Source organism: Shewanella sp. LC6, assembly GCF_006385735.2.
GTDB classification, from domain to species: domain Bacteria; phylum Pseudomonadota; class Gammaproteobacteria; order Enterobacterales; family Shewanellaceae; genus Shewanella; species Shewanella xiamenensis.
The window spans coordinates 4049428-4107098 of the sequence record NZ_CP043902.1 but is presented as its reverse complement, the minus strand read 5'-3'; the positions used below and the strand labels follow the sequence as shown (position 1 = coordinate 4107098).

General features: G+C 46.4%; 43 protein-coding genes (2 of these 43 only partly in view). 22 read left to right on the top strand and 21 right to left on the bottom strand.

All coding sequences use genetic code 11. The features are described from left to right. The 5 genes from FJD32_RS18420 to srmB form a co-directional block, all read right to left on the bottom strand. Nucleotides 1-884, bottom strand: partial view of a PAS domain-containing protein gene (locus FJD32_RS18420; protein WP_088586075.1) — the 5' portion only. It extends 1354 nt beyond the left edge of the window; 884 of the gene's 2238 nt are visible here — the first part of the coding sequence; it begins with the start codon at nucleotides 882-884; its stop codon lies off the left edge, out of view. 134 nt (nucleotides 885-1018) lie between these two features. Further along, a complete protein-coding gene (locus FJD32_RS18415; RefSeq protein WP_088586074.1) occupies nucleotides 1019-1723 on the bottom strand; it encodes a TatD family nuclease-associated radical SAM protein in 705 nt (234 codons plus the stop codon). A 168-nt stretch (nucleotides 1724-1891) separates the two neighbouring features. Then, nucleotides 1892-5098: an efflux RND transporter permease subunit gene (locus FJD32_RS18410; protein WP_088586073.1), complete on the bottom strand. Its 3207-nt coding sequence runs from the start codon at nucleotides 5096-5098 to the stop codon at nucleotides 1892-1894. After that, complete coding sequence (locus FJD32_RS18405; protein ID WP_088586072.1) at nucleotides 5098-6309, bottom strand: efflux RND transporter periplasmic adaptor subunit; 1212 nt, start codon at nucleotides 6307-6309, stop codon at nucleotides 5098-5100. The genes FJD32_RS18410 and FJD32_RS18405 overlap by 1 nt, the downstream gene beginning before the upstream one ends. A gap of 297 nt (nucleotides 6310-6606) precedes the next feature. After that, nucleotides 6607-7869: an ATP-dependent RNA helicase SrmB gene (gene srmB / locus FJD32_RS18400; RefSeq protein WP_037414703.1), complete on the bottom strand. Its 1263-nt coding sequence runs from the start codon at nucleotides 7867-7869 to the stop codon at nucleotides 6607-6609. Nucleotides 7870-8486: 617 nt separating this feature from the next. Between srmB and FJD32_RS18395 the strand changes: the two genes are divergently transcribed. Beyond that, entirely contained in the window at nucleotides 8487-11597 is a 3111-nt protein-coding gene (locus tag FJD32_RS18395) for an MHYT domain-containing protein (protein WP_275892364.1), read from the top strand. A 2-nt stretch (nucleotides 11598-11599) separates the two neighbouring features. Then, nucleotides 11600-12595, top strand: coding sequence for a two-component system response regulator (locus FJD32_RS18390; RefSeq protein WP_088586070.1), 996 nt, complete (start codon nucleotides 11600-11602; stop codon nucleotides 12593-12595). 32 nt (nucleotides 12596-12627) lie between these two features. Here the strand turns inward: FJD32_RS18390 and FJD32_RS18385 are convergent, their stop codons facing one another. After that, nucleotides 12628-13338 carry a methyltransferase gene (locus FJD32_RS18385; protein ID WP_109277519.1) on the bottom strand — a complete coding sequence of 237 codons (711 nt, stop codon included), beginning with the start codon at nucleotides 13336-13338 and terminating at the stop codon, nucleotides 12628-12630. Nucleotides 13339-13907: 569 nt separating this feature from the next. Between FJD32_RS18385 and brnQ the strand changes: the two genes are divergently transcribed. From brnQ to FJD32_RS18355, 6 genes are all read left to right on the top strand, one after another. After that, on the top strand, nucleotides 13908-15323 hold the full coding sequence (gene brnQ / locus FJD32_RS18380) for a branched-chain amino acid transport system II carrier protein (RefSeq protein WP_069453432.1): 1416 nt from the start codon (nucleotides 13908-13910) through the stop codon (nucleotides 15321-15323). 81 nt (nucleotides 15324-15404) lie between these two features. Then, nucleotides 15405-16307, top strand: a complete 903-nt coding sequence (gene xerD, locus FJD32_RS18375; protein ID WP_037430831.1) for a site-specific tyrosine recombinase XerD — start codon at nucleotides 15405-15407, stop codon at nucleotides 16305-16307. A 151-nt stretch (nucleotides 16308-16458) separates the two neighbouring features. Beyond that, complete coding sequence (gene dsbC / locus FJD32_RS18370) at nucleotides 16459-17184, top strand: bifunctional protein-disulfide isomerase/oxidoreductase DsbC (RefSeq protein WP_037414691.1); 726 nt, start codon at nucleotides 16459-16461, stop codon at nucleotides 17182-17184. Nucleotides 17185-17276: 92 nt separating this feature from the next. Beyond that, on the top strand, nucleotides 17277-19001 hold the full coding sequence (gene recJ, locus FJD32_RS18365) for a single-stranded-DNA-specific exonuclease RecJ (protein ID WP_088586067.1): 1725 nt from the start codon (nucleotides 17277-17279) through the stop codon (nucleotides 18999-19001). 44 nt (nucleotides 19002-19045) lie between these two features. After that, a complete protein-coding gene (locus FJD32_RS18360; RefSeq protein WP_088586066.1) occupies nucleotides 19046-19375 on the top strand; it encodes a hypothetical protein in 330 nt (109 codons plus the stop codon). Nucleotides 19376-19410: 35 nt separating this feature from the next. Continuing rightward, entirely contained in the window at nucleotides 19411-19830 is a 420-nt protein-coding gene (locus FJD32_RS18355; RefSeq protein WP_088586065.1) for a GNAT family N-acetyltransferase, read from the top strand. A gap of 310 nt (nucleotides 19831-20140) precedes the next feature. Here FJD32_RS18355 and ahpF read toward each other — a convergent pair whose 3' ends face one another. The 4 genes from ahpF to FJD32_RS18335 form a co-directional block, all read right to left on the bottom strand. Beyond that, complete coding sequence (gene ahpF / locus FJD32_RS18350; RefSeq protein ID WP_088586063.1) at nucleotides 20141-21724, bottom strand: alkyl hydroperoxide reductase subunit F; 1584 nt, start codon at nucleotides 21722-21724, stop codon at nucleotides 20141-20143. 109 nt (nucleotides 21725-21833) lie between these two features. Further along, nucleotides 21834-22403 (bottom strand): alkyl hydroperoxide reductase subunit C, encoded by a 570-nt coding sequence (gene ahpC / locus FJD32_RS18345; RefSeq protein ID WP_011621596.1) that lies wholly within the window; start codon nucleotides 22401-22403, stop codon nucleotides 21834-21836. Between the two features lie 313 nt (nucleotides 22404-22716). Continuing rightward, the gene (locus FJD32_RS18340) at nucleotides 22717-24252 is read right to left on the bottom strand and encodes a leucyl aminopeptidase (protein WP_088586062.1); all 1536 of its coding nucleotides are present in this window, start codon (nucleotides 24250-24252) and stop codon (nucleotides 22717-22719) included. 89 nt (nucleotides 24253-24341) lie between these two features. Continuing rightward, on the bottom strand, nucleotides 24342-25085 hold the full coding sequence (locus FJD32_RS18335; RefSeq protein WP_050991411.1) for a fused MFS/spermidine synthase: 744 nt from the start codon (nucleotides 25083-25085) through the stop codon (nucleotides 24342-24344). A 90-nt stretch (nucleotides 25086-25175) separates the two neighbouring features. Between FJD32_RS18335 and FJD32_RS18330 the strand changes: the two genes are divergently transcribed. Continuing rightward, on the top strand, nucleotides 25176-25721 hold the full coding sequence (locus FJD32_RS18330) for a mechanosensitive ion channel family protein (RefSeq protein WP_037414676.1): 546 nt from the start codon (nucleotides 25176-25178) through the stop codon (nucleotides 25719-25721). A 247-nt stretch (nucleotides 25722-25968) separates the two neighbouring features. Beyond that, nucleotides 25969-26514 (top strand): DUF3332 domain-containing protein, encoded by a 546-nt coding sequence (locus FJD32_RS18325; RefSeq protein WP_037414674.1) that lies wholly within the window; start codon nucleotides 25969-25971, stop codon nucleotides 26512-26514. A 59-nt stretch (nucleotides 26515-26573) separates the two neighbouring features. Here the strand turns inward: FJD32_RS18325 and FJD32_RS18320 are convergent, their stop codons facing one another. The 3 genes from FJD32_RS18320 to fccA form a co-directional block, all read right to left on the bottom strand. Further along, the gene (locus tag FJD32_RS18320) at nucleotides 26574-27311 is read right to left on the bottom strand and encodes a dienelactone hydrolase family protein (protein ID WP_069453423.1); all 738 of its coding nucleotides are present in this window, start codon (nucleotides 27309-27311) and stop codon (nucleotides 26574-26576) included. Nucleotides 27312-27380: 69 nt separating this feature from the next. After that, nucleotides 27381-28370 (bottom strand): lactate dehydrogenase LdhA, encoded by a 990-nt coding sequence (gene ldhA / locus FJD32_RS18315; RefSeq protein ID WP_055647423.1) that lies wholly within the window; start codon nucleotides 28368-28370, stop codon nucleotides 27381-27383. 244 nt (nucleotides 28371-28614) lie between these two features. Then, nucleotides 28615-30405: a fumarate reductase flavoprotein subunit FccA gene (fccA, locus tag FJD32_RS18310; RefSeq protein ID WP_037414671.1), complete on the bottom strand. Its 1791-nt coding sequence runs from the start codon at nucleotides 30403-30405 to the stop codon at nucleotides 28615-28617. Nucleotides 30406-30905: 500 nt separating this feature from the next. Here fccA and FJD32_RS18305 point away from each other — a divergent pair, with 500 nt between their 5' ends. Genes FJD32_RS18305 through FJD32_RS18295 form a run of 3 tightly spaced genes read left to right on the top strand, consistent with a single transcriptional unit; the run spans nucleotide 30906 to nucleotide 32192 of the window. Next, nucleotides 30906-31316, top strand: a complete 411-nt coding sequence (locus FJD32_RS18305; RefSeq protein ID WP_037428760.1) for a hypothetical protein — start codon at nucleotides 30906-30908, stop codon at nucleotides 31314-31316. Beyond that, nucleotides 31313-31846, top strand: coding sequence for a methyltransferase domain-containing protein (locus FJD32_RS18300; protein WP_088586061.1), 534 nt, complete (start codon nucleotides 31313-31315; stop codon nucleotides 31844-31846). Before FJD32_RS18305 ends, FJD32_RS18300 begins: the two co-directional genes overlap by 4 nt. Before the next feature lie 55 nt (nucleotides 31847-31901). Further along, a complete protein-coding gene (locus tag FJD32_RS18295) occupies nucleotides 31902-32192 on the top strand; it encodes a hypothetical protein (RefSeq protein ID WP_037414668.1) in 291 nt (96 codons plus the stop codon). Nucleotides 32193-32311: 119 nt separating this feature from the next. Here the strand turns inward: FJD32_RS18295 and FJD32_RS18290 are convergent, their stop codons facing one another. From FJD32_RS18290 to FJD32_RS18280, 3 genes are all read right to left on the bottom strand, one after another. Further along, nucleotides 32312-32497 carry a hypothetical protein gene (locus FJD32_RS18290; protein ID WP_011621607.1) on the bottom strand — a complete coding sequence of 62 codons (186 nt, stop codon included), beginning with the start codon at nucleotides 32495-32497 and terminating at the stop codon, nucleotides 32312-32314. Between the two features lie 98 nt (nucleotides 32498-32595). Then, entirely contained in the window at nucleotides 32596-34020 is a 1425-nt protein-coding gene (locus FJD32_RS18285) for a cytochrome C biosynthesis protein (protein ID WP_088586060.1), read from the bottom strand. Between the two features lie 215 nt (nucleotides 34021-34235). Further along, nucleotides 34236-34661 carry an organic hydroperoxide resistance protein gene (locus FJD32_RS18280; protein WP_047538267.1) on the bottom strand — a complete coding sequence of 142 codons (426 nt, stop codon included), beginning with the start codon at nucleotides 34659-34661 and terminating at the stop codon, nucleotides 34236-34238. A 129-nt stretch (nucleotides 34662-34790) separates the two neighbouring features. On the opposite strand from FJD32_RS18280, the gene ohrR reads away from it, so the two are divergent. The 5 genes from ohrR (at nucleotide 34791) to FJD32_RS18255 (ending at nucleotide 40984) form a co-directional block, all read left to right on the top strand. Next, entirely contained in the window at nucleotides 34791-35285 is a 495-nt protein-coding gene (ohrR, locus tag FJD32_RS18275) for a hydroperoxide resistance transcriptional regulator OhrR (protein ID WP_088586059.1), read from the top strand. A gap of 64 nt (nucleotides 35286-35349) precedes the next feature. After that, nucleotides 35350-36525, top strand: coding sequence for an FAD-dependent oxidoreductase (locus FJD32_RS18270; protein WP_088586058.1), 1176 nt, complete (start codon nucleotides 35350-35352; stop codon nucleotides 36523-36525). Nucleotides 36526-36704: 179 nt separating this feature from the next. Continuing rightward, complete coding sequence (gene rlmC / locus FJD32_RS18265) at nucleotides 36705-37859, top strand: 23S rRNA (uracil(747)-C(5))-methyltransferase RlmC (RefSeq protein WP_088586057.1); 1155 nt, start codon at nucleotides 36705-36707, stop codon at nucleotides 37857-37859. 179 nt (nucleotides 37860-38038) lie between these two features. After that, entirely contained in the window at nucleotides 38039-39190 is a 1152-nt protein-coding gene (chrA, locus tag FJD32_RS18260; RefSeq protein WP_109277515.1) for a chromate efflux transporter, read from the top strand. A 129-nt stretch (nucleotides 39191-39319) separates the two neighbouring features. Further along, nucleotides 39320-40984, top strand: coding sequence for a methyl-accepting chemotaxis protein (locus tag FJD32_RS18255; protein WP_055647429.1), 1665 nt, complete (start codon nucleotides 39320-39322; stop codon nucleotides 40982-40984). A gap of 92 nt (nucleotides 40985-41076) precedes the next feature. Here the strand turns inward: FJD32_RS18255 and fdhF are convergent, their stop codons facing one another. Further along, nucleotides 41077-45360 carry a formate dehydrogenase subunit alpha gene (fdhF, locus tag FJD32_RS18250; protein ID WP_088586055.1) on the bottom strand — a complete coding sequence of 1428 codons (4284 nt, stop codon included), beginning with the start codon at nucleotides 45358-45360 and terminating at the stop codon, nucleotides 41077-41079. Nucleotides 45361-45875: 515 nt separating this feature from the next. On the opposite strand from fdhF, the gene prfB reads away from it, so the two are divergent. Together prfB and lysS are read left to right on the top strand one after the other, a co-directional pair. Continuing rightward, nucleotides 45876-46974, top strand: a protein-coding gene (gene prfB / locus FJD32_RS18245) for a peptide chain release factor 2 (protein WP_164925631.1) whose coding sequence is annotated in 2 segments (ribosomal slippage) — nucleotides 45876-45950 and nucleotides 45952-46974 — 1098 coding nt in all. Because the reading frame shifts where the segments join, the coding sequence is not laid out codon by codon here. A gap of 29 nt (nucleotides 46975-47003) precedes the next feature. Further along, on the top strand, nucleotides 47004-48506 hold the full coding sequence (gene lysS / locus FJD32_RS18240; RefSeq protein ID WP_047538282.1) for a lysine--tRNA ligase: 1503 nt from the start codon (nucleotides 47004-47006) through the stop codon (nucleotides 48504-48506). A gap of 109 nt (nucleotides 48507-48615) precedes the next feature. Here the strand turns inward: lysS and FJD32_RS18235 are convergent, their stop codons facing one another. After that, the gene (locus FJD32_RS18235; RefSeq protein WP_037428736.1) at nucleotides 48616-49056 is read right to left on the bottom strand and encodes a DUF2846 domain-containing protein; all 441 of its coding nucleotides are present in this window, start codon (nucleotides 49054-49056) and stop codon (nucleotides 48616-48618) included. Between the two features lie 765 nt (nucleotides 49057-49821). Here FJD32_RS18235 and pbpG point away from each other — a divergent pair. Then, nucleotides 49822-50787: a D-alanyl-D-alanine endopeptidase gene (pbpG, locus tag FJD32_RS18230; protein ID WP_037414829.1), complete on the top strand. Its 966-nt coding sequence runs from the start codon at nucleotides 49822-49824 to the stop codon at nucleotides 50785-50787. Nucleotides 50788-50998: 211 nt separating this feature from the next. Beyond that, nucleotides 50999-52570: a rhomboid family intramembrane serine protease gene (locus tag FJD32_RS18225; protein WP_088586054.1), complete on the top strand. Its 1572-nt coding sequence runs from the start codon at nucleotides 50999-51001 to the stop codon at nucleotides 52568-52570. 41 nt (nucleotides 52571-52611) lie between these two features. Here FJD32_RS18225 and FJD32_RS18220 read toward each other — a convergent pair whose 3' ends face one another. From FJD32_RS18220 to FJD32_RS18210, 3 genes are all read right to left on the bottom strand, one after another. Continuing rightward, nucleotides 52612-53709 (bottom strand): calcium:proton antiporter, encoded by a 1098-nt coding sequence (locus tag FJD32_RS18220; protein WP_055648638.1) that lies wholly within the window; start codon nucleotides 53707-53709, stop codon nucleotides 52612-52614. Between the two features lie 212 nt (nucleotides 53710-53921). Beyond that, nucleotides 53922-56234 carry a toxin-antitoxin system YwqK family antitoxin gene (locus FJD32_RS18215; protein WP_088586053.1) on the bottom strand — a complete coding sequence of 771 codons (2313 nt, stop codon included), beginning with the start codon at nucleotides 56232-56234 and terminating at the stop codon, nucleotides 53922-53924. A 127-nt stretch (nucleotides 56235-56361) separates the two neighbouring features. Then, on the bottom strand, nucleotides 56362-57671 hold the 3' portion of the coding sequence (locus tag FJD32_RS18210) for a hypothetical protein (protein ID WP_088586052.1). 424 nt of this gene lie beyond the right edge of the window; only the last 1310 of its 1734 coding nucleotides appear in the window; the start codon falls outside the window, past its right edge — the gene reads right to left on this strand; its stop codon occupies nucleotides 56362-56364.

The window sequence follows — 57671 nt, the reverse complement described above, 5'->3', positions numbered from 1 at the left end:
CGCAGCTCGGGTTGGTTAGTGAGTTCAACTTTAAGGTAAACAAACGTCGCGTCTTCACCGTGAAACTGGCCAAAGTTGCTCATCGACATTTCGCGCCATAGTGCCGGATAACTTTGGCGTAAACTCGCGCCTAAGGTATCTGGAATATGGGTTAACGGTGCAAGATCGCTTACCCCTGCATAGAGTAATCCTTGGGTATCCAGTACTAACATGGGGGATTTATTGCTTGAGAAAGCCGGTTTTATCGCTTCTAACATCTGTACCATTGAATTGTAGGTAACGAGATAACCTAAAGAGCTTTGATCGGGTTTTTCTAACCAGGTCATTTGATACATATAGGGTTCGAGCATGCCATTGAGTGGCACAAACTCTAAAGGTGAGGTGAACACTTCTTTTCCACCTAAATTACGGCTAGAACCAAGAAGGGTCGCTGGAAGTGCATCCTGACTAAAGTTAGCCGGTGTTGCAAATTTATAATTTCCCTGAGGGTCGAAGAGGGCAATCCCTAGTAGTTCGGGAATATGCTCAACGAGTTCTTGCCAACTTGCCTGTAATTTTTGCTCTGCTGCAGGAGTTGGATTTTTAAGATATTGATTGAGTAGTTCATCCTTGGCGAACAACTGAGTGCGAAACTGCTGAAAGGCAACCTTATCTGTGATCAGCGTGCCTATCGTTTGTAATTCGCTATATCTTTGAGTTGCCCATTCTTCCTGTAACCTACGCTCACCTAAGGTAATGATTAAATTAGTTAAAATGATCATACCTATCACAAGCATCGATAACTGACTCGCAACAGCCAACAGGCGTTGGTGAGACCAATGCAGCCCTTGGGTCAATGAAAGTAATGGTGCGAGTGGATGTAGGCTTGATTTGTTCTTCAGCATGGGCCGATTTTGAGTTGATGATCTGTTAATTTGGCTATGTTAACACGAATGAAATGTTACGACAGTGGCAAGTTGCTCGGTGATGGCGTTATCCCGAGCAAGAGATTCAATCTAGTGGAGAGTCAAGGAGCTTGCTAGCCGAGTGTGCCGAGTACTCTGTGTTTAAACTCGCAGCCAGTTGCGAGCACTTGCTCACGGCAAAGGTCGATATCTACTCCATCTAATCCTTCAATCGCTGAGACTTGCACTCGCTCAATATAGTGGGGTGCGAGGGCGATAAAGGCATTTACCGCGGCATAGGAGTCTGCAAGTTTAGGTCGGCAATGTTGGTTATAGGCCGCCTCATTATCGGCATTGAGTGAGATAGATAAGCCATCAACACATTCAGCCAGTTCGGGCAGGATGTTACGTCGATGCACAAGATTACCCAATCCATCGGTATTGACCCTAACTCGACCGCCACGACGTTTAATTTCCTTGGCGACGGCAAGCAGCGTTGGAAGATTCATGGTCGGCTCGCCATAGCCACAAAACACATATTCCTCAAAGTCTTCCACATTGCCTAACAGCGGGATAATTTCCTCCGGTTTGGGCTGGTGGGTTAGTGCCAATTGATATTCATGGATTTGCTTGCTGCCATTGTGTTTCGGACAAAAGATACAACGCAGAGTACAGCGGCCAGTGATGTTGAGATAACGGCTTTTACGAATGTCGTAGACCAGGGTTTCGGTTGCGCAGGTCTCATTGGTACAGACTTCTACGGTAGTATGGCCATTGGCTAAGGTCTCAGTGGCGATGAGCGGTTCAGGTTTGGCTCTAGCAGTGTGTGAGTTTGGCATACAACGACTTTATTTGGGTCTAAGCGATAACTTAAGGTGAGTGTAACCAATGCCCACAGGGATAACTGCCACTTAGATCGCACTACGCGTTTTAGAATGACGCACTGCAAAAGCAAAAGAGAGCCTAAGCTCTCTTTTTATGGGATTCTCATAGATTACAGACGATAACTAATCCCGCTTATAGTCTGACTCATGTATGGCATCCAAGGAGATACTGTGGCTCTCGTTGATATGCAATGGAGTATCCTGTGTTTTTTTCGGACGCCACCACCAATGGTAGAAGCGGCTACCAACGCGCTTTGCATCATCAAGTATGATATACAGTAGCGGCACTAGGATTAAGGTCACCACAGTCGAGAATAGAATACCGAAGGCGAGTGAGGTCGCCATGGGGATCACTATCTGCGCCTGTAAGCTGCGCTCAAGAATAATAGGCACTAGACCGACAAAGGTGGTCAATGAGGTCAAGATAATCGCCCTAAAACGATAACATCCTGAATCGACCGCTGCTTGCCTCACCGATTGACCTTGTTCACGAGCTCGGTTAACAAAGTCAACTAAGATCAGCGAATCGTTCACCACGACCCCTGCAAGTGCAACGATACCACAAAGACTCAACACACTCATGGCAAGCCCTTGGATCAAATGCCCAAACAGGGCGCCGATAATCCCAAAAGGGATCACTGACATAATGATCAGTGGCTGGCTGTAGGATTTAAGCGGCACAGCCATCAAGGCATAAATGGTAAACAGTGCAAAGAAGAAACCTTGTATCAATCCGACCATGGCATTCTGTTCATCCAAACTGCCACCATCGAGAGCCGTTTGAATCTTAGGATATTTTGCCTGAAGTTGCGGCAAGTAATCTTTCTGGATTTCATTAACGACTTTAGAAGGTTCAACCTTGTTTTTATTCGCGTTAGCGTTAATGGTTATTGCTCGCTTACCATCGACACGGGTAATAGACGCATAAGATTCACCCTTTTCGACTTCAGCAACGGTGGAGAAAGGTACCGACTTACCTTGCGGCGTTCGGATCAACATATTCTCCAGATAGCCAACGGTACGGCGCTGTTCTAAGGGATAGCGAACCATGACTTTGATTTCTTCTTTATTACGTAAAATACGTTGTGCTTCATAACCGTAGAAGCCGTAACGGACTTGGCGTGCTAAATCGGATAAGGTTAAACCTAATGCTTCCGCCTCGGGGCGGATTTTTAAACGGATCTCATGGCTGCCCGAGGAAAAGTTATCGGCGATATCATACACTCCCTCGTAGGTCGCTAGCTTTTGCTTAAGATCGCGAGCCGCAGCTGATAATTCTTCTAAATCGCTTGAGGTTAATCTAAAAGAAATATCGCCACCACCGCCGCCACCGTTACCTCTAGCGTTAAAGTCGAGTTTCTTGACTGACAATAACTCGGGCAATTGTTCACGCCACTCGGTAGCAATGGTTTCACCGTCGACATTCCGATCTTCACCCTTAGTCAGTTCGGCAAAAATAAAGGCAGAGGTGCGTGAGCTCATGTTGATAAAGCTGTGTTTCACTACTTCGCTGCCGTTATCTTTCTCCATTTTGGCGTTCATTTTGTACAGGGCTTCTTCAATCTCCTGTACCACTTTAAGGGTGTTTTGTTCTGAGCTTCCCTCATCCATTTCTAATTGAACTTGGATAAAGTCGGAAGGAATATCAGGGAAGAACACCCAGCGCACTTTCCCGCTTGCCACTAAAGCGACAGACAAAATCAGCACACCTATAAAGACTGCTACTACGTTATAGCGATGCTGGATACAGCGCTCGAGGAAGTTGCGGTAACTGTGGTGAATAAAGTGTTGAACACGATTGTTAAATTTTTCTTTAAAGCGCCCAAAGAAACCCGTAGGTTCCCCTGGCTTTTTAAACTTCATATGGGCCAAGTGTGCTGGGAGAATAAATTTAGATTCAACCAGTGAAAATGCCAGGCACATGATGACGATCATGCCGATGGATTTCCAAATAATTCCCATCGGACCTGAGACCATTAGCATAGGGATAAAGGCGGCGATGGTGGTTAATACCCCAAAGGTGGCGGGCATGGCGACCTTTTGCGCACCGCGGATCACATTGTCAATCGAATGTCCGTGGCGTTCGACCTCACTGTAAGCGCTTTCCCCTATAACAATTGCGTCATCGACCACTATCCCCAAGACCAAAATAAAGGCAAACAGTGTCAGCATGTTGATGGTCATGGAGAAAGGTTCAAGCGGCATGATCAGCATTGTACCGAGGAAGCACACGGGGATGCCCATCATCACCCAGAAAGCGAGTTTAAGATCGAGGAACAACGCCAAAATCACAAACACTAACAGTGCGCCATAAAACATGTTCGACATCATCATGTTTAAACGGCCCTTGAGGTAGTGAGTTAAGTCGCCCCAAGTATCCAATTGAGCATTCGCAGGTAGGGTTGCACGACGTTTCTCGACGTAGTCTTTTACCTGCTGAGCAATATTGAAGGCATTTTGATCGTTGACGCTGGTGACTTCGATAATCGCGGCGGGTTTGCCGTTAAAACGGGTGTACTCTAGACGCTCTTCAAAATCGTCCTTAATGGTGGCAACTTGCGGTAACATCACCCGGCTACCGTCGGCACGGGTAGTGACAACGATATTGGCAAAATCATCGCCTGTATAGGCTTGACCTTTAGTGCGCAGCAGAATGTCGCCATCTTCGGCGCGTATCGAGCCGCCTGGTAAGTCGATGGAGGAGTTTTGTACTGCCGTTGCGACTTGTGAGAAAGTTAAGCCGTATTCCCGCAGCTTATCTTCCGAGACTTCGATACCGATTTCATAGTCGCGAACTCCCGTGACTTTAGCACGGGTTACGGCGGGGAGCTGGGTCAAATCATCACGCACCGATTTGGCTAGCTCCTTCATATCGTGCAGTGACATATCTCCGTACACCGACACCCAAATCACGTTGTTTTCGGGCTCGATTTTAAAGATTTGTGGTTTTTCGATGTTAACCGGGAAGGTGGAAATCGCATCCAGTCGTAACTTGGCTTCATCGAGTACGATTTGGACGTCGTAGTCGTCTTCCACTTCTACCGTGATTGAACCAACACCTTCACTGGCAACCGAGGTGACTTTTTTAATGCCGTTGATATCTTGAATGGCTTCTTCAATCTTGATGTTGATGCCTTCTTCGATTTCCTGTGGCGCAGCACCTGGGTAAGCAACGGTAATACTCAATAAATTCAGGTTGAAAGAGGGAAATACCTCTTTATTGATCAGCACTGTGCTAAACATCCCGCCAATCAGCAGTGCCCACATTAACAGGTTCGCTGCCACGCTATTGCGGGCAAACCAAGCTAAGATCCCTTTTTGCGTATCCATTATTTTACTCCAGTGGCCGCAAGACTCGACTCAGGAGCATCTTCCTTAGGCGTCTGCACTGGTTTTGTTTCTTCGCCTATCACTTTGACTAATTGGCCATTGGCCATGTTATTAAAGTGAGTGATAGCAACTCGCTCACCGGTTTTTAAGCTGTCCTTGATAAATACGTTTTCAAGATCGCTACGCACGACATTCACATGGCGCATTTCGACGATATTGTTATTGTTAATCAAGGCGACATGCTCATTGCGTACCACATGGCGAGGCAGTTTGACTATACCATCGACGGTGCGGCCCTTAATCACGGCGTTGACAAAACTGCCGTATTTCAGTGGTAAACTGCCTTGGGTTTTGTGCTCTCGCAGGTAAGGATCTTTTATCTCGGCGACGAGGTAAACCATGCGGTTATCGGCATCAATCACCCCTTCACTGCGGATGATATTGCCTATCCAGGTATTTTCCTTGCCTGCCAATGAGGCGCTTAAGGTGACTTGGGTATCGGGATTATCGACGGATTCCAAATAGGCCAAATCATCGTTAGAGATAGGTAGGCGAATTTCTGCAATGCGGGTGTCATACAGTTCACCAAGATTTGTACCTAGGGTAACGTATTGTCCTAAGTCGACATTTCTTGCCTTGATAATGCCATCAAAGGGCGCACGAATAATGGTACGTTCTAAGTTACGCTGGGCGCGAGCTAAAGCCGCCTGCGCATATTTAACGTTAGCTTGTTCTTTTTTCAATTGAGGGATGCGCAAACCGAGTTCAGGCGGCAATCCTTTGTCGTAACCCTTAAACTCAATTTTGGCAACTTCGCCGCGGGCGATTTCCTCATTGAGTGCTGCGGTTGCTTGAGCCAATGTCGCTTCGGCTTGCATTAAGTCGGCTTCGTAATCTGAAGGTTCGATCTGGGCAAGTTGGTCGCCTTTTTTCACTATGCCACCGGCAACAAATTGAGGTGAAATCGTCAGCATCCGCCCTTGGACTTCAGTCACCAGTAGCGTTTTATATTTGGGCGTGACAACACCGTAGGAGGGTAAGTTAAGCGAAACCGTTTGTTGCTCAACCCGGGTGACATCCACTATCGGGATCGGCATTTCTTCGGGTTTCTGCTCAGGTGTCTCCTTGGTTTTCATCAGCAAACCAGCGCCAACAATAAAGAGCAGTAAGATAAAAAAAGGAGATAATCTCCTTAGTAAGGTTTTGATCATATGATTGTTACATCCGTGCTAAATCGCTTAATGCGCCTAAAGTATCAGAGTCAGGCTGCGCAATAAATTTATTTTTGTAAATAAAATGTGTCTAAAGATGATGCTATCGAGTTTGTGTCCTGTTACCGCGTCGGTTTAGTTTGCTGAGGATACAATTGCGTAGGAGTAGAGTGTTTTTTGTCATATAGGGTTCCACCCCGTACAAAAATATTTGCTAGGTCAATGAGCATAAAAAAAGCCGCAATTTTGCGGCTTTTAGGCGGAAGTAAATATCAGCTTATTCCAAGATTAGAAAACCTAGGACTGTTTTTTGCGGGCAATTTTGCTAGCTTTTTTTGCCGCTTCTTTTTTGCTGGTTTTTTTCGCCGCTTCTTTGGCTTTTACTTTTGCCTTTTTCTTGGATGGAACTCGCGCCTCTTTGTGCTTAGGACGTAATTCCTCAATGATTCGGCGTTTAAGGGGTTGCTCAATATAACGCTCAATCTTACCAACGATGCGCATATCATGGGCTTCAGCCAGAGAAATTGCCGTACCTTTGGCACCCGCGCGGCCAGTACGACCAATACGGTGGATGTAGGTATCGGCTGAACGTGGCATATCGAAGTTAATCACGTGGGTGATATCATCAATATCGATACCGCGGGCAGCCACATCGGTCGCCAGCAATACATTCACTTCGCCCTTAGTAAAACGACTTAAAGCTTGGAAACGTTTCTTCTGTTCCATATCTCCGCGCATAAAAGCACAAGGGATGCCGGCTTGGAGTAACTGACCTTCGAGGCTAGAGACTACATCGCGAGTCTTCACGAATACGATGGCGCGTTTTACTTCTTCCTGTTTTAACAAGTGGCAAAGCAGGGCAAATTTATGGTCTTTATCATCGGCGAGATGGATCCATTGGTGGATCTTGGCTTTCTCTTTGCGCGGTGCATCAACATCGATTTCGATAGGATCATTAAGCACTTCGCGGGCAAAGCGGATAACACCACTGCCTTCAAGGGTGGCTGAAAACAGCATATTCTGCTTGCGGCCTTGGGCTTCGAGTGCGATGGCTTTAACCACGGCAGAGAATCCCATATCGAGCATACGGTCAGCTTCATCGATGATCAGTATGTCGACGGATTCTGCACTGAATTTACCTTTATCTAAATATTCCATCAGGCGACCCGGTGTCGCGACCAGAATATCGATATTGCCCTTTAGCGCTTCTTCTTGAGGTGCATAGGGCACTCCACCCGTGATAATGGCAATATTTAGCCCTTGGTCTGTGGCTAAATGGCAGGCATAGCGGTGAATTTGACTCGCCAATTCACGGGTTGGGGTAAGAATTAATACACGCGCTTGACCCGAGTAACGACGCGGGAAGTCGATTAGATGTTGTAGCGCGGGTAATAAGAAACTGGCGGTTTTACCTGTACCCGTCGGGGCGCGCGCCAAAATATCCCGTTGCTCTAAAGCATGCGGCAACGTTTCTTGTTGGATTGTGGTGGGCGTATTGTGCCCCATGGCTTTAAGTGACTCTAATAAGCTAGGGTCAAGCTGGAAATCTTCAAATTGCATGCGCAGCGTCTCGACGAATAATAGCCCAGCATTATAAAGCTTATGCCTGTTAACTTAAATAACTTAATCCCAATGGCTTCGCTTTTCGGTGACGGAGTTGATAGAAAGGCCTCTTTTACTCTGAACCCCACAGATAAATTCGCAGTGATAATGTGATTTGTCGCATTTTGAGGCAGACAATTGGTAAAACTTGTATAAGATAAAAGTGATTTTTGTAACAAATGTCTGGCGTTTATTCAGAGTGTTGGATGGATTGTATCCGCGTGGTTTGGCGTTTAAGCAATAAATCGATGCCATTTATAGACCATACTCATCATTTTATGGCCCCTAAGCGTTAGCCCTACTTGAATTGGCAAAACATTTCGGCGTGATTCTATTTATCTAATATGGGCTTGAATATTATGATTTTTAATTGGTTATCATCTTTTTTTACTTCATCTCAAGATAGCCTGTTACTCAATGTTTATTACGACCCTTTATTGGTCACTATTTCTATTTTTATTGCTATTTTTTCTGCCTTTATGGCGTTTCAAGTTGCGACACAAGCTGCACGAACCCAATCTAAATCGCGACAGCAAATTATGTTATTCACTGGGAGTCTTGTCCTCGGAGGGGGCGTGTGGTCAATGCATTTTATTGGCATGCTGGCCTTTAATTTATGCACTCCAGTTTCTTATCAGTTTGGTCTTACTGCCTTATCGGTGTTACCCAGTATTGCAGCCTCGTGGGTAGCGCTTAGCCTACTATCTCAACCACGTATTCGGTTTCCCCAAGTATTGATTGGCGGTGTTTTAGTAGGTGTCGGTATTGGGGTAATGCATTATGTGGGGATGGCTGCCATGGATATGGCGCCATTATTGCGTTACGACCCTCTAATATTTGCTCTGTCGATTATCGTTGCGGTGATTTTAGCCATTATTGCACTTTGGGTTCGTACCGGACTGAATCAGTTTATCTCATCCAGCATGAGCACTATTACGAGTAATTTTATTGCCAGTATCGTGATGGGATTGGCGATTGCAGGTATGCATTACACGGGTATGGCGGCGGCGCGTTTTGTTAAACCCGCTGGACTAGAGCTTAGCGAACAAACGTCTGAAATTTCGTTTTATCTTGCGCTCGGGGTATCGATTATTACCGTCATCATTATCTGCTTAGTGCTGATTGTGAATGTGATCTTTAAATATAAAGATCTATCTTTACTCGCTAAATCAAACGAAGATCGAATGCTGGCTATGATGGATACCGCAGTGGATGGCATTATCACCATCGATGGTCAAGGTATTATCGTTAGCGTAAACCAAGCGGTGACGCGTATCTTGGGGTGGCCCTCGACAGAGTTACTTGGTAGCAATGTCAAAAAAATTGTGCCCGCCTCCATTCGCCCCCAGCATGATAGTTATATCGCTCAATATGTTAAAACCCGTGAGGCACAGATTATTGGTACGGGACGAGAGGTACTGGCGCAGCATAAAAATGGCCATTTAGTGCCCGTCCGCCTCGGTATTGGGCATATGATGCAAGGCAAATCCCATTACTTTGTCGGTTTTATTTCCGATCTCAGCCAGCGAAATGAGATGGAGCAAGAGCTGAAAAATAATGAGGCCAAGCTGAGATCGTTGATCAGTAATATCCCCGGGGTGGCCTATCGCTGTATGAATACTCAAGGTTGGCCCATGGTTTACATCAGCGATGCGGTATTAAATATCACGGGATACCCGGCTTCAGATTTTGAGCTTCCTAACGCTAAACGTTTATTCTCTTCGCTTTATTATCCCGATGATGTCGATACTATTTACGCACAAGCACAGCCACCAACCTTTTCGATGGAATACCGTATTATCCGTGCCGATGGTGAGGTGCGTTGGCTGTTTGAGCATGGAAATTATATTTTTGATGAGCAAAATCCAGACGGGTGGATTGATGGTTTTATCATGGATATTACTGAACGTAAGGTAATGGAGCAGGATCTGGTGGCCGCGAAGAATACTGCTGAACAAGCTGCCGCCGCTCGCTCAGCCTTCTTGGCCAATATGAGCCATGAGATCCGTACCCCAATGAATGCCATCATAGGTTTTAGCGATATTTTGTTAGAATCATCCTTGGATTATGAGCAACAAAAGCAATTATCAACCATTAATCGTTCGGCCAAATCATTATTGCATTTACTCAATGATGTTTTAGACAGTGCCAAACTCGACAAAGGCAAGCTGGAACTTGAAACCCGCGTTTTCTCTTTAACGGCTGAAATTGATACTGTTATCTCAACCTTGTGGTTGCAGGCCCAAAAGCAGCATTTATTACTGGAAGTGGATATCGCGCCAACGATGGGAACCCACTTTATGGGGTCGCCTGAGCGGATACGCCAAGTGTTGCTCAACTTAATAGGTAATGCTGTTAAATTCACCGCAGAAGGAAAAGTGACCGTAAGAGTTTTCTCTCCGTTAGACAATCAAGTGACATTTGAAGTTATCGATACTGGGATTGGCATGTCGCCAGAGCAGCTTGAGCGAGTGTTTGATGCCTTTTCCCAGGCGGATGCCTCTATGAGCCGTAAATACGGTGGTACTGGCTTAGGTACTACTATCAGCAAACAATTAGTAGAGTTAATGGGCGGGCATATTGAGGTTGAAAGCCGCTTAGGTTTGGGCAGTACCTTCAGATTTACAATTCCTCTCATTCAAAGTGTTGAAGACTTAACTCTACCGAGTTATGACAAGGTGTCACTGCCTCCATTAACAATACTGGTAGTTGATGATATTCAACAAAATATTGATCTGCTTTCAGTATATTTAACTCGACATGGACATCGAGTGATTACTGCCCGTGATGGTGAGCAGGCTCTATTACGAATGCAAAGGCATGATATTGATATCACCTTAATTGACTTACAGATGCCAGTAATGGATGGCTTAACCGCAGCAAGGCGTAGACGCCAACAGGAGCTTGAATCTGGGTTAACCTACATGCCAATGATTGCGTTAACAGCGAGTGTGCTTGAACAGGATAAACTCGAGACACAACAAGTAGGAATGGATGGTTTTGCTAATAAACCCATTGATTTTTATTTATTAAATGTCGAAATCGCCCGCGTATTAAACCTTGAACTGTCCACACAGTCATTCAATAAAAATGAGCCCGATCTCAATGCCATCATCGATGAGCAAAGAGGGATACAACTCTGGGGAAGTAAAGCAAAGTTTATCCAAGAATTAGAAAAGTTTATCGCTCAATGGCCCGAAAAGTCTCGGCAGCTTGAGCAGGCAATTAACCAATCGGATCGGGATGCGATTGTCCAACAAAGTCATGGATTAAAAGGCATTTCTGGCAATTTAGGCTTATTCCGTTGCATGGCCTTGTTTGCGGCATTAGAGCAAATGGCTGACTCAGAGCCACAGGTTTTAGTGGCTAGACAGCAGTTATTCAATGAACTTGAATCAACCATAGTGCAGATCACTCGTTATGTGCAGCAACTCGCTCACTATAAAGACGTGCAGATATCTACTCCTCAGACTGATCCAAACCAAGCTTTACCGCATATTGATGCTTTAATTGCGGCAGTACAACACCACTCCTTTGAAGAAGCTGATTTAACCGCCATTGAAAATCTATCGGTCCATCAACCCATGGTAAACACCATTGTTGATGCCCTCGATAATTTTGATTTTGATATTGCCCATACTGAATTAGTTAAGTTGCGGCTTGTCATTAGCTCAAATAAGGAATAGCTATGCAGATTGCGACTGACGATAAGAAGACCTTATTACTGGTAGACGATCAGCCAGTTAATTTGCGGGTTTTGAAACAAATATTGCATCAAGACTATCGTTTGATTTTTGCTAAAAGTGGTGAAGAAGCATTGCATCTTGCCAAGGTTGAGCTGCCGGCTTTAATTTTACTCGACATCATGATGCCTGATATGACGGGTTTAGAAGTATGCCAAGCGCTTAAAAGCATGCCTGAAACCCTGCCGATTCCAGTGATCTTTGTGACTGCGCTTAACGACGAGCATGATGAGGCGGCAGGTTTTGACGTAGGTGGCGTTGATTACATAGTCAAACCTGTGTCACCAACCATAGTTAAGGCTCGCGTTAAAACCCATCTCTCCCTTGTGCAGGCAGATGAATTACGTCGAACACGTCTGCAAGTTATTCAACGCTTAGGTCGCGCCGCCGAATATAAGGACAACGAAACCGGCACCCATGTAATGCGCATGAGCCACTATGCTCAAATCTTGGCGTTGGCCTATGGTCTTAGTGAGGCACAGGCGGATGACTTATTACATGCAGCACCTATGCATGATATTGGTAAGATTGGTATTCCCGATAGCATTATGCTTAAGCCTGCTAAACTCACCAAAGACGAGTTTGCTATTATGAAAACTCACCCCCATATCGGTGCTGAAATTATCGGTGAAGCCGATTCTGAGTTGTTACGGTTAGCAAAATCAGTGGCACTAACCCATCACGAAAAATGGGATGGTACGGGTTATCCAAATGGCCTAAAGGGAAAAGACATCCCGCTTGAGGGGCGCATCGTTGCCCTCGCGGATGTGTTTGATGCGCTCACTAGCAAACGTCCTTACAAAGAAGCTTGGTCGATTGCAGAAACGATGGCGTATCTTCATGAACAGAGTGGCTCCCATTTTGACCCTGAATTAGTGCAGTTATTTACCGAAAATTTAGATAAAGTGATTGAAATTAAAAATAAATGGATAGATAAGTAGCCATTGGTTTATCAGGCGCCTAACTAGCATGCCTATAGTTTAAGATAGAAATCCTTTGTCAGTTCGACCATTTGATTCGTGTAACTTCCCTCTAATCCACGGATGGTGAATACGGTGTGCAGGCACTGGCTCCCCTGTGTTTTAGTCAATAACAGCAAAACGCGATTGGCGGCTTTATTCTCCACACTTTTAACCTGTACCTCTTGCCTGAGATAAAGTGCGAACTGATTTAGGCAGACTTTAAAGCGTATAAGACTTTGAATCGGCAATATAAGACTTGCAGAACCCTCAGGTGATAAGCATTGGGAGATTGCTTTTAGCAATGGCTCAAATCCTAAGGTATCGGTATGGCGCGCCATCGCTCTATGCTGGTCGTTCGCCTTGGGGCCATGTTCGAAATAAGGCGGGTTGCAGATGATATGATCAAAATATCCGTAATACTGAGTTTGCTGGCAAAAGTCTTGAATATCGCTATGGATAATACTGAGCCTGTCCGCCCAAGGACTTTGCACCATATTGAATTGGCATGCGGCGGCGGCTTTTTCCTCAAGCTCCACCGCGGTGATCTGCCCAAGGCTTCGCTGCGCTGCCATTAAACTCAATAATCCACTTCCGGCCCCTATATCTAGAATGTGTTTTGCCTGAGCAAGCGGTGCCCATGCGCCTAATATCACGCCGTCGGTGCTAACGGGCATGCCACAATTAAGATCATCAATGTGGAATTGTTTAAAGGTAAAAGCCATGAAAACTCATTTATCCGATGAATAAGGGAATTCGATTTAAGATCGTGGCTATTTTAAAGGGCGAGTTGTGCTTTCGCTAAGATTTTTATGGTTATGAGTCGGGCGCATTGATGTTTAAAGATTCGTCCTGAAACGCCAACATACCCTAATCGCTCTATTCTTCCAATGAGATCGCGTTTGTGTATTTTTGTGCTGTTTTGAGTCTAAGTTCACTTAATTGGCGGTTTAATTTATTACCTTGGTAACTCATTGTTAGCAGTTAATTAGCATTGGAACGCTTTTTTCGATAAAAACTATCTTACCTGTTGTATTGATTTTTGAATTCTGATATTAGTTTCGCCCCCATTTTTAATCAATTTTATGATTAACGGATAGGTGAACGGGTTTTTAGGTGAATAAATCGGCAATGAAGCCAATTTTTAGTTCATTTTTGTTTATAAACTCAGCAGATATCGCACATATTTACCACGGAATTGTGTAAACATAGATTTGCACTCCGGATGGGCTTTGTTTTAGCTATGGCTAATCGACACATAATCACTTAAGTTTATTAAAAACAATAAGACAAGATGGGGCTTTCCGTGCAAGACAATCAGATGAGTATTGGGGATACATTAGGCTTAGGTTTTATGACCTTCGCGTTTTTTTTGGGGGCGGGTAACTTAATTTTTCCTCCCTTTGCGGGGATGTTAGCTGGGGAGAACATGCTCCTTGCAATGCTAGGGTTTCTCATCACTGCCGTAGGTTTACCTTTGGTCGGGCTCATTGCTGTTGCTAAGGCTCAAGGTAAGGTTATGGCGATGTTGCCTGTGTTTGCGGCAACGGCATTAGCCATTGCGATTTATATCATCATCGGGCCTGCATTTGCAGCGCCGCGTACCGGTCTAGTGGCCTATGAAATCGGTGCTAAGCCCTTTATTGATAACACCACAGCAACCATTATGCTTGGCAGTTTATCGCTTAATCTGTCGCAACTAATTTATACCTTGTGCTTCTTTACTGTGACTATGCTGCTGGCATTGTTCCCCGGGAAATTACTCGACAGCGTCGGTAAAGTATTAACCCCTATCCTATTGTTATTACTAGTAGGTTTAGCCTTGTCTGTGGTGTTTTTACCCGCTTCTGATGTTGGCGCGGCCGTAGGTGATTACAAGAACCATCCACTGACTAAAGGTATCCTTGAAGGCTATAACACCATGGATACTCTGGCATCTTTGATGTTCGGTATGTTGATTATCGATCTGCTGCGTAAAAAGGGCATCGAGCAGCCTAGCGCCCAGACTAAGTACCTTATTCGCGCCGCCTTTATTGCCGCAGCCGGTCTTGCCTTTGTTTATGTGTCATTGTTCTTTTTAGGTGCCACGGCGGGTGATATTGCCGCAGGTGCTAAAAATGGCGGTGAAATTTTAACTAACTATGTGACCCGTGAGTTTGGCAATTTAGGCACTGTGTTGTTATCGGCAGTGGTAACGCTAGCCTGTTTAACTACGGCGGTGGGATTAGTGAGTGCATGCTCTGAGTTTTTCAATGAGCTAATGCCAAAGCTGTCTTATCGTTTTCTGGTGATTATATTAAGCGCTATCTGTGCTGTGATTGCGAACGTTGGGCTGTCACAACTGATTAATATCAGTATTCCGGTATTAATGACGGTTTACCCTGTGGCTATTGCACTGGTCGCGGTAACCTTTTTAACTGAATATTTCCCTCGTCCGCAGTTTGCTCACCGTGCGACCCTGTCTGTGGCACTCCTGTTTGGCATCTTTGACGGTATGAAGGTTGCCGCAAAAAGCCTCACGGGTGAAGACGGTAAAGGCGTGACTGAAGCGGCGCAAAGCTTTATCGATCTGGTCAGTGGTATGTCTCCCACCCTGTCTCTCCTACCGCTGTATGAAGAGGGAATGGCGTGGTTATTGCCAACCTTAGTTGTCATTGTGCTGTGTTTAATGATTCGCGGTGGCGGTGCAAAAGCAGTCACTGCCGCCTAAATAAAGGCGACTGCCAGTCGCGGAGAAATTAAGTTAATATCAACGGCGTATCTACCATACGCCGTTTTTTATGGAGTTTTCGTGGCTAAAACCTATCAGTGTGATCCGCTTATTGATGCATTTCTTGATGATCTTTGGTCTAGTAAGGGCTTAAGTGATAATACCTTGAGTGCCTATCGCACCGATTTACGCCATTTTGATCGCTATCTGCAAAGCCAAGGATTGGGTTTGTGCGATGTGGGTCAAGCTGACGTTCGTGCTTACTTAGCTTATCGGGTCGAGCAACAATTTGCCCGCACTAGTAGTGCACGTTTGCTGAGTAGTTTACGGCGTTTTTACACCTATTTATTGCAGACCAAACAGATTGCAGGCGATCCCATGGCACTGATTGAATCGCCTAAGTTAAGTCGGCATTTACCTGATTCTCTAAGCGAGTCACAGGTTGATAGGTTACTGGCTGAGCCCAATGTGGACGACCCCGTTGAATGCCGTGATAAAGCTATGCTTGAGTTGTTATATGCCACCGGACTGCGGGTGAGCGAGCTGGTGGGATTAACCATGGAGCAGATGAGCCTTCGCCAAGGCTTAGTGCGGATTGTGGGGAAGGGCGGTAAAGAGCGTTTAGTGCCAATGGGTGAGGTAGCAATAACCGCCGTAGAACATTATTTAACTTCGGCGCGGCATGAACTCTTAGGCTATGTTCAATCTGACGTGGTGTTCCCTTCAAAGCGCTCGCAGATGATGACGCGGCAAACCTTTTGGCATCGTATTAAGCTCTACGCGAGCCGAGCTGGAATTGAAACTGAACTTTCACCCCATACATTGCGTCATGCCTTCGCCACCCATTTACTCAACCATGGCGCCGATCTTAGGGTTGTACAATTACTTTTAGGCCACAGTGACTTATCGACAACTCAAATCTATACCCATGTCGCCCGAGCGAGATTACAAGAGTTACATCAGCAGCATCATCCACGGGGATAGGCTTTGTGGATCACAAAACCGTGAATGGTTGAATTTAGTTACAGTATAAATTTGCATTCTATTTGGCTTGTCTGTAACTTTTTGCCCCCATACAGGGTCTATTAACCTGACCCATATGTCGCAGTAGCGATTTACTTAATAGGAAGTCCCCATGAAGTTGACCCGAGCATTATCTTTAGTTTTCGCGCTTGTTGTTGCGCCTCTGGCCAGCGCCGCAACGGCGACCACTCCAGACACTGCTGCGATTAAGCAAAAACTCAGTGAAATGTTAGATGTTGAAGTGATTTCAATGCAGGATTCGCCCATCGAAGGTTTATATCAAGCGATGACTAATCGCGGCGTGCTCTATATCAGCCGTGATGGTTCAAAAATGTTCCACGGTAATTTATACGATCTTGATAAAGGGATGAAAAACCTGACAGAAGCGGCACTTGCAGGCCCACGTTTGGCGATGATGAAACCGCTTGAAGATCATATGTTGGTGTATAAAGCGAAAGATGAAAAACACGTTGTAACTGTGTTTACCGATGTGAGCTGTGGTTATTGCCGCAAGTTACATAGCCAAATGGCCGAGTATAACAAGTTGGGTATTACCGTACGTTACTTAGCCTTCCCACGTGCGGGTGTGCCATCTGCCAATGCCGATGAAATGCAGGCCATTTGGTGTGCTAAGGATCCATTAAAAGCCATGACAGAAGCCAAGGCGGGTAAAAAAGTCTCTGCCGCGACCTGTGATGCTAAAATCGCCGAACAATATGAATTAGGTACCAGCTTTGGTGTTAACGGCACGCCTGCTATCGTGTTAGAAGATGGCAATATGATCCCAGGATATCAACCACCTGCGGATTTATTACGTACTTTAGAAGCGCGCCAATAGTCGCAATTCGGCTAAACTTATCCCATTAAAGGTGAGCCTAAAGCTCACCTTTTTGTTATCTTAGCCCCATGATTGTTTAAGAGTTTGTTCCCTTGATCCATAAAATAATCCGTCGTCCAACTGTTGATGATAGCCATTTACCCGCTCACCTTCCGCCGTTGTTAAGACAGCTCTATGCTCGCCGTGGAGTCATGTCCGCCGAGTGTGAACTGGTACTTAAAGGCTTGTTAAGGCCCGATACGATGAAGGGCTTAGATAACGCCGCCAAGTTGATTGCCGATGCGATGCAGCTTGATAAGTCGATTCTGATCGTTGGCGATTTTGATGCCGATGGCGCCACCTCGACAAGTGTGTGTATCCTCGCGCTACGAATGATGGGCGCGAGTAAAGTCGATTATCTGATCCCCAATCGCTTTGACTACGGTTATGGCCTGAGTCCTGAGATTGTCGCCGTGGCGGCAACCAAACAGGCAGAATTACTTATTACTGTTGATAACGGTATTTCCTCCATTGAAGGCGTTGCTGCCGCCAAGGCCTTTGGCATGCAGGTGGTGATCACCGACCATCACTTACCCGGCCATGAGTTACCTGCGGCCGATGCCATAGTGAATCCCAATCAGCCTGGTTGTCAGTTTGCCAGTAAATCCATTGCTGGCGTTGGGGTCGCCTTTTATCTGATGACGGCGCTTAGGGCAGAGCTGCGCACTCGTGATTGGTATCAAGCTCGCGGTATTGCCGAGCCTAACCTTGGCACTCTGCTGGATATTGTTGCCCTTGGCACTGTGGCCGATGTGGTATCGCTCGATGCCAACAATCGTATTCTGGTCGAGGCGGGATTGCAGCGGGTACGCAGTGGCCGTTGCCGCGTGGGCATTACTGCCTTACTCGAAGTGGCCAAACGTAATCCTGCTCGGATTGTTGCCTCTGATTTTGGTTTTGCCGTGGGGCCAAGGCTCAATGCCGCCGGCAGGCTGGATGAAATGGCGCTCGGGGTCGAAACCCTGCTGTGCGAAGACATCATGTATGCAAGGCGGATGGCGGCAGAGCTTGATAGCCTCAACCAAGAGCGACGCGAGCTTGAGGTGGGGATGCAGCAAGAGGCGCTGAAAAGTCTTGAATATCTAAAGCTTAATGAAGAACAGCTCCCATGGGGTATCGCCCTTTTTCAAGAGGATTGGCACCAAGGGGTTATTGGTATTCTGGCCTCGCGAATTAAAGATAAATACCACAGACCCGTTATCGCCTTTGCCGACGCGGGTAATGGTGAAATTAAAGGTTCGGCGCGCTCCATCAAAGGTTTGCATATGCGTGACTTGCTGGAGCTAGTTAACTCACGCCATCCGGGGCTGATTTGTAAATTTGGCGGCCACGCGATGGCGGCAGGTTTAACCTTAAAGTCCGGTGGCTTTGCAACTTTTGCCAAAGCCTACGATGATGCAGTGCGTGAACTGTTAAAGCCTGAGCAGCTGACGGGCGAGCTTTGGTCTGATGGCGAGTTAACCCCAACCGAGTTAACGCTTGAAATTGCCCAGTTGCTTCGTAATGCGGGGCCTTGGGGCCAGTCCTTCGAGGAGCCATTATTCGATGGTTATTTTAAGATTATCCAGCAGCGGATCGTGGGGGAGCGCCACCTTAAATTAGTGCTTGAAACCCCATGTAGTACCCTGATGTTAGATGCGATTGCCTTTAATGTGGATTTACACACTTGGCCCGATGCGACGATTCAACATGCGCGTATCGTCTATAAGCTCGATGTGAACGAATATCGCGGTAATTTCACCCTGCAGTTGATGGTCGAGCAAATTGAGCCGATGTGATCCGCGCTGATAGCGGGTAAATAGAGGTGAAAAGGAATTTTAGATTGAAGTCATTATCAGACAAAAAGATTCGTCAGTTACTTAAGCGTTTTGCTTGGATATATGCGGTTTGCCTTTGTATTCCCTGGGTTTCGGCGGTTTTGACTACAAAGGCTCAGGGCCAAACCTTGATTATTGGCATTTGGCCCGCGGCCTCATTATTTTATTTTCTTGCTTATCGCCACTTGGCTAAGTCCTTTCGATTTGAGATCAATCGCCATCTTGCTTTTAGCTATCACGGTGGTGGTTCCTTTGCTGGAGCCATGTATTCATTAGCAAAAGTGGTGTTATTAGGCATGGTATTGATGATATTTATGAGTGCAAAACATACCTAGATTAAACGGTATTTAACGCTATATTGGAGCGACAAATGGAATATCGAGTCAGCAGTGAGCTATCGGAAATGGATTTTGATGTTATCCATGGTTTTATTGCCAACAGTTATTGGGCGCAGGGCATGCCTGCTGCGCTGCTGCAAAAGGCGCTTAGCAACAGTTTATGTTTTGGAGTATTTGATAAGGATAATCAACAGCTTGCTTTTGCGCGACTGATTACCGATAAAGCCACCTTTGCCTACCTTGCCGATGTGTTTGTCCTCGAATCCCACCGCGGCTTAGGTTTAAGTAAGATGATGATGGCAGCAATTATGGAACATCCTGATCTGCAAGGATTAAGGCGCATAATGCTCGCCACCCGAGATGCCCATGGACTCTATGCGCAATTTGGTTTTGGCGCAGTGGATCATCCTGAAACGCTAATGCAAATTCGGCTTGAGAAGCCTTACCTTTAGAACAGGATTGTTAGCACTATCCTTGTTGAAATAGTCATGATTAAGATACGGAGATTCATATGACACAATTGCAGTATGCCTATCTTGCCAGCTTTGCTGTTTCATCTGCTTTTTTGAATTGGTTACTTGAGGGACAAGCGCCTTGGGTGAGGCTGCTTTGCTTAATCTTGTGGTCTTCTACCATGGGGTTTGCTTGTTTGTACCATAGTTTAAAGCGGTCAATAAAATCAAAAGACTCGAAATAAATGCTATTAAATACAAAAAGCCAGCTTGCGCTGGCTTCTTATCTTATGCGGTTAATGATTAACGATTAAGCCGCTTTGGTGTCTGTGGTTTTGGTTTCGGTACTGTCATCGCTATGGCGAATTAAGTAATCAAATGCACCCAGTGAGGCATTGGCACCGCTACCCATGGCGATAATGATTTGCTTGTAAGGTGAGTTAGTCACGTCACCTGCGGCAAATACGCCTGGGATAGAGGTTTGGCCGCGCTCATCGACGATGATTTCGCCGCGAGGAGTCAAATCCACTGTGCCTTTTAACCATTCGGCATTGGGCACTAAACCGATCTGTACGAAGATCCCTGCCAGCGCGATATGGTGGCTTTCACCTGTTGCACGGTCGGTGTAGTTTAGGCCATTCACCCGAGTACCATCGCCTGTCACTTCTGTGGTCATCGCCTGAGTAATGATTTTGATGTTACCCATAGAGGCCGCTTTACGTTGCAGTACATCGTCAGCGCGCAGTTTGCTGTCGAACTCGAGTACTGTGACATGCTCAACGATGTTGGCTAAGTCGATGGCCGCTTCGATACCTGAGTTACCGCCACCGATAACCGCTACACGTTTGCCTTTAAATAATGGGCCGTCACAGTGTGGGCAGTAGGCTACGCCTTTACCGCGGTATTCTTTCTCGCCGGGGACGTTCATTTCGCGCCAGCGGGCACCGGTTGCCAGTAGTATGGTACGGCTGCGCAGTTTCGCGCCGCTTGCTAACTCGAGCTCGAATAAACCATCGCTCGCCAGTTTAACGGCTTTTTGGTTATCCATGATATCGACTTCGTAGTCACGCACATGGGCTTCAAGGTTTGCCACCAGTTTTGGACCTTCAGTCGCTTTAACCGAAATAAAGTTTTCGATACCAACAGTTTCGGCGACTTGGCCACCGAATTTATCGGCCACCACTCCAGTACGTAGACCTTTACGGGCGGCATAAATCGCTGCCGCAGCGCCAGCAGGGCCGCCGCCAACGACTAAGACTTCGTATGGGGCTTTTTGGCTGAGTTCTTCCGCTTTACGGCTGGCTGCGCCAGTATCGAGTTTATTTAAGATCTCACCGATGCTGATACGACCCGCGGCAAACACTTCGCCGTTTAAGTACACAGACGGTACGGCCATGATGTTGCGGCTGGCGACTTCATCCTGGAACAGGGCGCCGTCGATCATCACGTTGGTAATGTTCGGGTTGATCGCGGCCATCATATTCAGCGCCTGAATCACATCAGGGCAGTTTTGGCAGGTGAGTGACACATAGGTTTCAAACTCATATTTGCCGGGCAGATTACGGATCTGCTCGATGATGTCATCGCTGAGTTTGATTGGGTGTCCACCCGTGTGCAGCAGGGCTAGCACGAGTGAGGTAAATTCGTGACCCATAGGCAGACCAGCAAAGCTAATCTGAGTATTGAGTTCTGGGTTAACCACTGTCATCGCAGGCGTACGAGAGCCTTGAGCTTCTTTGAGGCTCACTAAAGAGGAAAGGCTAACGATGTCATTGGCTAAGCTTTTTAATTCTTGAGACTTCTTGCTTTCATCTGCTGACACGACAAGTTCAACTGGTCTCTTGAGGTTTTGCAGATAGGTTTGCAGTTGATTTTTTAAATTCGCATCTAACATGATGACTCCAAATCAGCGTAAAAATTGAAAAATATTGAAAAACGCGAGGGGTGCCAATCTGACTCATGCAGGGGGGAGTCAGATTGGCGGGGTTGACCTTTAGGCGAGATTAGATTTTGCCAACGAGGTCTAAAGATGGTGCTAAGGTTTCGTCACCTGGTTGCCATTTAGCTGGGCAAACTTCACCATCGTGAGTCGCAACGTATTGAGCCGCTTGGATCTTACGAACCAGTTCTTGAGCGCTACGGCCGATACCTAAGTCATGGATTTCAGCAACTTTCACTTGGCCTTCTGGGTTGATAACGAAAGTACCACGTAGTGCTAAACCTTCTTCTTCGATCATCACACCGAAGTTACGGCTGATCACACCAGTAGGGTCTGCCAGCATTGGGAAGTTGATCTTCTTAATAGTGTCAGAAGTATCGTGCCATGCTTTGTGAGTGAAGTGAGTGTCAGTAGAAACTGAGTAAACTTCAACGCCCATAGATTGTAACTTAGCGTAGTGATCCGCCATGTCGCCTAATTCAGTTGGGCAAACGAAAGTGAAGTCTGCTGGATAGAAGAATACAACTGACCATTTACCTAACAGATCTTGTTCTGTTACAGGCACGAACTCACCATTGTGGTAAGCAGTGGCTTTGAATGGTTTGATGGTGCTGTTGATAATTGATTGAGTCATTTTATGCTTCCATTTAGTTGATTATGGTGAATTTAGTGACGGGCATTAGCTTGTTCCCCCGTCGATGAGAAGTATATTACTGACCTAACGACGATAAATATAACGGATAAAAACTATCATCCTAATCGATTTTATCGAATTTATTGGGTTTGATATGATGGATTAATCGATTTTTCAGCACTGGCGTGTCTTAGCGGCTAATCGATTGTTTAATTTGGTTATGTAGCGTTAGGGAAGGGTAATAAAAAAGGGATATCGACGATATCCCTTTAAACATAAAAACGGTTGCAACAAGCTACTGAAGTTCTAGGTTCTAGTTTTGCGCCTTAGGCTGGGTTAACCACGTGCTGAGCAGGCGTACGCCATAACCTGTGGCACCAGCGGGCACCACGGCAGTATCGGTGGCAGTTAAGGCATTACCAGCGATATCGAGGTGAGCCCAAGGTTGCTCACCCGCAAAGCGTTTGAGGAACATGGCGGCAGACGATGCTCCCGCGCTGCCTTCTTTACCGGTATTCTTTAAGTCGGCGATGGTGGATTTTAGCTCGTCGTCGTAGGCTTGATCTAACGGCAAGCGCCAGACTTTTTCACCCACCTGTTGACCCGCAAAGGTGAGTTGCTGCACTAGCGGCTCTGAATCGGTAAATAACCCCGCATAAACGGTGCCTAGCGCACTGACTTTTGAGCCTGTAAGGGTGGCAACATCAATGATGACCGATGGGCGGTAGTTTTCACGGGCATACCAGAGACCATCGGCGAGCACTAAACGGCCTTCGGCATCGGTGTTGAGCACTTCAACCGTAAGGCCTTGGGCGGTTTTAATCACATCACCTGGGATCATCGCATGGCCCGACACCATATTTTCAGCCATCGGCATAATGGCGACAAGGTTAACTGGCGCCTTTTGAATCGCCATCGCCTTGACTGTACCGAGTACAGTTGCCGCGCCCGCCATATCGGACTTCATCCGCGCGATGGAGGTGCCTGTTGCTTTAATGTTGTAACCGCCAGAGTCGAAAGTAATACCTTTACCGACGAGGGCGATAGGTGCTTCTTTACTGCCTGGCCAGTGGGCGACAACCAGCTTAGGTGGGCGCTCACTGCCTTTACCTACGGCCGCTAAGGCGCCGAGGTTTAAGCGTTCAATATCTTTGGCTTCGAGTACTGTGACTTTTACGCCGAGGGCTTTGAGTTTACGCGCCTCGTTAGCAAAGCTTTCGGGATACATGTTTCCCGCTGGGGCATTGGTAAGATCGCGCGCTAAAAACACACCCGCTTCGATAGCTTGCAGATTCTTATGATGTTTTTGGTTTTTGCTTAAGTCATCAACGCCGATTTGATAGTTCTTCTCGGCGCGATTGCTGGTTTTAAATTGAGTGTAGCGGTAGCTACGCAGCTCAATGCCGTGGGCGAGCTCTGAACCAAAGAGAGGTGCGTTACTGAGGCCTTGGCTCAGCACGCGTACCGTGGCTTGTGGCACGGTTTCAAGTTTGGCGGCAATGTTGCCACCTAAGGTATTGATTTCACCAGGTGTTAGGGTTTTAGCATCGCCAATCCCAACCAGTAATACTCGTTTTGCGTCGATTTCGCTCGGGACTAAAATCTCTAAAATTTCTCCGCGTTTACCCGAAAAACTATTATCAGCTACCGCAAGATTGAGTTGATCCTGAGTCGACTGGGGCAAAAAATCGAGACTATAGGTTGTTGAATCAGTACTTTGGAACAGTACTAAGGTATCTGAATTAAGTGAATTACGAGTGTCAAAACTAAAGGTTTCGGCGTTAGCATTGAGAGAGTTAAGGCACGCCAGAGCCATAACGCTTAACAAAAATTTATTCTTATTTTTCATGGTGACAACTCATATCTGTGGAGAGTGAGAAGCATAGCAAAGCTGAGTCTTAGGGTTAACTAATTTACGCCATTTGACTGAGATTAATCTTAAATCCAAGGGCCAAAACGTGTTAGTGAACGCTCAAGGGCAAAATCCAATTGCTGTGACAGGCTTTGGGCTTGGCTCTTAAGTGCGCTGGCGCCAAGTGATTGCGGTATTTGGCTAGCAAAAATCACCCAGTTTCCGCCACTGGTGAGGCAGGCATGTACGTGGGCAAAATGGTGCTGCAAATCGGCGAGTAACTCCCGATTTTGGCTATGTTCCTTCCAGCAGTTCAGCACTAAATAGCCATCGGGTTTAATCCGTTGAGTACATTGCTCAAGGAAGGTCGCCGAGAGTTGCCCGGTGTTAACGCCTTTGGCGCTGTAGATATCAGCAAAAATCACATCGACTTTTTTATGCTCGGCCGATGCCATAAAGACGAGGGCATCATCATTGATAACATTCAGCTTTTTACCTATTGGGAGTTGGAAGTAACGCTTGGCCAGTTCGATAACCGTGGGACGAAGCTCTACTGCGGTTAGCTTGATGGCTGCGTCAAATCGGCGCAGCACATGGATAAGTGCACCGCCACCCAGACCCAGTACTATCGCACTTTTGGGTTTACAAAATAACAGAACCAGCATCATGCCCTGTACATAGGTATGCTGTGGAATATGGGGAGCGGTTTTTAGGATTTTGCTTTGTTCATCGTTGTCACCGAAGGAGAGCACGCGCGAATCACCATAGTCGAGCACGCGGATAGGCCCGAATGTATCGTGAGTTTCGTGTAACAAAATTGCGTCGGCCATGGTCATTATTACTCTATTTGCGTTGAGCTGATTTGCGTGCAGGTATAAAAAAGTTAGAATTCAGCTGGTTTCGTTTTTTAAGTGGCTATTATGACAAATCAAATCCTGCTTGCCTGTATTTATCTTGTGGTGTTTATCTTTTTGCAGCGAGCATTAACTCAATGGGTGAAAAAACTCTCATTAATGAAGCAGGTGAGTGCGGCCCGTACTAGCCTTGTGACGCGGTTTATTTCCTATGTGATGTTTTTTATCACTTTGTCGTTAATGGCGGTTTCACTTGGATTAGGTTATCAAGATGTGTCGCTGTTTGTTTCCTCCGCGTTTGCGGTGATGGGTGTCGCCTTAGTCGCTCAATGGTCTATCTTGAGCAACTTAACGGCTGGTGTGCTGATTTTTTTCGTGTTCCCGTATCGGATCGGTGAACGTATTCGGGTGGTGGATAAGGATGAAGATATCAGTGGAGTGATTATTGAAATCGCGCTGTTTCATGTACTTATTCTAAGGGATAATGGCGATACCATCACCTATCCCAACAACTTGATGCTGCAGAAGGCGGTGTTAAAGCTGGCCGATCAGTCACCGCTTGCCGAGCGTCAAGCGTTGCAGGATGGCAAAAAGAAACTCGACCTCGAGTAACCATTCTCCTGTATGTGCGCCATCGCGGTACATTTATTAGCAAACTGTTGTCGGCGCACTCGCAAGCACTTAGTTTTATTATCTTGACGTTAGCTTTCGTTGCTTAATCTGTTTTATATAACAAAATCAGTGTTATTGATTACATTTCCCTCCATTTGTTTACCTTAGATTGTGCCCTGTTGCACGGTTTAGTGCCCACGAATCCGTAGAATCCGCGCTTTTGTTTTTACCTAATGGATCTAATTTAATGAAATCTAAACTTTTAGCTGTGACGATTGGCACGCTACTCGCGACCCAGTTAACCGGTTGTATGGGACAAATGGGTTTAAGCCAAATGGTGACTAAGGGAAATTTAAGTGCGGTGGATAACCGTTATGGTCGTGCAGGCTTGTTTATGCTGTTAAGCCCTGTGTATGGCATCGCGGCGACAGGCGATCTGTTCATCTTTAATACCATTGAGTTTTGGACTGGCAAGAATCCGATTACCGATAAATCACCCGCTGTGGTTGATATGCCAGTTGAGGCGATTTTTAAGATTAATCCACACGTGAGTGATGAGCTTAGATCTGCGCCAGTGAAGCTGACTCAGGCGCAAATTGCCTACCCCGATGAGCATACGGTCACTATGACGTTAGCCTACGAAGACGGTAGCACCCAGTTATTATCGGGCCGTAAAGTTGGCGAAGATGTGGACTTTTTCCTCGATGGTGCTTTTATCACGCGAGTGAGTAACCAAGAACTTGTTGCTTATAGCCAAAGCCGTTTACATGCGCCAGCAACACCTGCTGCTTAAGCTTTTGAATTATCCAACCCATAAAATGGTTTAGATTTATGGGTTGGATAATAACAATATTATCGCAGTACCCTCTGGAAAAACGCCACAGCTTGCTGATACATCTGCAGTGCTAGCGCGGGATCGTAGCGCTCGCCCTCATCACGCATAAAGGCATGCTGAGCATTCACCTCAAGCCAACTGAAGTTGCGGTTTTTAGCCATCAACTGTTGGTGGATCAATACCCGCCCCTCGGGCGATACATGGGGATCTTGCTTACCAAACACTAACACTAATTCCCCTTGAATATCGCCTGTGCGACTCAGCGAGTCATTGCCATAGGCACAGGGTAGGGTATTGGAATGTATGTCGGTGGGATAGAGGCAAAACGCGCCCAAAATCTCGGGATTGAGTGCTGCGCGGTAGGCTAAGTGGCCGCCAATACACACGCCCATACTGCCGACTTTTTCGGTGCAATAACTCTGCTGACGGGCAAAATCGATAAGGGCTTGGGTGTCGCTGTCGTGCTGCTCTAAGGGCTTGGCAAATTTATCGGCATTGCCTTTGTCTTTACCCATATCATCGTAGGCCAGCACTGTGCCTATCGGATTAAGCTCGTGAAATACCTCTGGCACTAACACCACAAAACCATGGCCTGCGAGTATTGTTGCGGTGCGGGCGATGGGCGCGGTTTGCTGAAATATCTCAGAGTAAAAAATGATACAGGGGAATTGCCCGGTGGCATCTGGGCGGTAGAGGTAAGTACGCATTAGCCCTGAAGGCGTGGAGATATCCTGAGTTTCCTGAGTGACTAACATATTGAGATTCTCTCTGTGAGGCTTCAAACGTTGAAGCCTCACTTTAGCAGTCAGGTATTAATCTGTCAGTTAAAACAGTTCATTACCACAGCGCCCGCCCGCGAGCACGGCTTTCACATTGCTCAGCGTTGTGTTGGCGATCGCGCCCAATGCTTCTTCGGTAAGGAAGGCTTGGTGACCGGTAAAAATCACGTTGTGACAGGCGGATAAGCGACGGAAAACATCGTCCTGAATGATTTGGTTCGACTTATCCTCGAAAAACAGTTCTTTTTCGTTTTCATACACATCTAACCCTAAGGAGCCAATTTGGCCGAGCTTTAAGGCTTCCATCGCATCGAAGGCATTGAGCAGACCGCCGCGGCTAGTGTTGATCACCATGACGCCGGGTTTCATCTTGGCAAAACTTTCTTTATTCAGCAGATGGTGGTTATCGGCGGTTAATGGGCAATGCAGGCTGATAATATCGCTGGTGGCGTAAATGGTATCGAGATCTAAATATTCCACATTGAGCGCTTCTACCGCAGGATTTGGGTAGGGGTCAAAGGCAATCACTTTACAGCCAAAACCGAGCAATACCTTAATGGTGGCGACCCCAATCTTACCAGTGCCAATTACACCAACAGTTTTGCCAAACATGTTAAAGCCGACTAACCCCTCGAGTGAAAAGTTAGCATCACGGGTGCGTTGGTAGGCTTTGTGGATTTTGCGGTTTAGGGTCAGCATTAAGGCGACCGTGTGCTCGGCTACGGATTCGGGGGAATAGGCGGGCACGTTGACCACTTGCATACCTAAACGTTTTGCGGCGACTAAATCGACATTGTTAAAGCCTGCACAGCGCATGGCGATGATTTTTGTTCCGCCGTTAGCGAGTTCGACCAACACTTCTTCACAGAGAGAGTCGTTAACAAAGGCGCATACCACCTCAAAACCTTCGGCAAGCTTTACCGTTTGCATGCAGAGACGATAATCGAAATACTCAATTTGCGCACCAAATGCGGCATTAGTACGGTTAAAATGCTGCATGTCATAATGTTTTGCGCTAAAAAATCCAATTCTCATTTCAATCACCTAAGGGTTACATTGTTACTGGCACTGAGTGTATGTGACTCGGCGACATTTGTCCTCTGGTGATGAATTTACCCCGTAAAAAGAGTGAGCTTAGTCATCAATTGCTCAAAAAAGCATAAAAAAAGCGAGCCCCTGACGGCTCGCTTGTGTCGATAAGCTTGAGTGTTCAAGCTTGGCTCTCATGGTCGTGCTATGTGAGCCTAAGGTTAGTCCATTAACCTAGAAAGGATTGATATTAGTGATCTTTCGCGAATTTAGCGGCTGATGCACCTGCGATACGGCCATAGGTCACGATATCAGAGATAGCGTTACCACCTAAGCGGTTAGCACCATGCACACCACCAGTGACTTCGCCCGCAGCGTATAAACCTTCAATAGGTTTACCAGTTTTTTCACTCTTCACTTCGGCTTTAGTATCAATCACGATACCGCCCATTGTGTGGTGAACCGCTGGCGCGATTTCTAAGGCATAGAAAGGTGCGACAACTAACTCACGTGGTAAATCAGGACGTTCGAATTGAGTGTCTTTACCTGATTTCACGAAACCATTATAAGCAGTCACTGTTTTTGCCAGTTCAGCTGCTGGTATATCGAGTTGTTTCGCTAACTCTTCGATGGTTTTACCTTCTTTAACGATGTTCAAGTGAACATAACCTTCGATGGCTTTCAAGCTCTTACGGATAGAGTCATCGAATACGAGGTAAGCACTTTCACCTTTTTGTTTCAGGATCGCAGCAGATGCTTTGTCACGGGTAGTGATTTCGTTCATGAAACGGTCACCATCACGGTTAACCACGATCGCACCGTTACCACGTACGGCTTCGGTGATCATCACACCGCCGGCTGGTGAGTAAGTTGGGTGAGCTTGGATATATTCTAAGTCACGTGTTGCTGCGCCAGCTTGCAGAGCGACGTCTAAGCCGTCACCGGTAGCACCTGGGTGGTTAGTTGCTTTAAAGCCTTTTAATTTAGGATCGTACTTAGCAACGCGGTCGTTGTTTTTCGCGAAACCACCAGCAGCAATAACTACCGCATCGGCTTTGATCACATAGTAACCAGTGTATTCACCTTTCACTAGAACGCCGGTCACTTTACCGCTCGCATCCTCAAGGATACGTACAACACGGCTGTTTAAACGAATATCAGTACCACGTTTAACGGCGTTGTCCCACAGTACTTGTGCAACGTGAGCACCAACACCTGCACCACCGGTTGGGCGGTGGCTACGGTTAACGCTTGCGCCACCCATACGGCCTACGTCAGTCATGTCGGCACCCATAGAGGTTAACCAATCAATAGAGTCTGAAGAGTTGTTGGCCAGGACTTTCACTAATTCAGGATCGTTAATGTTACGACCACCTTTCATGGTGTCGTCGATCATGATTTGTTTCTTATCTTGGATACCTAACTTAGCTTGTGGCTTAGTTTCTGCGGCGTTCATACCACCAGCAGCCAGTTTAGTGTTACCACCTGGGATAGGTTCTTTTTCTAACAGGATCACTTTTGCGCCAGCATCACGGGCTGAAACGGCGGCAGCAAGACCTGCACCACCAGAGCCGATAACGACAACGTCAGTTGTTTCTTTCACGCCTGCGGCAATGGCTTTATCTTGAGCTGCTTTGTCTGCATCAACAGGAACAAACTTACGTTCCCACTTGCCGCCAAATGGCATATCAAAGCCGAAGCTATGGCAAGCATCACAGTAGGTTACTGATTTTTCGTGGCCTTTGTGGCAGCTGGTACAAGCGATTTCACCGATTAAGTGAGATTTGTGCGGAGAAACTTTATCTTTTGGCGCTGCAGCAGCCAGTTCTTTTAGATCACCGTGGCAGCTAACACATTGGCCATTTTCATGAGTCAGGTTGTCGTTGGTTACGCCACCTTTGTCTGATACGTGGCAGCTATCACAGCCACCCATTTCACCGTGAAAATCGGCTAGTACTTCTGGTGCAGCATAGGCTGTGCCAGCCATTGCACCAGAGATCAGCATGGCTAGTGCTGTTTTTTGAATCTTTCTTGTGAACATAATTGTTCCTCCGCCGTACATTTCATCTACTTAATAAGGGTTATTCATCATGGCGTGATATTTATATTTTACGTGGCTCACGCGCTTTTAGAGTATTCTCCACGAACAAAGTTACCACTATCTAAAGAGGTATATGCGTACTTAGGTCACATAACGATTGTTACAGTGAGAATTACATAATTGAAATGTGCAATATGGCTGAAAATATTACTGAAATTGAAGTTAATCACTTAGAGAATACGGTATAACTTGCGTGAGTTAACATATTTTGGTGGGCTTAATTATAATTTAATAATTGTTTTTTAGCGTGGGTATAGTCAGTTTTTTGTTGTTATAGATTTGATTTTAATGGTTTATTTTTGATTTTGCTCTTGGTCATGAATGTGCGAGAATTTATAATGTGAGTATTCTATAAATAATTAAATTCCACCAGTGTTTTTTGAATAAATATATTATATTTTTCCAAAATGTTATTTAAGTGGTGTTGAGGGGTTAAATTTATGCCTAGGCAGCAGATTTCTGAAAAACGTTTTTGGGTACAGCGACTTAGTAAAACAGCCTTAAGGGCTTTACATATATTAGGCATTGCAGGTGCGGGTGGCGGGATATTATTAAACATTGATAAATCCCTTTGGTTAAATTATTGGTATCTCGCCATGAGCACCGGCAGCATATTAATGTTGTGGGAAATTATTCGGGATTGGCGTTGGTTAATTCAACTTAAGGGTGTGTTAACCCTTGGAAAATTAGGTTTGCTTTGTCTGTTTATCCCCCTTGCCAATTACAAGCCAGAGTTGTTTATCTTGGTGTTATTTTTATCTGTGATAGTCTCTCATGGCCCGTCTGGACTCAGACACTATTCGATAGTGCATCGCAAACAGATAGACACTAAAAAAGAGATAAAGGGATGACACACGCTACACTCTGCACAGCTTCGAGCTTAATTACCCAGTTTCAATGGCCCGAGCTTGCAGGGCTTAAGGTATTGGATTTAGCCTGTGGTTCTGGGCGAAATGGATTGTGGTTTCTGAATCAAGGCTGTGAAGTGACCTTTATCGACCAGGATTTGAGTACATTGGCCAAGCTAACACACGACAAAGCACATCAATGGCAGTGGAATTTAGAAGATGGCAGCGCCCCTCTGTTACCCCAAGACACTTTTGATATAGTGCTAGTCTTTAATTACTTACATCGGCCACTGTTTCCGCAAATTGCCGCTAGCCTTAAGCTCGGGGGACTCATTGTCTATGAGACCTTTACGTGGCAACAGGCGGAAATTGGCCGCCCTCGCAATCCCGATTTTTTACTCAAAGAACACGAACTACAATCCGTATTTGCTAACTGGCGACCTTTGAATTACTTTGAAGGGCGGTTAAGCGATGCTGTTACGGGTATTGAAAGTGCTAAGGCGCAGTTGATCGCGCGAAAACCGCTCCAGTGATCCCATTTGGGGTCAACTGCCACCATAAGTATTAAATAAGTGTAAGAGGCCAAGGATGTTTCCGTATCCAGAGCAGTATCGTGTTGCCATGCCACCTATAACCACGGCGCTAATGGTGGCTTGGGCCCTGTTAAGCCACAGCTTGTTAGCCGATGCTAGCCCTTTTGCCTTGTATCCACTGTTTACCTTGTTTCCAGCTGTTATTGGGCTGCATTTATATTTGATTTGGCTTGCCAAAGGGATGAGTCGACTCGACCAATGTTTTTATGCCTTAGTGCATATTCCTCTGGCCTTTGTTGTGTGGACTTTCACTATTATGCATGTGAATGGTAATGCCTTTTCTTAGGGCTGAACCGGGCAGAGCCTCAGGTTAGCCCGTTCAAATGGCTTAACTTCATTCGAATACCTTAAATAAAAAAGCGCCCCGATGTTCGGGGCGCTTTTTATCAATCTCTTGCGGGTGGGTTAGGCCGTAGTGTTGATATTGTGGCCGGTATTTCCCACGGGTTGAGGTGTGGCTGCGTTAATTAAATCAACGGCAATTTGACCTTCCGCCTTTTGCTGCTCTTTGGCTAACTGCGCCACTTTAACGCCAACGGCACCATTTTCTAAGTTAGGCGTGATAGCTTGGGTGTTCAGTGAAATAGACATAACTAACCTCAATTGTAAGCTGAGTCTTTGTATCGGCAAGCTCAGGTTTTACTTTAGTCCTTTATCCTAAGTTTGCCAATCCAAAACCCTGTTATTGCTTATACCGCTTTATTCGCTTTTGCCGTGAGTAACTTACGACTAAGTACTATGATGGCGGTTAAGCCCAATGAACCTAGAATTAATCCCAGTGCCAGCCCAACACTCTGTAGCGCAGTGGGATCAATCACTAGCGCAACCCCCATACCAAACATCATCACACCCGACATCAGCTTGAGTGCTTGGCCTTCTTTTTCGGTCAGTTTACGTTTGCCTAAGGTCGCACTAAATACAATCACAATAATTGCCAGCGGGATCACATAGACAATGTTGTATAAAACCAGATACATATAGCGCTCAATCTCAGGCAGGTTATGCATGGATAGTACGCTGGTATAGATCATTGGGAAGCCTGCGGTGCAGAGCAGTTCGTAGGCATTGGCTAAAATCGCCAGTACAGTCGATCCCAGAATTAAGGCGCCTAAACTACTGGAATTAGAGAGTTTCCCCATGCGTTTGATCAGGCTCGTACGGTTTTCAGCTGACATTGAGAGGGTGACTTCTCCTTTAGTAAAGAAGTAGTCTTTTACGTTAATGGTGCCTGCGATCAAGGCTAAGACCCCGGCCGCTAAGATGATCATTCCACCATCACTACCTGCTCCTAGCAGTTTGAAGATATTCAGCCATGCCGTCATAAACAGGAAATAAATAAAGCCAGAGAAGAACACGAAGATACCGCCGACTAACAGCATACGGCTACGGCTCTTCGCATTAACCATAATCGACAGTAAAAACAGCAATACGAAGAAGGCGCAAGGGTTAAAGGCATCGACGCCAGCAAGTACTAACGTTAGCAGCGGGAGTGACATCGTCTCGGGAGTGACCACTCCGACAAGTGGTAATTCAACGGGTTGTACTTCAGCTTGGTCGGTACTTGCCAAGCTAGTTGCATCGCAGGTGCCTTCACCTGAATCGGTTCCGCAAGTGCCAAACAGAGGTTCACTATTGGTCGGTGCAGTTGACGCAGCTCCCTTTGTTGGCATATCCGCTTCGCTTAGCTGACCACCTAAGGATAAGTAACAATTCTTCAAACGATTAACGAGGAACTCGCCAGTAACCGCTTCGCTGGAATAACCGATAATGGCTTTTTCGCAGCTCGCCATATAAGGAACTGAGCGGGCTTCTGTGGCAGTTTTGGCGGCAATATTTTGCCAAATATCCTGTACGCCAGGTGCAGAAACCATATGGGATTCAAGTTCTATCCACGGATATTTTTGCGGTAGTGAATCAATAAAAGGGTGAGCTTGTGCGCAGTGTGGACAGGTTTTCGACCAAAAAAAGTAGAGTTTAATCTTAAGCTCACCTTGGGCGTTGACGTAATGCCACGTTTGATCGGAAGTATTTGGGGTGTCGGCCCAACTAGGTGCACTGAGCATTGCTAATGCGAGAGAGCATAGCAGAGCGAATTGGGTTAAGTATTTAGTCATAGTGCCTCCACAATTGTGGACAAGATGTGTTTTAAATGGATTTCTGACTATTACTCTACTGAATTCAATCCTTTTGATTAAATTAAGCATTAAGAAATGTTAGTTAACTCGCGATTAACTGGTTTTTGGGAAGTGAGGCAGGTTTACTGTTGGGGAAATAAGCTGCGAATAACTGAAAAGCACCCCAAGCTGCTTTTCAGTCTATGGTTAAGCGCTTAGTTTAATGCTATGCCATTAACACTCAGTTTTACATCGATATTATTACGTGTAGCGTTAGAATATGGACACACTTGATGGGCATGTTGTACTAAGGCTTCGGCTTCAGCTTGCGGCAGGTCAAGATTGACTTCTAGGGCGACAGTTAAGGCAAAACCTCCCGCATCATTGGCACCAATGCCAACCACAGCACTGACAGGCGCTTCAGTAATGGCCACTTTGCCGATTTTGGCAACGTGCAAAACCGCATTAGAGAAACAAGCCGCATAACCTGCTGCAAACAGTTGCTCAGGGTTCGTTGCTAATCCACTTCCGCCCATTGCCTTTGGATAGGCGAGTGCTACATCGAGTAACCCATCATCGGTACTGACTTGGCCTTGACGACCTGCTCTGGCGGTTGCTCGGGTTTCATACAATGTTTTCATGTTTAGATCCTCAGTGTTTAAATGGTTAATTTAAGTTGTGCGCAATTTAATTGTGGTAAACTATAGTTCGATCTTTAGTGTGAATGCAAGTATATTGTGCGCAATATATTTAAGTTTTTTGGAATGACTATGCCAAGCTATGAGTTAACTTCAATGGAAAAGGCGTTAGAAATGTCTGAAACCACCAATACAGACAATGTGTTATGCCTAGAGAATCAAGTTTGTTTTTCTCTATACAGTGCAGCAAATGCCATGGTGCGAGCTTATCGTCCTATGCTTGATAAGCTAGATTTAACCTATCCCCAATATTTGGTCATGCTAGTGTTGTGGCAGGAGCAGGGGATTAGCGTGAAGACCTTAGGAGATAAATTGTTCCTCGATTCGGGTACATTGACGCCGTTACTTAAACGTTTAGAGTCAAAGGGATTAGTGAGTCGCGGTCGTAGCGAACAGGATGAAAGGGTTCGGGTGCTCAGTTTGACTTCTGCTGGTCAGGCGTTAAAGCAACAGGCCAGTGAGATCCCGCATTTAATGCGCTGTAAAATTGGGGCTGAGATTGATGATCTTAAAGCGCTAAAAGCCATGTGTGATAAAGCATTGGCACAGTTGCACAGTGTAGATTAGGTATCTCTATTCGAAAGAATTGGGATACGTTAGCCAGAAGCACGTCAGGATGGATAAAACCTCTATGAGTTCATTCGATATTGCTATTATCGGTGGTGGCATCAGCGGTGTCGGCATTGCCCAATATGCCGCAGCGGCAGGGTATTCAACTTTACTTATTGAAAAAGGTGAGATTGGCGGCCAAACCTCAGCCAATTCCAGTAAGCTTATCCACGGTGGCCTACGTTACCTTGAGAGTGGGCAAGTTAATCTCGTGCGTAAGTCACTGCTTGAGCGGCGAAATTTACTGGATCTGGCGCCTAGCTTAGTCAAACCTGTTCCTTTCTACATTCCCGTCTATCAGGACAGTCAACGCAATCCGTTGACGATACGTGCTGGGCTGAGTTTATATGCATTGTTGAGTGAATTTGATCCGCTTGGGCGTTTTGTCTCTATTCCCGCAGTGCATTGGCATCGTTTTAACGGGCTTAAACTCACGGGGTTAAAAGCGGTATTCCAATACTGGGATGCACAAACCGACGATAAATTACTCACTCAAGCAGTGGCGCGCAGCGCTCAAGCACTTGGCGCGCAGATCTATGCCGAGGCAGAGTTTTTGCAGCTCAATCATTTACGGGAGCATATTGAGCTTAGCTTTCGCCATTGCGGCCAAGTACAACAAATTGATGCCAAGCTCGTGATAAACGCCGCTGGCCCTTGGGTTAATCAGGTATTAGCTAACGTTGAGCCGCCTCTTGCGGGTGTTGAAATCGATTGGGTGCAGGGAGCGCATTTATTGCTCGACTTGCCTGCACCAGAGGGGATTTTATATTTAGAATCCTGCTTCGATAAGCGGGTGATTTTTGTGATGCCTTGGTATGGACAAATGCTCATTGGCACCACTGAAACAGTGCTGACATCCATCGATACCCCTCCCCAAGTAACGGAATCTGAAACTCATTACCTCTTAGGTATTTATCGTCATTACTTTCCACTTTCCCCATCGATTGAGGAGCTTAAGGCTAAGATAGTGCAAACCTATTGTGGCGTGCGAGTGCTACCTAAACAGGCTAGTTCCGCTTTTGAGCGGCCTCGGGATACCTTAATGCAAACCTCAGTTTCGCATCCAAGGCTGCTGAGTTTATATGGTGGCAAACTCACGACCTTTAGAAGCACTTCTGCTGAAGTAATTGAATGGATTGAACAAAAGTTAGGGAAACGTCCACCAATCGCCGATGTAGACAGCCTCAGATTAACTTAATTCTGTCTAACATTGGGTGTGATGCTGTGGTTGAAGATGATCTTTTTGCATAAAAACGCTAAAGTGTGGCGCTTTTTAACTGAGGCCGTTACGGTATTTGTTATGCTTCAGTTGTTATCTCAATTTCACTCGCCATCTCAATAGATAAGATAGACGGGAACTGCTGTGGGTACGATGCTGTGAGTACATTAGTGCAATGTGGGTATTTTGAACAAGGCCAATGCCAATCCTGTCGTCATATTAAGCTCCCTATGTCGATGCAATTAGCGGCGAAAACCCAAGAATTACAGCAATTGTTAGCCCCATTTGTTGAGCATACTAATACCCAATTTTTGCCGCCCGTAGTGGGTGAGAACCAAGGTTTTCGTAACAAGGCGAAAATGGTGGTGCTGGGCGCGGCTCATGCGCCTGTACTGGGGATTGTCAGTCCAAGCGGTGAGGCGGTGAGTCTCTGTGACTGCTTGCTGTATCCTGCTGATATGCAAGCGTTGCTCCACCGTCTGGAGCGTTTTGTGCAGCAAGCGGGTATCCCGCCGTATCGTATCGATAAAGCCAAGGGCGAGCTTAAGTTTATTCTACTGACGCGCAGCCAAGTGCGCGGCGAATATATGCTGCGTTTTGTGCTGCGCTCATCCGATGCCATTGCCCGTATTGAACGGGAATTACCCGCGTTGCTGGCTGAATATCCACAAATCAGCGTCGTATCGGTAAATATTCAGCCCATTCATATGGCGATCCTTGAAGGGGATGAGGAAATTTTCTTAACTGAAAATACTCGTCTTGAAGAGCGCTTTAACGATGTGCCTTTGTTTATTCGCCCAAAAAGCTTTTTTCAAACGAATCCACAGGTTGCTGCAAAGCTGTATCAAACCGCCCGTGAGTGGGTTGGTGAATTTGCACCAAAGTCCCTGTGGGATTTATTTTGTGGTGTGGGCGGTTTTGGCTTGCACTGCGCCTCCAAAGATATCCCTTTAACTGGGATTGAAATCGAAGCCGAGGCGATTGCGTGCGCTAAGATGTCGGCGCAAATGATGGGGCTGGATAACGTGCAGTTTATGGCCCTCGACTCTACCGATTTTGCCAAGGGTGATGCGGCGCAAACAAAGCCCGATTTGATTATTGTCAATCCGCCGCGTCGTGGGATTGGTGAGTCCCTGTGTCACGCCTTAAGTGAATTTGCCCCTAGGGCGATTTTGTATTCCAGTTGTAATCCCAAAACCCTTGCTAAAGATCTCGCCCATATTCGTGGCTATCGATTAACTAAGGTGCAGTTGTTCGATCTCTTTCCCCATTCGGATCATTTCGAAGTCTTAGCCATGTTGGTAAAAGATTAAGCGATCTAAATGAATGATCTCCTGAGCAGTAGATCGCTATAGTTTAGAGGTTGATAAAAAGGAATTTTGTTCATTTTACCTTTGGTTGAGTATTTTTGTGTCTTGCTGATTTAGCTTTCATTAAACTGTCTTTTTAGTGACATAATCTTGTTCACTTTATGCGTCGAAGGGCAAAGTTTATGCTACAGATATTCTTACGTTTTTTTTCTCTTGGTCTGATGAGCTTTGGTGGCCCAGCGGCGCATATTGGTTATTTTCGCCAGACCTTTGTCAACGAACTCGCCTGGCTTGATGATAAACGTTATGCCAGTTTTGTAGCCTTAAGCCAATTTATGCCGGGGCCGGGATCGAGTCAGGTGGGGTTTGCTATTGGTTATCATCGTGGTGGGCTTTTAGGGGCGATAGCCGCCTTTGCTGGATTTACCTTGCCTTCCTTCGTGCTGATGTATTTGTTGGCGGTGACGACTGCCGCTTGGTTAGGTAACGAGTACATGCAAGGCATTGTGCATGGCTTAAAACTGCTGGCCGTCGTGGTTGTCGCAGATGCGGTATTGGCGATGTTTAAGCAATTTTGTCAACGGCAAACGGCGCGTTTACTCATGCTCGGTAGTGCCGCTGCGATACTCATTCTGCCTTTCTTATGGACACAAATCACCTTACTGTTGCTTGCTGCCATTTTAGGTATGTCATTCCTGAGTGCGACTGAGAGCGAGTCCAGTAAAAATGAACCGATTAGGTTAAATTACCTGAGCTTAGGATTATTCGTTGTCTTATTTGTGGCGAGTTTTTTTGCCTTAAATCTGGGGATTGAAGCAGGGATTTTTGGTGAGTTTTTTCGTGTCGGGAGTTTAGTCTTTGGTGGCGGCCATGTGGTGCTGCCACTGCTTGAAACCGCTGTGGGTGATACAATGAGCGGCGATCGTTTTCTCACCGGATACGCCTTTGCCCAAGCCGTGCCTGGGCCTATGTTTACCTTTGCCACCTTCCTTGGCGCTGAGATGATGCTAGACAATCCCTTTGTCGGTGCGGTCATCGCAACTGTAGCAATATTCTTACCGGGATTTTTATTGATGCTGGTGGGCTTAAAAAGTTGGCATGCGATTGCCGCAAGGCCCAAGATTGCCGGCATGCTCTCGGGCATAAATGCCTGTGTGGTGGGATTATTGGCGGCTGCGCTGTATCAACCTGTATTTACCCAAGGGGTGTTATCTGCGGTGGATATGGCTGTTGTCTTGCTTGGTTTTGGTGCATTAAAACTCTTTAAACCGCAGATGTTGTTACTGGTCTTAGGTTTTAGCCTATGTGGCATAGGACTGATATTATTAGCTTAAAATCAGTTGAGTATAATTTTTATCCTCTATAGAAAATTTTGTTAACCCAAGCGCTAAGTGGATGCACCTTTTTGGCTATACTTCGACCATATAAAAAATATAAATTACATCACTCTGGAGTAAGCAAGCATGTCGAATTTAAGCCTGCGTAATAAATTACTGCTGTTATCTTTGTTTCCCCTCATCTTGACCTTATTAGTGTTAATGACCGTTTCCTACTATGTCGAACAGGAATCTCTCGCGGAAGAGGTTGTGACCTTTAGAACAAAATTAGTGGGCGAACGTAAACAACAAATTAAAGAAGCGACCGAAATTGCCGCGGGAATTGTGCAATACCAATTGTCCTTAAAGGAGCAAGGTAATGTGAATCAAGCATTGCGAGATATTCGTTTTGGCAGTGCGGGTTACTTCTTTATGTATGATTCTCAAGGTAAAAATATATTCCATGCCTTAATGCCTAATTTAGAAGGGCAAAACAAAATCGATATGACCGACCCGCGCGGCACCAAAATTATTGTTGGTTTGCTGGATGCTGCTAAACGGGGTGATGGTAACTTTTCTTACTATTATCAGAAGCCTAATACCAATGAGCAAATTGAGAAGATAAGCTACGTGATGATGGTTCCCGGTACTGACTGGATGTTAGGAACTGGCGCTTATATTGATGATATTGAAGCCGTAGTTGAAGATTATCGACAAACTGTGACTGAACAGATGGCTGAGAAATCGTTTATGATCCTCCTCATCGCCATTGTGTTAACGGGGATTACGGCGTTTATCATTATGGTCGCCGCCCATCGAATGGTCGTGCCGATCAAAAATATGGCTGATAATCTTAATGATATCGCTCAAGGTGAAGGGGATTTAACTAAGCGCTTAATGGTTAAAGGTGAAGACGAGATTGCTCAATTAGGTCGAGCTTTTAACTTGTTTGTCGATAAGCTACAAACCATTATCGGTGATGTGGCGAATGCGACCGCCAAAGTCAAAACGGCTGCCAATGCGATTCATGACCAAACGAAAGTGATGTCACACCAACTGCTCAGTCACAACAATGAGACTGACCAAGTCGTTACCGCGATTACTGAAATGTCATCTACCGCGAGTGAAGTCGCGCAAAACACCACCCAAGTGGCCGAAGCTACTCAAGCGGCGACAGGTGATGTGGCTAACGCTCAGCGCTGTGTCGATGCATCATTAGAAGAAATTGCTGGATTGATGGCGCAAATCAATAATGCCGCGGGCAGTATCAAATCGTTGAGTGAACAATCGCAGAAGATTAACAGCGTATTGTCGGTGATTGGTGGCATTGCCGAGCAAACCAATTTGCTCGCTCTTAACGCAGCCATTGAAGCTGCCCGAGCCGGTGAACAGGGACGGGGTTTTGCCGTAGTAGCCGATGAGGTACGTAACTTAGCCAGCCGAACTCAGGCAAGCACCTTAGAAATTAATGAAATGCTATCAGAACTGCATAAGCTGGTCTCGCAGGCGGTGAAAACCATGGACGAGAGTCAGCAGAGTTGTGTGCGCTCGGTTGAATCTTCCCGTGCTATTTCTGAAAGCTTAGGTTCGGTTACCTCGGCGGTAACGGCGATTAACGATATGAGTACCCAAATTGCCACCGCGGCTACCGAGCAAAGCTCTGTGACCGAGGAAATCAACCGTAACGTTTATGCTATCCAAGAAATTGTGAATGAGCTGCTACATTCCAGTGAAGATGCGGCAAGGGTGAGTCAGACTGTGTCGCAGGAAGGGACCAATCTTGGCAAGTTAGTTGGGCAGTTTAAAATTTAATACTGATTTATTATTGAGTTATAAAATAAAACGGGAGATAACATCTCCCGTTTTTTATATCCATTTATTGAGTCGTATCCCCAAATATCTGTTTAGGCTGGTTCGATAACCCGCTTAGTCACCTTTTCAACTCTTACTGCGCAAACCTTATATTCAGGGATATAAGCCACGGGATCTAAGGCATTGATGGTGAGTTTGTTCGCTGCGGCTTCGACAAAATGGAACGGCAAGAACAGTACACCGGCTTGGGCGCGTTTAGTCACAAAGGCATCGATTTCAATCTCTCCGCGGCGGGTGATAAGGCTAATTCTGTCGCCATTATTTATCCCGAGTTGCTCGGCATCATAGACTGAAATCATCACTTTAGGTGCGCCGAGTAAATCCAGTCCCGGTGTTTTACGGGTGAGTGTACCTGTGTGGAATTGTTCCAAGAGCCGCCCCGTCGATAGCGTCAGTGGATACTCGTTGCAGGGCATTTCGGCGGGAAGACGATAACTGACGGGCGTAAATAAGCCTAAACCGCGGGTGAATTGACTCTGGTGCATAATCGGTGTCCCCGGATGATTTTCATCCGGACAGGGCCATTGAATACCCTGAGGCACTTTACCCTCTGCACTTGTGGTTAATCTCTCCCAACGAATACCGCGATACTGGGGTGTTAATACATTGATTTCAGCCCAAATAGCCTCTTCATCTTTGTAATCCCAGTTTGCGCCCATGGCATTAGCGAGCGCTTGTACGATCTGCCAATCGGATAAGGCTTCCCCCGGTGAGGCAAGCGCTTGCTCGAGTCGTTGTACCCGACGTTCGGTATTGGTAAAGTGACCGCGTTTTTCTACGAATGCGGCGGCGGGCAAGACCACATGGGCAAGCTCGGCCGTCTCGGTTAAAAAGATATCCTGCACTACCAGAAACTCAATTTGACTCAGTGCATTAAGCACATGAGCTTGATCGGGATCGCTCAGCACTGGATTTTCACCCATCACATATAAGGCTTTGATTTTGCCCTTGGCAATGTCGTGCATCATGTGGGTTGCCGTGACGCCAATTTCCCCCGATAACGGCGTTTGCCAGTGGTTTTCGAAGCGCATTCTGGCATGAATATCCGTGACCTTTTGATAGCCTGTGAAGTAGTTGGGTAATGCACCCATATCACAAGCCCCTTGCACATTACTCTGGCCGCGTAGCGGATTGATACCCGCCCCTGATACTCCGATATTGCCGCAGAGTAGTTGCAGGTTAGAAATGGCGGTGACGTTATCGTGGCCTGTCGTATGCTGAGTGATGCCCATGGCGTAGTAAACTGCCGTTTTTTGTGCAGTGCCTATGGTACGCGCGATGCGGGCGATATTCTCAGCCTTAACGCCTGTGATTAGTGCCGCGTTTTCAAGGGAATAGTCCTCCTTGGCAAGCTCGGCATACAGTGCCTCAATGCCTTCGGTACGCTCGGCAATATAGTCTTTATCCTGCCAATTATTGCGAATAATCTCCGCCATAATGGCGTTTAATAGCATCACATCCGTGCCCGGTCTGTGGGCAACATAGAGTTCGGCCTTTTCTGCTATGCCTACGCGTTTAGGATCGGCCACGATTAATCGTGCGCCGTGCTGCATTACCGCCTGCTGGATTTTTGAGGCAATAATCGGGTGGGCGCAGGTGGTGTCTGAACCGATGATAAAGATAACATCCGAGTCCTTAATACTTGGAATATCATTGGTCATCGCGCCACTACCAATACTCTGTTGTAAGCCCGTTACCGTCGATGAGTGGCATAGGCGGGCGCAGTGATCGATATTATTGGTACCAAGAACGCTGCGGACAAACTTTTGCAGCACAAAGTTATCTTCGTTAGTCGCTTTGGCAGAGGCGAGACTAGCGATCGCATTGCTGCCATCTTGCTGTTTTATCTCGGTTAAGCGTTTCGCCACATAAGCGATGGCTTCGGGCCAACTACAAGGTTGTAGTTCGCCATTTTTACGTATTAATGGTGTCGTGAGGCGTTTGTCGCTGTGAATAAAATCGAAACCAAAACGCCCTTTAACACATAACATGCCTTGGTTAACAACCGAGTCTTTATTGCCTTCGATATGGCGAATGCGATTGGTGTTAGGGTCAATTTTAAGATCCAGACGACAGCCTACACCGCAGTAAGTACAAATCGTCGAGGCGGTTTTAAGTGCTGTTTTATCGCCTTGGCGTTTGTCCCGCGCATCGACCAGTGCGCCAGTGGGACACACCTGCACGCAGTTGCCACATTGTACACAGCGACTATCGGCCATGCTCGCGCTAAAGCCAACTCTCGGCGCGCGGCGCACGAGGCTTTGACTGATTTCCTGTGGCAGCGCCTGATAGGAATCTTCGGTAAATTGGATGGCGCAGTGGCCGCTCTGCTGCTGGCACACATCAACGCATTTGCCGCAGCTAATGCAACGGTTAGCATCGAATTGAATAAAGGGTGAACTCTTATCTACGCTGAAATGCCGTGCATTTTCAGTGGATAAGCTTTTGCTCTCAACACCGTAATCCGTAGCGTAATCCCTTAGTTTACAGTCGGTATTGGCCTGGCAGGCGCACTCAAGGCAACGCGCCGCCTCTTGCATAGCGGCATCTGTGGGAAAGCCCAATTCGACTTCACTGTAATTCAGCAGCCGTTGTAGTGCTGTTAATTCGGGCATTTTCAAGCGGGGCTGACGTGGCGTATGGGGATAAAGCGTTGGTGCGGCTTCTGATGTTGTTTTTGCTTGCTTAAGGGCGCTCGGAATGGTTTTTACCGAGTTAAAATCGTGGGCATGTAAATCACAGCTAAGGCCAATTTGAAGCATTTTATCAATGGCTTTTGCCGCTTTCCGGCCATCACCAATGGCGGCAACCGCGGTGGCTGGGCCGCGGCGGGCATCGCCCATCACAAACAGTTTTTCCACACCCGATGACATGGTTTGCTCACAACCAATGAGGGTGTTCCAGCGACTGAGTGCCAGCTCGCCATGGCTGAGTTGCCCCATGGGATCTTGCATAAAGCTCAGGTCTGGTGCCTGCGAGACGGCGGCGATAACAGTGTCGAAGGCTTCGGTAAAGGTTTCCCCAGTGTCCACGGGGGCGCGTCTGCCTGAAGCATCAGCTTCGCCGAGCGCCATTTTGCTGAAGGTAACCGACTGTACATGTCCATTGGCATCACTATGATTTTCAATGGGATTGGTTAAGAAGTGGAATTTTACTCCTTCAACTTCGGCCTCGTGTACTTCGTAGGCTTCGGCGGGCATTTCGGCGCGGGTACGGCGGTAGATTAAGGTAACATCGCAGCCTTCACGTACCGCTGTACGAGCACAATCGATGGCGGTATTGCCGCCGCCGATGACTGCGACTTTTTTACCCAACTTCAGTTGCTTATCGAGGCAATGAGCCTTAAGAAAATCTACTCCAAGATAACAGCCCGCCAGCTCCGAGCCTTTATAATTCATTGGCACCGCTTTTTGGGCGCCGATCGCAAGGCACACCGCATCGAAGTCGGTGACCAACTGGGCTAAGTGAACCTCATGGCCGAGTCGAGTCTGGGTATGAATGATTAAACCATTACGACTCAGCAGCTCGATTTCTTTATCGAGAATCGCCTTGGGTAAACGGTATTCGGGAATACCGTAGCGCAGCCAACCGCCCGCCTTGGGCATGGCTTCAAATATCTCGACATTATGCCCTTGATTCGAAAGATAATAACCCGCACTTAAGCCCGCAGGGCCTGCGCCTATAATGGCAATTTTCTTACCCGTGTCTGCGAGGCGTGGCGGTTGATAGCTATTGCCGTGCTCGTCATCGGCTAAATCTAAATCGGCAGCGTGGCGCTTAAGTTGGCGGATGGCAATAGGGTCGTCGACGAGGCCGCGGCGGCATTCGGTTTCGCAAAACGCGGGGCAGACACGGCCAATCGACAGCGGCAGTGGCAGAGTGTCTTTAATGACTTTAATCGCTTGGGTGTGGTCACCTTGGGCAATGTGGTAGAGATAGCTTTGTACATCGACCCCCGCAGGGCAGGCCTGTTGGCAGGGCGCTTCACAATCGGCAAAGTGATCACTCAAGATGGTGTTCAGTGCCGCTTGGCGCTGTTTGGTTAAAAACGCCGATTGGGTGATGACCTTCATGCCTGTTTGGGCTGGGGTTTCACAGGCTTTAACGCAGCGCAGACTGGCATCGCTATTTTCGATTTGCACCAGACAGAGGTTACAGTCCTGCTTTTCGGCATGGGCTTGCGTGTCCAATTGCCGTGAGGCGTCAGTGGGATCGCACAGGCTGGGAATAGCAATACCCGCCTTACGGGCTGCGTGTAATAGGTTATCGCTCGGCTCGGCCGAGACTATCTGATTATCGATTCGAAGTTCTATCATCCCATGGCCTTTTATATTTGTAGGGTGCTTGCTGCATGGCAGGCTTAAGGTGGATTTGAGTATAACTAGAGCGCTTTAGAAGACGCTTATGGTCGAGGGAAGTTTGATGCTAAATTGCTGCTGTCATCACAAACAGGCGTCAGACTGTGCGCTGATGAAAGTTTATTGGTGGAATACTGTGATTATCTCAGCATTTTATATGTGTTTTATCTGTATCTTGTTTAATCCTATGCAGTTTTTAGTGATTATCACTGTTTAGTAAACTCAATTTTTAATTGAATTGGGGCGTCAAGCTGGCAATTTCATGTAAGATCACAGTCTTAACTCGGCTTTGTTTGTTAATCTGCCGACCCTAACGGTGCTTTTTATGCTGATAAAATCGCAGTGAAACGCTATCACGCCCTAGGTTTACCAGCGTTGTTAGGTTAAAATGCGCGGTTGCAATTACCGTTAAGCGCCGCCTGCTTTGATGGGAAACCCATTAAAACGGCAAAAATAAGCGAAGTTAAAAATCCATGTTTGAAGTTAATCCAGTAAAATTCAAAATTAAGGAGCTTGCCGAGCGTACGCAGCTTCTTAGGGGGTATCTTTGACTACGATGCTAAGCATGAGCGTCTAGAAGAAGTCAGCCGTGAACTTGAAAGTTCTGAGGTGTGGAACGAGCCAGAACGTGCTCAAGCCCTAGGTAAAGAGCGCGCCAGCCTCGAAGCCGTCGTAAAAACTATCGATGATATGGACTCAGGTCTTGAAGACGTTGAAGGTCTACTTGAGCTTGCCATCGAAGAAGAAGACGAAGACACCTTCAATGAAACCACCAAAGAGCTGGATTATTTAGAGAGCCGTTTGGCCGAACTCGAATTCCGCCGTATGTTCTCTGGTCCACAGGACGCCTCAAACTGTTACTTAGACATTCAGTCGGGCAGTGGTGGTACAGAGGCGCAAGATTGGGCCAACATGGTACTGCGTATGTATCTGCGTTGGGGTGAAGCCCACGGATTCAGTCCTGAGCTGATGGAAGTGACCGACGGTGACGTGGCTGGTATTAAGGGCGCGACCATTAAGTTTACCGGTGAATATGCCTTTGGTTGGTTACGTACCGAAACTGGCGTGCACCGCTTAGTGCGTAAATCGCCATTTGACTCATCGGGTCGTCGCCATACGTCTTTCTGCTCGGTATTCGTTTACCCTGAGATTGATGACGATATCACTATCGATATCAACCCTGCTGACTTACGTATCGACGTATACCGCGCCTCGGGTGCTGGTGGTCAGCACGTTAACCGAACCGAATCTGCGGTACGTATTACCCACTTACCGACCAACACGGTAGTGCAGTGCCAGAACGACCGTTCACAGCACAAGAACAAAGATTCGGCGATGAAACAGTTAAAAGCCAAACTGTTCGAATTAGAAATGCATAAGCAAAATGCCGAAAAGCAAGCCGCCGAAGATGCCAAATCTGACATCGGTTGGGGCAGCCAAATTCGTTCTTATGTATTGGATGATTCCCGTATTAAAGACTTACGCACTAGCGTGGAGACGCGCAATACCCAAGCGGTACTCGATGGCGATCTGGACAAGTTTATCGAAGCCAGTTTGAAATCAGGGCTGTAATTAATTCAAAGGTATAGACGAGAAATAAGATGACTGAACAAGTACAAGATGAAAACAAACTGATTGCCGAGCGTCGTGCCAAGCTAGACAGCATTCGCCCGAACTGCAGCGCTAATGCTCACCCTAATACGTTCCGTCGCACCCATAAAGCGGCTGAGTTGCAGGAAAAATACGGTCAAAACACTAAGGAAGAACTCGAAGCCTTAGGTTTTAGAACCAGCATCGCTGGCCGTATCATGGCAAAACGTGGCCCATTCCTGGTGATCCAAGACGTGTCTGGTCGCATCCAAGCTTATGCTGAAAAGGGTGTACAGGCAGATCTGAAGGAGCGTTACCAAGGTCTGGATATCGGTGACATCATCGGCGTAACTGGTCAGTTGCACTTGTCTGGTAAAGGCGATCTGTACGTGAACATGGAAGAGTACCAACTGCTGACTAAAGCACTGCGTCCTTTGCCTGAAAAATTCCACGGCTTAACCGACCAAGAAACCCGTTACCGCCAACGTTATGTGGACTTAATCGTTAACGAAGAATCTCGTCAAGCCTTCGTAATGCGTTCAAAAGTGGTTGCTGCAATCCGTAACTTCATGATCAAAAAAGAGTTCATGGAAGTTGAAACCCCAATGATGCACGTGATCCCAGGCGGTGCTTCAGCCCGTCCATTTATCACTCACCACAATGCGCTGGACATGCCAATGTACCTGCGTATCGCGCCAGAGTTATACCTCAAGCGTTTAGTGGTAGGTGGTTTTGAGCGTGTGTTCGAAATCAACCGTAACTTCCGTAACGAAGGTTTGTCGCCACGCCATAACCCAGAATTCACTATGATGGAATTCTATATGGCCTATGCTGACTACAAAGATCTGATGGACTTAACCGAAGAACTGTTAAGCTCTATCGCGATTGAACTGTTAGGCAGCGCGCAAATGCCATACGGCGAGCACACGGTCGATTTCGGTGGCCCATATGCCCGTTTAAGCATGTTAGAAGCGATTCAGAAGTACAATCCTGACAACGCGACTATCCAAGCCATGACTTACGAGCAAGTGAAAGATCTTGAATTCATGCGTGAACTGGCTATCAGCCTAGGCATCAAGATCGAGAAGTTCTGGACCTGTGGTCAACTATTAGAAGAAATCTTCGGTGAAACTGCTGAATGGCAGTTAATGCAACCGACCTTCATCACTGGCTACCCAGCGGACATTTCGCCACTGGCACGTCGTAACGATGACAATCACTTCATTACCGACCGTTTTGAATTCTTCATCGGTGGCCGTGAAGTGGCTAACGGTTTCAGCGAATTAAACGATGCTGAAGATCAAGATAGCCGCTTTAAGGCGCAGGTTGATGCCAAAGACGCGGGTGACGACGAAGCCATGTTCTACGATGCAGACTATATCACTGCGCTGGAACACGGTTTACCGCCAACAGCGGGTCAAGGTATTGGTATCGACCGTTTAGTGATGTTATTCACTAACACTCACACTATCCGTGACGTGATCCTGTTCCCAGCGATGCGCCCACAGGCTTAATTGCTGTATCGGGTTGCAGATAAAACCTGCGACCCAATGGCATTGGATGAATTTAAAAAACCAGCCTTTTGGCTGGTTTTTTATGGGCGATTCAAGGGGGGAGCAATAGCTATTTTGCCAGTTTACATTCTTGAACGTTTTTCATGCCTTCGGTATCTGAGACTGCTTTTAGTCCTGCACCACCCACAAATACACCCATCTTGATATATTGCTCGAAGAAGTAGTTTTTACCCCCTTCTGTTTTCACTGTTAAATCATTTTCGCTGAATTCAGATTCGGTCGATAACTTTTGCTCACCGGGATCAACTTCTTTGTAAAAATAAACTTTGTTTGCTGACTCACCAATTAGATTGCCGTTAATGTAGATATTTTTCTTCAGTGCTTGTCCAGCAAAGCTATTACGGTAAACATAGATACCGCTTTTATTGTCAGCTGGTTTTTGGAATGTTTTTAATTTGGCATCTTCTTCCTGTGATGCCATCGGCACTGAAGCACAACCAGTCAGAAATAGGCAAATAGCTAACATGGGGGTAAGTAGTTTTTTTAACATCATCAATCCCTAATTTAAAAATAATAACAAGCCTGTGGAGTCGGCTCTCTATATCCATTAATACTGATTAGCTCGGTATTAACTCCTGTTTTCAAGGAAAGGGGGGGCGGGGGATGAACAGAAAAAACATCATCCTGACACAAGCCTACGTGATTTCATATGGCAAATGATTAGTAAAAAGTGCTATTTAATCAGTAAGCTAAACCTACTATCCTTGATGTTGCGCAATATAGCTTAACTTGTATCGGCCCGCTATCTGTTTGTAATTTAAAGTGTGATTTTGTTGCGCCAGTTGTTGGTTTTTGTGATGAGCTTCATTGGCAATATTTCATTTTTCACTATTGAGGTGTTTTAAACTCATTAATGTTATGGCTATAGAGCTTGAGGAAATTAAGAAAGGTAGCTCTATCTTCCATTCGGATCGTTTGCTAAGGCTTTTATCGAAATGGCGGCTTGTCTGCACATCAATGAATAGGTGATTAATAATCTCGATAAGCCAAATGTATTTAGTTTATCATTCTGAATATTAAATCTTTTTTAGCTTTTATGATTGCCGATTTACGATTGTTTGTTAATAGGCACTTTTACTCTGATGTGTTTGTTGGCTCAAAATTAAGATTTTTCTCATAAAGTGAGTGTAAAAAGTGCTGATATTGCTGATAAAAGTCGTGTTCAGTTCTATTCCTTTCGGCATATACCTCTTATACTTAGCCTCAACCCTGTGCCGTAGCACATTCGACTTATTAACGACTCAGTGAATTCTACATGAAGATCCCTTCTCTGCTTGGTAGTTTTATCTTGGTATGCAGCAGTTTAACTGTTGCCGCGACAGCGCATTCAGCCGATTCGGCCTCTGTCACTACAAAAAGCACCGCAACTAAAGCAACTTCTGCTAAAAAAGCCCCTGCTAAGCAGGAGGTGGCAGCTAATAGTGCATTAGTCGTTGATCTTAAAACTAATGAAATTCTCTATTCCAGTAATCCCGATGCCGTAAGGCCCATTGCCTCTGTGACTAAGCTAATGACCGCGATGGTGACCTTAGATGCTAAGTTACCTATGGATGAAAAGCTTACTATCAATATCAATGATACTAAGGAAATGCGCGGCGTATATTCGCGGGTGCGTATTGGCAGTGAAATTAGCCGTAAAGAAATGTTATTGCTGACATTAATGTCATCTGAAAACCGTGCCGCCGCAAGTCTTGCCCACCATTATCCCGGTGGCCATAAAGCTTTTATTAAAGCGATGAATGCTAAGGCGAAAGCCCTAGGGATGAAAAACACTCGCTATGTAGAGCCTACTGGATTGTCAGAGAAGAACGTCTCGAGCGCGCGGGATTTGGTGGTGTTACTAAAGGCTAGCGAAGGCTATCCCATGTTAGGCCAGTTAAGCTCGACCGAAAAGAAAACCGTAACCTTTGGCAAACCAAAGTACAGCCTCGATTTTAGAAATACCAATCGCTTGGTTTATAAAGATAACTGGAATATCCACCTCACTAAAACGGGCTTTACCAATGAAGCAGGGCACTGCTTAGTGATGCGTACCGAAATGGCCAAACGCCAAGTGGCCTTTGTTGTGCTCGATGCCTATGGTAAGTATACCCATATGGCCGATGCTAACCGTTTACGTACTTGGTTAGAAACAGGCAAAGTCACTCCGATCCCCGCGGATGCTAAGCAATATAAGAAGCAGCGCAATCAGCAGCAATTTGCTAAGGTCAGCGAGACCTAAGGCAGGCGTTTCCTGCTTATCCATGTCCCGTCACAGGATAGGTTGACCGTTTTTAGGCCAGAATCGTTCTGGCCTTTTTATTGTCATTTTTCTAGCACTTGTGTTGTAGATGATTGATAGGCTTAACTAAAAGTCAATTAATCACCCCGTAGAGGGTGCGTTGTGTGGCGATACACCGTATTATTGGCAGGTTTTTTCTCTCAAGGATGATATGCGTGTGGCGTTAGTCTTAAAAAAACTCCAGTTGATCTATGTGCCCTTTATACTGCTCTGCCTGCTATTTGTCTCTGGCTACAGCTTGCTCCATTGGTTGTTGATTATCGAGTTCCAACTGCTGAGCATTGACGAATCGATGATCAATTTTTGGCTGCCGCTGATATTGCCTTGGCCCTTGCTGTTTTTCTACTTAAGACCTCGGCTTAAGTTATTCCGCTTTACCAAGAGTAATAGCCGTTTTATCTATTTTGTGATTGCCGTGCTGTTGCTAGCCGTGCCCACTATCGTGGCGCAGGAATACCTTAATAGCGCAACGGGCAAATTGACTCAACTCGAGTCCATCAATGCACTATTGCACCAGCCGCAAACCAAGTATTACCAATTAAATCAGTTTTATATCGATAAAAAACATATCGGCGTACAGCGCAATATTGAGCCGATTGGCAAAGGTAATAGTGAGCTGCGTATGAGCCTGTATATTGCGATGCCGATATTTGCTAAACGTAACGAGAGTTGGTTGGTTGGTGCTAAAGCCTTGGCATGGTATGGCAAAGTTTATGAGAAAACGATCAGTAATAGACTCGAACCGCAGCAGAAAGAAGCGCTATTTCAAGAGTTTATTCATCAGAGCCAGCACGATTTTAATGCCTTTAAGCCTGAAGACTTTGTCTATCTTGACCGTATCGGTCCGTCGACCCGCTACACTCAGCTACTGACCGCTGCCCAAAAAAGCTCAGTGTATTTCGATGGTTATCAAACTGTCTTGATGCCAGTGAATAAGCCCTTCGAGGCGCGTAATGGCCATAAATTAGCGTGGATTATCGCCTGGTTAAGCTTTGGGGCCATTCTGTGGTTGTTGATGATTCTGATGCTAAAACTGGATGAAACGCAGGCGTCTAAGGCGGCGCAGCTAAGCATAGAAAAACCTAAGGCAGAGCTTTATGGCTTTTTGGCAGAATTTAAACCTAGGCAGGGTTTTGTTATCACGCCTATCTTGCTTTATATCAATAGCTTGATATTTGTGTTGATGGCTTTTGCTAGCCAGCACGTTATCGCCTTTCCAAACAGTCTGTTGCTCGATTGGGGCGCAAACCTTCGCCAGTTGGTTTTGGATCAACAAGTTTGGCGGTTGATCAGCAATGTGTTTTTACATGGCGGCTTGATGCATTTGGTTTTTAACTTATACGGACTGTTTTTTGCGGGGATGTTTTTGGAGCCGCTGCTGGGTAAATGGCGTTTACTCGGGGTCTATTTATGTTGTGGTTTAGTGGCGAGCATTGCCAGTATTAGCTGGTATGAGGCGATGATCAGTATCGGTGCCTCGGGTGCCATTATGGGATTATTTGGGGTGTTGATCATGTGGATTTGGTTGGGCTTATTGCCCTTGGCGGACAATATGCCACTTGCTCTGAATCTGACCCTATTTGTTACTGCAAGTCTTGTGATGGGGCTCTTTGGCGGCGTGGATAATGCCGCGCATCTTGGCGGTTTGGGCTGTGGATTATTGCTTGGGAGCCTGCTACGGCCAAATAAGATGCAACCGCAGGCCAATAAAAAGCCGAGGTAAAACCTCGGCTAATGGGTTTTACTATTAAATGTAAGCGGTATTTAGGCGTGCTCAAACATCAGGAAAAGGTACACAATAAACAGCACTATATGGGTCGCACCATGGAGAGCATTGGTTCTACCGCTGCTAAAACTGACTTTGCAGACCATTAAACTGGTGGCTAAAAGCACCATATCCGCCGCAGAAAGGCCTAAGTGTACCTCTTGATTTATCACACTTCCGACAATCAATACTGCGGGCACGGTGAGAGCTATGGTGGCGAGCACTGAACCAAAATAGAGGTTCATCGCCCGCTGCAGTTGATTATTGAGTGCAGCCTTAAAGCCACCTACGGCCTCTGGAGATAAGATCAAACAGGCGACAATAAAGCCGCCCAGTGCTGGCGGCGCCCCGAGAGAGGCCACGCTGTAATTAATGGGCATAGCAAGGGTTTTGGCGAGCAGAATCACCACCAGCAAATAACCAATCAACAGCATAGTGTGGTAGATATTACTGCGCAGTATGCCGTGATGCTCTTCGTGGTCCTCGTGGTCGGCATCGACAAAGAAGTGGCTATGGCTCTTAGTTTGGATCACCAAAAAGATGCCATAGAGCAAAATCGAGATGATGATGAGCATCCAAGACATGGGCTTGGACATGCTGCCAATGGTGCCGCCCTCGGTAAAGTTAGGTAGCACTAAACAGAGCAGGGCGAGGGGAATAATCGCCACTAAATAGGATTTCACCCCATCTAAATTAAAGTGCTGAGTGTGATAGCGCCAGCCACCAAGTAGCAGAGTGATACCAACTAAGCCATTGGTAATAATCATGACTACGGCAAACATGGTATCCCTTGCCATCACTGGATTTGGCTCGCCCGTTAACATCACCGAAGAAATCATCACCACTTCGAGCGAAATTACCGACAGGGTTAAAATCAAGGTACCGTAAGGGTCGCCGAGCTTGATGGCAAGCGCATCCGAGTGACGCACCACGGAGAAAATCGCCCAAGTTACCACTCCGAGTAGGGCGAGTGAAACGGGAATATAGGTTGAGAGAGCCGTGCCATCGGCGAGCAAACTTTCACCGCCAGTCTTGAAGAATACTAACGTGAGTATTCCGAGTAGCAGGGCAAATTCGTCTTTGATAAATGTCTTCATAGGCAGTTGATCCAAAGCGGAAAAAGGCCGTTAGTATAGACATTGGTTATGGCACACTTTGCATGAATATTCTTTTAGATTTGGGGTTAGGCATAAAATTTTGAGCGAGATCGCTTTTTTATTCAAAACCCCAGTTATCGATTAATACCTTTTGCTTAGCCGATTTTGCGAGTCACAAACTAGGCAAACTGCATGCAAGCTAACGTAATTTCTTAGCCATGGTGCTCGGTATTGATCAACTTGCCGAGCTGATCGTAATGATTCCAATCACCCGCTTGGCGATCGGCTATATAGCTGCCTTCACTGCGTTTTTCGCCATTGGGCCAAAACTGTTGCCATAAGCCTTCCCTGCGATCCTTCAGATAAGTGCCTTGTTCGGCGAGTTTGCCATTGACGTGATAATAGCTAGCTTCACCTTCTTTTTGACCCTTTAGCCAAGTTTCACTCAGTTTAGGGTTACCATTTTGATGGTATTCCCTGCGCTCGCCGTCGAGTTCGCCTTTTGTGTATTGGGCTTCGAGTTTGAGCTGGCCATTGCTGTAATACTCTTTGCTGCTGCCATGCTGCTGATTATCTAAAAATTCGCTGCTGGCGGCTAAAATGCCATCCTCATACCAGCTTTCCCATAATCCTGTTTGCAGGCCTTTATCCATAGTGCCGCTAAGTTTAAGCTGGCCATTATTGGGATAATATTCGGCATAGGTGCCCGTTTTATCATTGTTATCATAGGTTTCTAAGCGATAAACCACTTGTTTAAAGCTGTAGTACTCGCTAGTGCCGTGGCGTTTATTATCTTTCCAGTAGGTTTTTTGGCTGATATTGCCCTCGGGGATCGCGCCGTAGGTTGGATCTTTGGCTTCATAGCGGTAATCAATCCACAGGCCAGTTTTTTGATTATCCTCGTATTGGCCGGTGACGCGGCGGCGACCTTGGTAATATTCGGCGTAATCGCCATTGAGTTTGCCGTTAACAAAGGTTTGTTCTTTTTGCTTAAGGCCAGAAGCATATTGGACCCAAAGGCCTTCTTTTAAGCCTGCTTTATATTCGCCTTCTTCATTAAGGTCGCCATTGTAGTACCAACGGCTAAAGTGGCCGTCGAGGGGATAACTATTGCTGTTATCCGCTTTGCTGCGGGCATAGTGAGCAAGTTCTTTCGGTTTGCCATTATCATAAAAAGACTCGTATTTACCGACCCAAGCGCCCTCGATACGCTCGCCGCGCTCATTGACTGTGCCATCTTGGTAAAAGGATTCGGAGCGGCCGGTGAGTTTGCCATCCACATAAACATCTAAGCTGCGGAGCTGGCCATTGGTGTGGTAACGGCGAAATTCTCCGTCACGTTGACCTAGCTTCCATACCTCTGCGGTTTGCAGTTTGCCGCCGTTATAGCGCTCAAATAATCCATCCTTTAAGCCCATGTTGTAGCTGCTTTTTTCGATAAGATTACCGTCCGCATCATATCGCTCAGAAGGGCCGTGCAACGGATATTGACCATTATCAGCCAGTTGCGAGTCCTGGTAGGTGCGCAGTTCTTTAAGTTGGCCATTAGGGTGAAAGTACTTTTGCACGCCTGCGAGCATATCCTGCTTGTAGTTCAAATCGCTGGTGAGCACACCCTCAAGGTTAAAGTATTGCTGGCGCCCCTCTAGCACATCGTTGAGGTATTGCTCTTCGACTTGGAGTTTGCCAAGTTCATTAAATTGCTGGCACTTACCGTGGCGAAGCCCCGCTTGATAGTGGCACAGGCTCGCCAGTTCACCACTGGGGTAGAAGGTGCGTTCTTCACCCTCAAGTTTATCAAGATTAAATTGGCTGGCACTGGCTTTGATGCCATCGTCGAAAAAGGTTTCCCATAATCCTTGGCGACGACCATCAGCATCAAAACGGCCGCTTACGACCACTTGGCCTTCGGAGTTTTGTTCAAGATAGGGGCCGGTGAGTTGGTTATTGGCGTAGGTTTGGCTTTGGGAGAGGGTGCCGTTTTCATAAAAGCTTTCCCATTTACCATGGCGCAGGTTATCAAGATAACTTTCTTGTGCCTGCAATTTACCGCTGGGGAAGAAGCGCTTAACTTGGGATTTTTGGCCATTTTGGTAGACAGTGCTTTGGTTAACATGGCCGTTAGGGCTAAATTCTTTCCATTCGCCAACGGGGACGCCCTTAGCAAATTGTTGTTCTTCGGTTATCGTGCCATCTAAGTCGAACAGCCGCCAAGTACCATCTTGGTAGCCCTGTTGGTAATTACCTTCAACGATTCTGCTGTTATTAGTATGAAATACTTGCCATTTCCCATTAGGTATTCCCTGAGAAAATTGCCCTAAGGTATAGCCTTGGTTATCGCGAACGATGGCGATATCGCCATTTAAGGGCATGCCCGTGGCGAGATTGTAATAGCTGGGGATCCCGTCTTGCTGGCGAATGTCGACCATCATGGAAGATAGATTTTGCGCTGCCAGAGCATGGACACTGACTAGGCTGGCTGCGGCAGTCGCGAGGCTGATAAAGCGAAATGGCGTATAGAACATGCTGATTCCTTGCTCTGGGTCTTAAGGCAGCGCCTTTGCGGCCTATATAATTACTCTGTTGAATTTATGTCTTTGGCGCAGGACATAATGCAGTGCCCTGCGCCAAGGTTTACGTTAATTGATTAAGCTAAAACGTTGAGAAAACAGGGTCAGGAGTCACTACCGGCGGCGGTGTTTCCTGATTCAAAAACTGCCCATGATTGTAGCGATTAATCACCTCTATCCAGCCATGCTCCTCAAACTCGTATTGCTTACCATCAAGCCTGCCCTGATCGTCATAATTGGCGATTTGAAGCACATAATCTTCAGATGAGCGCAGTTCCCAATGGCCGACTTGTTTACCTTGATCGAAGCGACCATACCAATAACGTCTTTCAGGGTTGGGTATTGGGCGGAAACCGTACTCACCATCGGTAAATATCCAATCGCCATCCTGTTGACCATTGCGGTATACGCCTTTTTCATACAGTTGACCATTGTTGGCATAACGTTGCACTAAGCCGTCGGGGTTTCCATGGTTAAAATTTATTAATTCAAGCAGTTGCCCTGAACTTGTCTCATTACGAAACTCGCCATGGAGTTCACCATTGTCATCATAGCTAAAGGTGAGGCTGGCATCTTCTTGCTGCTTCTTCCATTTGCCCGAGGGCTTGTCATTGGTATATTGACCCTGTTCAGCCACCCAACGCTTACCCGTTTCATGGTCGAATTTCACCATTTCATAGGGGCCTTCACGCTTGCCTGCGTTAAAATGCTCGCGGGTGATAACGTCTGTGCCACTTCGGCTCTTGACGGATTCGACATACAAGCCTGTTAATTTTTTATCGAGTTCCTCGCGACGATTCACTAATTCGCCTTGCTCGTAGTCTTCGCTAAGTGACCAATTTTTGAGTAGGTCGTTTTCTGTGCTCTCAATCAGTTGGCCTTTACTAAAGCGCTGCTGTTTACGATAAACCCAGCGATTACCTTGGTATTTGCTATCGGTGGTTTTTTTAATTTGCCCTTGTTCATCGTATTCAATGGCTTGGAGGGCATCACCTTTATCGTTAGTCAGTTCCTTTAATTGGATTTGGCCATTTTCATAGTAAGTCAGTTGCTCACCAACCTTATAATCAGCTTGATATTGGTAATGGCGTTTGACGTTGCCATTGTCAAAATACTCAAAATAGTCACCGTGTCTTTTGTCTTTAACATACTCTTGGGTCGAGATGACTTGCCCATTTAGGCCCCAAGTGGTCTCAGTTCCTTGCAATAGACCATCAACGCGATGCTCTTCACGGTTAAGTTTGCCAAGATTAAAATATTGACTCACGCAGGTTGGGTCATTGCAGATCTTGGCGGTGACTTCACCTTCGGGGCCAAAATGTTCGCTGATGCCGACTTCTTGGCCATCTTTAAAGGTGGTTTTGTAGCGGATATTGCCACCATTCCAATAAC

What these genes read in the sequence shown, in the direction of transcription:
- FJD32_RS18415 (WP_088586074.1), bottom strand. Translation starts at nt 1,723, where the DNA reads ATGCCAAACTCACACACTGCTAGAGCCAAACCTGAACCGCTCATCGCC.
- FJD32_RS18410 (WP_088586073.1), bottom strand. Translation starts at nt 5,098, where the DNA reads ATGGATACGCAAAAAGGGATCTTAGCTTGGTTTGCCCGCAATAGCGTG.
- FJD32_RS18405 (WP_088586072.1), bottom strand. Translation starts at nt 6,309, where the DNA reads ATGATCAAAACCTTACTAAGGAGATTATCTCCTTTTTTTATCTTACTG.
- srmB (WP_037414703.1), bottom strand. Translation starts at nt 7,869, where the DNA reads ATGCAATTTGAAGATTTCCAGCTTGACCCTAGCTTATTAGAGTCACTT.
- FJD32_RS18390 (WP_088586070.1), top strand. Translation starts at nt 11,600, where the DNA reads ATGCAGATTGCGACTGACGATAAGAAGACCTTATTACTGGTAGACGAT.
- FJD32_RS18385 (WP_109277519.1), bottom strand. Translation starts at nt 13,338, where the DNA reads ATGGCTTTTACCTTTAAACAATTCCACATTGATGATCTTAATTGTGGC.
- brnQ (WP_069453432.1), top strand. Translation starts at nt 13,908, where the DNA reads ATGGGGCTTTCCGTGCAAGACAATCAGATGAGTATTGGGGATACATTA.
- dsbC (WP_037414691.1), top strand. Translation starts at nt 16,459, where the DNA reads ATGAAGTTGACCCGAGCATTATCTTTAGTTTTCGCGCTTGTTGTTGCG.
- FJD32_RS18355 (WP_088586065.1), top strand. Translation starts at nt 19,411, where the DNA reads ATGGAATATCGAGTCAGCAGTGAGCTATCGGAAATGGATTTTGATGTT.
- ahpF (WP_088586063.1), bottom strand. Translation starts at nt 21,724, where the DNA reads ATGTTAGATGCGAATTTAAAAAATCAACTGCAAACCTATCTGCAAAAC.
- ahpC (WP_011621596.1), bottom strand. Translation starts at nt 22,403, where the DNA reads ATGACTCAATCAATTATCAACAGCACCATCAAACCATTCAAAGCCACT.
- FJD32_RS18340 (WP_088586062.1), bottom strand. Translation starts at nt 24,252, where the DNA reads ATGAAAAATAAGAATAAATTTTTGTTAAGCGTTATGGCTCTGGCGTGC.
- FJD32_RS18335 (WP_050991411.1), bottom strand. Translation starts at nt 25,085, where the DNA reads ATGGCCGACGCAATTTTGTTACACGAAACTCACGATACATTCGGGCCT.
- FJD32_RS18330 (WP_037414676.1), top strand. Translation starts at nt 25,176, where the DNA reads ATGACAAATCAAATCCTGCTTGCCTGTATTTATCTTGTGGTGTTTATC.
- FJD32_RS18325 (WP_037414674.1), top strand. Translation starts at nt 25,969, where the DNA reads ATGAAATCTAAACTTTTAGCTGTGACGATTGGCACGCTACTCGCGACC.
- FJD32_RS18320 (WP_069453423.1), bottom strand. Translation starts at nt 27,311, where the DNA reads ATGTTAGTCACTCAGGAAACTCAGGATATCTCCACGCCTTCAGGGCTA.
- ldhA (WP_055647423.1), bottom strand. Translation starts at nt 28,370, where the DNA reads ATGAGAATTGGATTTTTTAGCGCAAAACATTATGACATGCAGCATTTT.
- fccA (WP_037414671.1), bottom strand. Translation starts at nt 30,405, where the DNA reads ATGTTCACAAGAAAGATTCAAAAAACAGCACTAGCCATGCTGATCTCT.
- FJD32_RS18305 (WP_037428760.1), top strand. Translation starts at nt 30,906, where the DNA reads ATGCCTAGGCAGCAGATTTCTGAAAAACGTTTTTGGGTACAGCGACTT.
- FJD32_RS18300 (WP_088586061.1), top strand. Translation starts at nt 31,313, where the DNA reads ATGACACACGCTACACTCTGCACAGCTTCGAGCTTAATTACCCAGTTT.
- FJD32_RS18295 (WP_037414668.1), top strand. Translation starts at nt 31,902, where the DNA reads ATGTTTCCGTATCCAGAGCAGTATCGTGTTGCCATGCCACCTATAACC.
- FJD32_RS18290 (WP_011621607.1), bottom strand. Translation starts at nt 32,497, where the DNA reads ATGTCTATTTCACTGAACACCCAAGCTATCACGCCTAACTTAGAAAAT.
- FJD32_RS18285 (WP_088586060.1), bottom strand. Translation starts at nt 34,020, where the DNA reads ATGACTAAATACTTAACCCAATTCGCTCTGCTATGCTCTCTCGCATTA.
- FJD32_RS18280 (WP_047538267.1), bottom strand. Translation starts at nt 34,661, where the DNA reads ATGAAAACATTGTATGAAACCCGAGCAACCGCCAGAGCAGGTCGTCAA.
- ohrR (WP_088586059.1), top strand. Translation starts at nt 34,791, where the DNA reads ATGCCAAGCTATGAGTTAACTTCAATGGAAAAGGCGTTAGAAATGTCT.
- FJD32_RS18270 (WP_088586058.1), top strand. Translation starts at nt 35,350, where the DNA reads ATGAGTTCATTCGATATTGCTATTATCGGTGGTGGCATCAGCGGTGTC.
- chrA (WP_109277515.1), top strand. Translation starts at nt 38,039, where the DNA reads ATGCTACAGATATTCTTACGTTTTTTTTCTCTTGGTCTGATGAGCTTT.
- FJD32_RS18255 (WP_055647429.1), top strand. Translation starts at nt 39,320, where the DNA reads ATGTCGAATTTAAGCCTGCGTAATAAATTACTGCTGTTATCTTTGTTT.
- fdhF (WP_088586055.1), bottom strand. Translation starts at nt 45,360, where the DNA reads ATGATAGAACTTCGAATCGATAATCAGATAGTCTCGGCCGAGCCGAGC.
- lysS (WP_047538282.1), top strand. Translation starts at nt 47,004, where the DNA reads ATGACTGAACAAGTACAAGATGAAAACAAACTGATTGCCGAGCGTCGT.
- FJD32_RS18235 (WP_037428736.1), bottom strand. Translation starts at nt 49,056, where the DNA reads ATGTTAAAAAAACTACTTACCCCCATGTTAGCTATTTGCCTATTTCTG.
- pbpG (WP_037414829.1), top strand. Translation starts at nt 49,822, where the DNA reads ATGAAGATCCCTTCTCTGCTTGGTAGTTTTATCTTGGTATGCAGCAGT.
- FJD32_RS18225 (WP_088586054.1), top strand. Translation starts at nt 50,999, where the DNA reads ATGCGTGTGGCGTTAGTCTTAAAAAAACTCCAGTTGATCTATGTGCCC.
- FJD32_RS18220 (WP_055648638.1), bottom strand. Translation starts at nt 53,709, where the DNA reads ATGAAGACATTTATCAAAGACGAATTTGCCCTGCTACTCGGAATACTC.
- FJD32_RS18215 (WP_088586053.1), bottom strand. Translation starts at nt 56,234, where the DNA reads ATGTTCTATACGCCATTTCGCTTTATCAGCCTCGCGACTGCCGCAGCC.